The 57671-nt window shown below is 38.1% G+C and carries 59 protein-coding genes and 3 pseudogenes (2 of these 62 running past the window's edge); 50 read left to right on the top strand and 12 right to left on the bottom strand.

The window, feature by feature from the left end; all coding sequences use genetic code 11:
* A protein-coding gene (locus AC1TO4_RS07725; RefSeq protein ID WP_482104831.1) for a D-serine ammonia-lyase crosses the window boundary here: on the top strand, positions 1 to 1018 show its 3' portion. 305 nt of this gene lie to the left of the window's left edge; 1018 of the gene's 1323 nt are visible here — the last part of the coding sequence; its start codon lies off the left edge, out of view; its stop codon occupies positions 1016 to 1018.
* 109 nt (positions 1019 to 1127) lie between these two features.
* On the opposite strand, the gene AC1TO4_RS07720 is transcribed toward AC1TO4_RS07725, so the two are convergent.
* Positions 1128 to 1862 (bottom strand): YqcI/YcgG family protein, encoded by a 735-nt coding sequence (locus AC1TO4_RS07720; RefSeq protein ID WP_482104830.1) that lies wholly within the window; start codon positions 1860 to 1862, stop codon positions 1128 to 1130.
* A 148-nt stretch (positions 1863 to 2010) separates the two neighbouring features.
* Here AC1TO4_RS07720 and AC1TO4_RS07715 point away from each other — a divergent pair, with 148 nt between their 5' ends.
* Positions 2011 to 2862: a dimethylarginine dimethylaminohydrolase family protein gene (locus tag AC1TO4_RS07715; protein ID WP_482104829.1), complete on the top strand. Its 852-nt coding sequence runs from the start codon at positions 2011 to 2013 to the stop codon at positions 2860 to 2862.
* Positions 2863 to 2958: 96 nt separating this feature from the next.
* Here AC1TO4_RS07715 and AC1TO4_RS07710 read toward each other — a convergent pair whose 3' ends face one another.
* Complete coding sequence (locus AC1TO4_RS07710) at positions 2959 to 3585, bottom strand: flavodoxin family protein (RefSeq protein ID WP_482104828.1); 627 nt, start codon at positions 3583 to 3585, stop codon at positions 2959 to 2961.
* 235 nt (positions 3586 to 3820) lie between these two features.
* Here AC1TO4_RS07710 and AC1TO4_RS07705 point away from each other — a divergent pair, with 235 nt between their 5' ends.
* From AC1TO4_RS07705 to AC1TO4_RS07690, 4 genes are all read left to right on the top strand, one after another.
* Positions 3821 to 4264: an Lrp/AsnC family transcriptional regulator gene (locus AC1TO4_RS07705; RefSeq protein ID WP_482104827.1), complete on the top strand. Its 444-nt coding sequence runs from the start codon at positions 3821 to 3823 to the stop codon at positions 4262 to 4264.
* Positions 4265 to 4486: 222 nt separating this feature from the next.
* Complete coding sequence (locus AC1TO4_RS07700; protein ID WP_482104826.1) at positions 4487 to 6091, top strand: gamma-glutamyltransferase family protein; 1605 nt, start codon at positions 4487 to 4489, stop codon at positions 6089 to 6091.
* A gap of 98 nt (positions 6092 to 6189) precedes the next feature.
* Positions 6190 to 6693, top strand: a complete 504-nt coding sequence (locus tag AC1TO4_RS07695; protein WP_482104931.1) for a chromate transporter — start codon at positions 6190 to 6192, stop codon at positions 6691 to 6693.
* Entirely contained in the window at positions 6690 to 7226 is a 537-nt protein-coding gene (locus tag AC1TO4_RS07690; protein ID WP_482101731.1) for a chromate transporter, read from the top strand. Before AC1TO4_RS07695 ends, AC1TO4_RS07690 begins: the two co-directional genes overlap by 4 nt.
* Before the next feature lie 158 nt (positions 7227 to 7384).
* Here the strand turns inward: AC1TO4_RS07690 and AC1TO4_RS07685 are convergent, their stop codons facing one another.
* Together AC1TO4_RS07685 and AC1TO4_RS07680 are read right to left on the bottom strand one after the other, a co-directional pair.
* Entirely contained in the window at positions 7385 to 7519 is a 135-nt protein-coding gene (locus AC1TO4_RS07685; RefSeq protein WP_482104825.1) for a hypothetical protein, read from the bottom strand.
* A 75-nt stretch (positions 7520 to 7594) separates the two neighbouring features.
* The gene (locus AC1TO4_RS07680; RefSeq protein WP_482104824.1) at positions 7595 to 8896 is read right to left on the bottom strand and encodes a GTPase; all 1302 of its coding nucleotides are present in this window, start codon (positions 8894 to 8896) and stop codon (positions 7595 to 7597) included.
* A 492-nt stretch (positions 8897 to 9388) separates the two neighbouring features.
* Between AC1TO4_RS07680 and AC1TO4_RS07675 the strand changes: the two genes are divergently transcribed.
* From AC1TO4_RS07675 to AC1TO4_RS07655, 5 genes and pseudogenes are all read left to right on the top strand, one after another.
* Positions 9389 to 9769, top strand: a complete 381-nt coding sequence (locus AC1TO4_RS07675) for a hypothetical protein (RefSeq protein WP_482104823.1) — start codon at positions 9389 to 9391, stop codon at positions 9767 to 9769.
* Positions 9770 to 9922: 153 nt separating this feature from the next.
* The gene (locus AC1TO4_RS07670) at positions 9923 to 10327 is read left to right on the top strand and encodes a (deoxy)nucleoside triphosphate pyrophosphohydrolase (RefSeq protein WP_482104930.1); all 405 of its coding nucleotides are present in this window, start codon (positions 9923 to 9925) and stop codon (positions 10325 to 10327) included.
* 25 nt (positions 10328 to 10352) lie between these two features.
* Entirely contained in the window at positions 10353 to 13247 is a 2895-nt protein-coding gene (locus tag AC1TO4_RS07665) for a DEAD/DEAH box helicase (RefSeq protein WP_482104822.1), read from the top strand.
* 234 nt (positions 13248 to 13481) lie between these two features.
* Positions 13482 to 15854, top strand: coding sequence for a hypothetical protein (locus AC1TO4_RS07660; RefSeq protein WP_482104821.1), 2373 nt, complete (start codon positions 13482 to 13484; stop codon positions 15852 to 15854).
* A gap of 421 nt (positions 15855 to 16275) precedes the next feature.
* Positions 16276 to 16419: pseudogene (locus AC1TO4_RS07655) on the top strand (spore photoproduct lyase family protein); the annotation flags it as partial.
* A 727-nt stretch (positions 16420 to 17146) separates the two neighbouring features.
* Here AC1TO4_RS07655 and AC1TO4_RS07650 read toward each other — a convergent pair.
* On the bottom strand, positions 17147 to 18394 hold the full coding sequence (locus tag AC1TO4_RS07650) for a DUF4153 domain-containing protein (protein ID WP_482104820.1): 1248 nt from the start codon (positions 18392 to 18394) through the stop codon (positions 17147 to 17149).
* 854 nt (positions 18395 to 19248) lie between these two features.
* Here AC1TO4_RS07650 and AC1TO4_RS07645 point away from each other — a divergent pair.
* From AC1TO4_RS07645 to splB, 6 genes are all read left to right on the top strand, one after another.
* Entirely contained in the window at positions 19249 to 19695 is a 447-nt protein-coding gene (locus AC1TO4_RS07645; protein ID WP_482104819.1) for an ATP-binding protein, read from the top strand.
* 127 nt (positions 19696 to 19822) lie between these two features.
* A complete protein-coding gene (locus AC1TO4_RS07640; RefSeq protein WP_482104818.1) occupies positions 19823 to 21163 on the top strand; it encodes a cyclic 2,3-diphosphoglycerate synthase in 1341 nt (446 codons plus the stop codon).
* 246 nt (positions 21164 to 21409) lie between these two features.
* Entirely contained in the window at positions 21410 to 22534 is a 1125-nt protein-coding gene (locus tag AC1TO4_RS07635) for a plasmid pRiA4b ORF-3 family protein (protein ID WP_482104817.1), read from the top strand.
* A gap of 86 nt (positions 22535 to 22620) precedes the next feature.
* The gene (locus AC1TO4_RS07630; protein ID WP_482104816.1) at positions 22621 to 22875 is read left to right on the top strand and encodes a hypothetical protein; all 255 of its coding nucleotides are present in this window, start codon (positions 22621 to 22623) and stop codon (positions 22873 to 22875) included.
* Positions 22876 to 23010: 135 nt separating this feature from the next.
* Positions 23011 to 24837 carry a hypothetical protein gene (locus AC1TO4_RS07625; RefSeq protein WP_482104815.1) on the top strand — a complete coding sequence of 609 codons (1827 nt, stop codon included), beginning with the start codon at positions 23011 to 23013 and terminating at the stop codon, positions 24835 to 24837.
* Between the two features lie 410 nt (positions 24838 to 25247).
* A complete protein-coding gene (gene splB / locus AC1TO4_RS07620) occupies positions 25248 to 26276 on the top strand; it encodes a spore photoproduct lyase (protein ID WP_482104814.1) in 1029 nt (342 codons plus the stop codon).
* Between the two features lie 73 nt (positions 26277 to 26349).
* Here the strand turns inward: splB and AC1TO4_RS07615 are convergent, their stop codons facing one another.
* Complete coding sequence (locus tag AC1TO4_RS07615; RefSeq protein WP_482104813.1) at positions 26350 to 26844, bottom strand: CarD family transcriptional regulator; 495 nt, start codon at positions 26842 to 26844, stop codon at positions 26350 to 26352.
* 142 nt (positions 26845 to 26986) lie between these two features.
* Here AC1TO4_RS07615 and AC1TO4_RS07610 point away from each other — a divergent pair, with 142 nt between their 5' ends.
* On the top strand, positions 26987 to 27415 hold the full coding sequence (locus AC1TO4_RS07610) for a MarR family winged helix-turn-helix transcriptional regulator (RefSeq protein ID WP_482101712.1): 429 nt from the start codon (positions 26987 to 26989) through the stop codon (positions 27413 to 27415).
* Positions 27416 to 27493: 78 nt separating this feature from the next.
* Here the strand turns inward: AC1TO4_RS07610 and AC1TO4_RS07605 are convergent, their stop codons facing one another.
* On the bottom strand, positions 27494 to 27853 hold the full coding sequence (locus AC1TO4_RS07605) for a carboxymuconolactone decarboxylase family protein (protein WP_482101711.1): 360 nt from the start codon (positions 27851 to 27853) through the stop codon (positions 27494 to 27496).
* A gap of 181 nt (positions 27854 to 28034) precedes the next feature.
* Here AC1TO4_RS07605 and AC1TO4_RS07600 point away from each other — a divergent pair, with 181 nt between their 5' ends.
* From AC1TO4_RS07600 to AC1TO4_RS07590, 3 genes are all read left to right on the top strand, one after another.
* Positions 28035 to 28313: a hypothetical protein gene (locus AC1TO4_RS07600; protein ID WP_482104812.1), complete on the top strand. Its 279-nt coding sequence runs from the start codon at positions 28035 to 28037 to the stop codon at positions 28311 to 28313.
* Between the two features lie 287 nt (positions 28314 to 28600).
* Complete coding sequence (locus AC1TO4_RS07595) at positions 28601 to 30295, top strand: alpha-keto acid decarboxylase family protein (protein WP_482104811.1); 1695 nt, start codon at positions 28601 to 28603, stop codon at positions 30293 to 30295.
* Positions 30296 to 30601: 306 nt separating this feature from the next.
* Complete coding sequence (locus AC1TO4_RS07590; RefSeq protein ID WP_482104810.1) at positions 30602 to 31162, top strand: signal peptidase I; 561 nt, start codon at positions 30602 to 30604, stop codon at positions 31160 to 31162.
* A gap of 153 nt (positions 31163 to 31315) precedes the next feature.
* Here AC1TO4_RS07590 and AC1TO4_RS07585 read toward each other — a convergent pair whose 3' ends face one another.
* A complete protein-coding gene (locus AC1TO4_RS07585) occupies positions 31316 to 32104 on the bottom strand; it encodes a helix-turn-helix domain-containing protein (protein ID WP_482104809.1) in 789 nt (262 codons plus the stop codon).
* Between the two features lie 285 nt (positions 32105 to 32389).
* Between AC1TO4_RS07585 and AC1TO4_RS07580 the strand changes: the two genes are divergently transcribed.
* The 3 genes from AC1TO4_RS07580 (at position 32390) to AC1TO4_RS07570 (ending at position 35122) form a co-directional block, all read left to right on the top strand.
* The gene (locus AC1TO4_RS07580; protein ID WP_482104808.1) at positions 32390 to 32830 is read left to right on the top strand and encodes an SRPBCC family protein; all 441 of its coding nucleotides are present in this window, start codon (positions 32390 to 32392) and stop codon (positions 32828 to 32830) included.
* Positions 32831 to 32988: 158 nt separating this feature from the next.
* Entirely contained in the window at positions 32989 to 33456 is a 468-nt protein-coding gene (locus tag AC1TO4_RS07575; protein ID WP_482104807.1) for an Imm30 family immunity protein, read from the top strand.
* A 454-nt stretch (positions 33457 to 33910) separates the two neighbouring features.
* Positions 33911 to 35122: a NupC/NupG family nucleoside CNT transporter gene (locus tag AC1TO4_RS07570; protein WP_482104806.1), complete on the top strand. Its 1212-nt coding sequence runs from the start codon at positions 33911 to 33913 to the stop codon at positions 35120 to 35122.
* A gap of 87 nt (positions 35123 to 35209) precedes the next feature.
* Here the strand turns inward: AC1TO4_RS07570 and AC1TO4_RS07565 are convergent, their stop codons facing one another.
* Positions 35210 to 35524 (bottom strand): DNA primase, encoded by a 315-nt coding sequence (locus AC1TO4_RS07565; RefSeq protein WP_482104805.1) that lies wholly within the window; start codon positions 35522 to 35524, stop codon positions 35210 to 35212.
* 349 nt (positions 35525 to 35873) lie between these two features.
* Here AC1TO4_RS07565 and AC1TO4_RS07560 point away from each other — a divergent pair, with 349 nt between their 5' ends.
* From AC1TO4_RS07560 to AC1TO4_RS07510, 11 genes and pseudogenes are all read left to right on the top strand, one after another.
* On the top strand, positions 35874 to 36395 hold the full coding sequence (locus AC1TO4_RS07560; RefSeq protein WP_482104929.1) for a SecY-interacting protein Syd: 522 nt from the start codon (positions 35874 to 35876) through the stop codon (positions 36393 to 36395).
* Positions 36396 to 36762: 367 nt separating this feature from the next.
* Positions 36763 to 37137, top strand: coding sequence for an immunity 22 family protein (locus AC1TO4_RS07555; protein WP_482104804.1), 375 nt, complete (start codon positions 36763 to 36765; stop codon positions 37135 to 37137).
* 36 nt (positions 37138 to 37173) lie between these two features.
* Positions 37174 to 37503 (top strand): annotated as a pseudogene (locus AC1TO4_RS07550) (DUF4274 domain-containing protein); the annotation flags it as partial.
* On the top strand, positions 37490 to 37612 hold the full coding sequence (locus AC1TO4_RS07545) for a T7SS effector LXG polymorphic toxin (protein WP_482104928.1): 123 nt from the start codon (positions 37490 to 37492) through the stop codon (positions 37610 to 37612). The pseudogene AC1TO4_RS07550 and the gene AC1TO4_RS07545, both read left to right, overlap by 14 nt.
* Before the next feature lie 66 nt (positions 37613 to 37678).
* The gene (locus AC1TO4_RS07540; RefSeq protein ID WP_482104803.1) at positions 37679 to 37915 is read left to right on the top strand and encodes a hypothetical protein; all 237 of its coding nucleotides are present in this window, start codon (positions 37679 to 37681) and stop codon (positions 37913 to 37915) included.
* An 85-nt stretch (positions 37916 to 38000) separates the two neighbouring features.
* A complete protein-coding gene (locus AC1TO4_RS07535) occupies positions 38001 to 38267 on the top strand; it encodes a hypothetical protein (RefSeq protein ID WP_482104802.1) in 267 nt (88 codons plus the stop codon).
* Positions 38268 to 38435: 168 nt separating this feature from the next.
* Positions 38436 to 39224 carry a hypothetical protein gene (locus AC1TO4_RS07530; protein ID WP_482104801.1) on the top strand — a complete coding sequence of 263 codons (789 nt, stop codon included), beginning with the start codon at positions 38436 to 38438 and terminating at the stop codon, positions 39222 to 39224.
* Position 39225: 1 nt separating this feature from the next.
* Complete coding sequence (locus tag AC1TO4_RS07525) at positions 39226 to 39576, top strand: transposase (protein ID WP_482104800.1); 351 nt, start codon at positions 39226 to 39228, stop codon at positions 39574 to 39576.
* A gap of 382 nt (positions 39577 to 39958) precedes the next feature.
* Positions 39959 to 40408 (top strand): SMI1/KNR4 family protein, encoded by a 450-nt coding sequence (locus AC1TO4_RS07520; RefSeq protein ID WP_482104799.1) that lies wholly within the window; start codon positions 39959 to 39961, stop codon positions 40406 to 40408.
* A gap of 279 nt (positions 40409 to 40687) precedes the next feature.
* Positions 40688 to 41206, top strand: coding sequence for a hypothetical protein (locus tag AC1TO4_RS07515; RefSeq protein ID WP_482104798.1), 519 nt, complete (start codon positions 40688 to 40690; stop codon positions 41204 to 41206).
* A 480-nt stretch (positions 41207 to 41686) separates the two neighbouring features.
* Positions 41687 to 42304: an NUDIX hydrolase gene (locus AC1TO4_RS07510; protein WP_482104797.1), complete on the top strand. Its 618-nt coding sequence runs from the start codon at positions 41687 to 41689 to the stop codon at positions 42302 to 42304.
* 95 nt (positions 42305 to 42399) lie between these two features.
* On the opposite strand, the gene AC1TO4_RS07505 is transcribed toward AC1TO4_RS07510, so the two are convergent.
* Positions 42400 to 42930, bottom strand: a complete 531-nt coding sequence (locus AC1TO4_RS07505; protein WP_482104796.1) for a thioredoxin domain-containing protein — start codon at positions 42928 to 42930, stop codon at positions 42400 to 42402.
* 454 nt (positions 42931 to 43384) lie between these two features.
* On the opposite strand from AC1TO4_RS07505, the gene AC1TO4_RS07500 reads away from it, so the two are divergent.
* The 7 genes from AC1TO4_RS07500 to AC1TO4_RS07470 all read left to right on the top strand — a co-directional run bounded on the left by AC1TO4_RS07500 (position 43385) and on the right by AC1TO4_RS07470 (position 49939).
* Positions 43385 to 44575 carry a DUF4317 domain-containing protein gene (locus AC1TO4_RS07500; protein WP_482104795.1) on the top strand — a complete coding sequence of 397 codons (1191 nt, stop codon included), beginning with the start codon at positions 43385 to 43387 and terminating at the stop codon, positions 44573 to 44575.
* An 83-nt stretch (positions 44576 to 44658) separates the two neighbouring features.
* On the top strand, positions 44659 to 45075 hold the full coding sequence (locus AC1TO4_RS07495) for a VOC family protein (RefSeq protein ID WP_482104794.1): 417 nt from the start codon (positions 44659 to 44661) through the stop codon (positions 45073 to 45075).
* Positions 45076 to 45380: 305 nt separating this feature from the next.
* Entirely contained in the window at positions 45381 to 46637 is a 1257-nt protein-coding gene (gene codA, locus AC1TO4_RS07490) for a cytosine deaminase (protein WP_482104793.1), read from the top strand.
* Positions 46638 to 46812: 175 nt separating this feature from the next.
* Complete coding sequence (locus AC1TO4_RS07485; RefSeq protein ID WP_482104792.1) at positions 46813 to 47184, top strand: iron chaperone; 372 nt, start codon at positions 46813 to 46815, stop codon at positions 47182 to 47184.
* A 246-nt stretch (positions 47185 to 47430) separates the two neighbouring features.
* Entirely contained in the window at positions 47431 to 48126 is a 696-nt protein-coding gene (gene pnuC / locus AC1TO4_RS07480) for a nicotinamide riboside transporter PnuC (protein ID WP_482104791.1), read from the top strand.
* Positions 48119 to 49150, top strand: a complete 1032-nt coding sequence (nadR, locus tag AC1TO4_RS07475) for a multifunctional transcriptional regulator/nicotinamide-nucleotide adenylyltransferase/ribosylnicotinamide kinase NadR (protein WP_482104790.1) — start codon at positions 48119 to 48121, stop codon at positions 49148 to 49150. The genes pnuC and nadR overlap by 8 nt, the downstream gene beginning before the upstream one ends.
* Positions 49151 to 49231: 81 nt before the next feature.
* Positions 49232 to 49939, top strand: a complete 708-nt coding sequence (locus AC1TO4_RS07470; RefSeq protein WP_482104789.1) for a DNA alkylation repair protein — start codon at positions 49232 to 49234, stop codon at positions 49937 to 49939.
* 153 nt (positions 49940 to 50092) lie between these two features.
* On the opposite strand, the pseudogene AC1TO4_RS07465 reads toward AC1TO4_RS07470, so the two are convergent.
* Positions 50093 to 50584: pseudogene (locus AC1TO4_RS07465) on the bottom strand (lipoprotein BA_5634 family protein).
* 313 nt (positions 50585 to 50897) lie between these two features.
* On the opposite strand from AC1TO4_RS07465, the gene AC1TO4_RS07460 reads away from it, so the two are divergent.
* The 4 genes from AC1TO4_RS07460 (at position 50898) to AC1TO4_RS07445 (ending at position 53370) form a co-directional block, all read left to right on the top strand.
* Complete coding sequence (locus tag AC1TO4_RS07460) at positions 50898 to 51074, top strand: hypothetical protein (RefSeq protein ID WP_482104788.1); 177 nt, start codon at positions 50898 to 50900, stop codon at positions 51072 to 51074.
* Positions 51075 to 51165: 91 nt separating this feature from the next.
* Positions 51166 to 51882, top strand: a complete 717-nt coding sequence (locus tag AC1TO4_RS07455; RefSeq protein WP_482104787.1) for a hypothetical protein — start codon at positions 51166 to 51168, stop codon at positions 51880 to 51882.
* A gap of 125 nt (positions 51883 to 52007) precedes the next feature.
* Positions 52008 to 52478, top strand: coding sequence for a GNAT family N-acetyltransferase (locus tag AC1TO4_RS07450; RefSeq protein WP_482104786.1), 471 nt, complete (start codon positions 52008 to 52010; stop codon positions 52476 to 52478).
* Between the two features lie 403 nt (positions 52479 to 52881).
* A complete protein-coding gene (locus tag AC1TO4_RS07445; protein WP_482104785.1) occupies positions 52882 to 53370 on the top strand; it encodes a hypothetical protein in 489 nt (162 codons plus the stop codon).
* A 144-nt stretch (positions 53371 to 53514) separates the two neighbouring features.
* Here the strand turns inward: AC1TO4_RS07445 and AC1TO4_RS07440 are convergent, their stop codons facing one another.
* A complete protein-coding gene (locus AC1TO4_RS07440) occupies positions 53515 to 54408 on the bottom strand; it encodes a sulfurtransferase (RefSeq protein WP_482104784.1) in 894 nt (297 codons plus the stop codon).
* 326 nt (positions 54409 to 54734) lie between these two features.
* On the opposite strand from AC1TO4_RS07440, the gene AC1TO4_RS07435 reads away from it, so the two are divergent.
* The 4 genes from AC1TO4_RS07435 to AC1TO4_RS07420 all read left to right on the top strand — a co-directional run.
* Positions 54735 to 55175, top strand: a complete 441-nt coding sequence (locus AC1TO4_RS07435; RefSeq protein ID WP_482104783.1) for a cell wall hydrolase — start codon at positions 54735 to 54737, stop codon at positions 55173 to 55175.
* Between the two features lie 330 nt (positions 55176 to 55505).
* Positions 55506 to 56120: an MEDS domain-containing protein gene (locus AC1TO4_RS07430; protein WP_482104782.1), complete on the top strand. Its 615-nt coding sequence runs from the start codon at positions 55506 to 55508 to the stop codon at positions 56118 to 56120.
* A 175-nt stretch (positions 56121 to 56295) separates the two neighbouring features.
* The gene (locus AC1TO4_RS07425) at positions 56296 to 56781 is read left to right on the top strand and encodes a DUF4306 domain-containing protein (protein ID WP_482104781.1); all 486 of its coding nucleotides are present in this window, start codon (positions 56296 to 56298) and stop codon (positions 56779 to 56781) included.
* A 158-nt stretch (positions 56782 to 56939) separates the two neighbouring features.
* Positions 56940 to 57671 carry the beginning of a peptidoglycan D,D-transpeptidase FtsI family protein gene (locus AC1TO4_RS07420; protein WP_482104780.1) on the top strand. 1425 nt of this gene lie beyond the right edge of the window, so the window shows 732 of its 2157 coding nt (coding positions 1-732); it begins with the start codon at positions 56940 to 56942; its stop codon lies beyond the right edge, outside the window.

Genomic DNA, 57671 nt, shown 5'->3' with positions numbered 1-57671 from the left:
GGAGCTACTCCTGAAAGAAGACAATGCACTTCCCATTTCAGGTTCTATCAAAGCACGTGGTGGTATTTATGAAATACTAAAACATGCCGAAACACTTGCGATTGAACATGGATTGATAACAACAGAGGACGACTACAGTAAATTTGCAGAACCTGAATTCGGTAACTTGTTTGCCAAACATAAAATTGCTGTTGGATCAACGGGAAATCTAGGTCTCAGTATCGGCATCATGAGCGCTAAACTAGGTTTCAATGTCACAGTTCATATGTCTGCAGATGCAAAGCAGTGGAAGAAAGACATGCTGCGTGAAAAGGGTGTAACGGTCGTTGAATACGCGGACGACTATAGCAAAGCTGTTGAAGAAGGACGTCGTCAGGCAGATGCAGATCCTTTATGTCATTTTGTAGATGATGAAAATTCGCTCGATCTGTTCTTAGGTTATGCAGTGGCAGGAGAACGTGTTGCAGACCAGTTGAGAGCTCGAGGTACAATCGTTACTGAAGACAACCCACTTTACGTTTACCTGCCATGCGGTGTTGGTGGAGGACCTGGAGGTGTAGCGTTTGGATTGAAGCTCGCTTTCGGTGACGCAGTGAGTTGTTTCTTTGCAGAGCCAACACATTCCCCGTGTATGATGCTTGGCATGATGACCGGTCTTCACGATAATGTTTCCGTTCAAGACTTCGGGCTCGACAATAAAACAGCCGCTGACGGACTTGCGGTTGGCACAGCATCTGGTTTTGTCGGAAAAACGATGGAACCTTTACTAGCTGGCTGTTACACAATAGCAGACGGAACAATGTTCAAGTTATTGAAGCTACTTGCAGATACAGAAAGCATTCGACTTGAACCATCTGCACTTGCGGGGATGACTGGCCCGATACAAGTCATTAACAAGAATATTCCAGGCGCAAATTCCTTAAACACAACTCATCTCGTGTGGGGAACAGGCGGTAGTATGGTGCCCGAATCTGAAATGAATCTGTACTATGGGATGGCGGAAATGGAAGGGAAATGAACGGGAAATAATTCGAGCTATTTCCCGGGAAATGGACAGTATTCGGGAAATAATTGCAGAAAATAAAAAACCTCACAGAAGTGTGAGGTTTTTTAGGTTTGTATGGGATTTACTGCATCTCCTTATGTGAAAACGGACATTTACCTTGAATCGGTTCCACGTCATCGCCAATGAAAAACTGTTTCCATTCATTATGCTCCGGATCTCCAAAATGACTGATGTCGGGGTGTTTCGGAAGCTGGTCCCAAACTTCTACGCGTTCGCGTACCTTTTCACGCGACATCACACCGCCCTTTTCTGTTCCTTTCAGCCCTTCGAAGATTCGCCGCGGCTGGAAACCGAGCACCATCGCATTGCCAAGATCTCGCGTTTTCCGTTGCTTATAAGCTGGTGCATTGCCAAAAACAAAAATTGGTTCACCGTCGAAACGAAAATCCCATAAGTGGTGCGCAGGATCTCGGGGACTATCAGCAGGCCATTCAATGTCATCTGCCCCATGCAAATACTGTAATATTTCCCAGAACTGCATCCGGTAATCTTCTAAAGAGCCTTCATTTTTAAACGGTTCTACAAAAACGAATAGACCATGTCGCTTATGCTCGGGGTTCTCGAATAGTGCTAAAAATGCCTTTAAAGTCGCTGGCAAGTTGGACCAGTCGTCTTGTGTCACATATCCATAACGCAATTCACCCTTTAACTCTCCACCCATACCGAAATAACAAGGAAACGATTTGTCTGTCACCGTTTCATGGAATGTTTGGTATTCTTTCAACAACCAATCAGGTAAATCCGTTCGCTCCGCAAAATCCTCTTTTGTCAATAAAGCATTATCTAACTGAATCATTGTTTCTCCCCCAATCTACTAATTCTTTAATCTTTCATCTTCCCTCAAGTTACAGAAATTAAACAAAAAATGTTTGAAAACGAAGCATTAGGGAAACGTATAGAAGACGAAAATATAGAAAATGAAAAAATCAATTGGAGGAACGATGATGAATTCCCCTATGGAAAATACCGCGACAACTCAATGCAATACTGAATATGATACGCTTCTCCGTGTCATCCTATGTCAGCCGAAATTTATGGCTATTGAAGAAGTCATCAATGACGTACAAAGAAAGTATGAAGATGAAAATATAAATATTGAATTAGCGATGAAACAGCATAATGAATTTGAAAAACTCCTTAAAGCGCATGGAGTGGAAGTCATTAAATTGCCTTCATCCGAAAAGTTTCCAGAGCAAGTTTTTACCCGAGATATCGGTTTTACTGTGGGTGAAGATATTTTTGTAGCAGAAATGGCAAGTGATATACGCAAAGGGGAAGAAGAAGCACTCGAGGAATGGCTGGACGATAAAGATATTTCGTTCCAAACCACTACGAGTCAAGTTGAAGGCGGCGATGTCATTGTAGATCGCGGCACGCTGTTTGTCGGTATTAGCAGTCGAACTTCGATTGAGGCCGCTGAGAAACTAAAGGTGGATCTACCGGATTACACGATTATCCCTGTCCCTTTTAATGAGAAGTATTTACATCTCGATTGCGTATTTAATATCCTTTCACCTGAAGTCGCGCTGATTTTCAGAGAAGCATTTGACCAGAGAATTATTGACTATCTTGCAGAAAACTATAAACTGATTGACGTTTCCGAAGAAGAACAATTCACAATGGGCACAAATGTCCTTTCCATTGGCGACAAAAAAGTGTTCAGTCTTCCACAAAACAAACAAGTCAACGCTCAAATCCGTGCACATGGTTTTGAAGTCATCGAAGTCGAATTCGATGAAATCATTAAATCCGGCGGCTCTTTCAGGTGTTGTTCAATGCCTGTCAATCGAGAATAGGATCCGTGAAAAACCTCACAGCAGTGTGAGGTTTTTGTATGTCCGGTTTTCATATTATTTTGCTAATCACCGTATTTTCATCTTAGGAGCTATGCTTCAGCTTTCAAGCAAATTCCCTTGTGCCGGAATCGGATGTTCTTTCAGCATTCTGGCTAGATGGATTGTATTATAAGCAAGCATTTCAACATGCTTTTTGGTGAAATCATTCGTTTGCCCGGCGGCAATATAAGATGGACCAGGTCCTGCTTCGCCAACCCAATATGTATCGACATTTGGAGGGATGGCAAACCCCATATGCGATAATCCATATAGAATGGAAGCGGCAGCATGCTTTGCTCCGTCCTCATTACCTGTCACAACGACGCCACCCACTTTATTGTAATAAATGGCTTGTCCTTCCTCATTGGTCTCTCCGCTGCTTCCATACAATCTCTCAATGGCAAGCGTTGCAATACTACTTTTTTCCCCAAGCCAAAGCGGTGTCCCGATAATAAGAATATCCGCCGCCTTTACCTTTTCAAACAGTTGCGGCCACTCATCACCATCGCCCATATCAGGACTCATTCCGTAGGGAATTGTGTAATCCGTTAATCTAATGATTTCTGTTACCACATTTTCGTTGTCAAAAATTTGGCAGACCTTCTTCGCAAGGGCCTCCGTATTCGATTCCTCCTCAGAACTTTTCAATGTCGCATTCAAAATAAGTGCTTTCAACGCTCCCATCAAAATCCTCCTCTTTCCACCAATTTGTCTTCTACTCAACTAGTACCCTATGAAACCAAACAAAAACGTAAACAAATTGGCAATCTAATTGAAACGCTCACTAATCAGCGCACCTCTTGAAAGGCTGTACTTGACCTTTACTTAGCCAAAGTGCATATTGGAACTATACATTTCGAATCACATTGTACGTATTTTATATGGATAACTAGACATTGTGGTAGGGAGGAAATCGGAAATGGATGCTACCGATAAAAGAATTTTAGAGCTGCTTATAGCCAATGGACGTCTTTCTTACGTGGATATAGGTAAAGAACTTAATTTATCACGTGTTGCCGTACGTGAAAGGGTTCATAATCTCCAAGACAATGGGGTTATTGAGCGCTTTACAGTCGTCGTGAATAGTGAAAAAGTGGGGAAGGGTGTTTCAGCATTCTTCGAAGTGGACTGCGAACCCGCGTCCCTAGTGAGCGTTGCACAGGCGCTCGCCGACAATCCCTCTGTTGCTAGCTGTTATCAAATGACTGGCCCATCAACGCTTCATATGCACGTATTAGTTAATGACTTTACCGACCTGGAGAAGTTCATCAATGAAGAACTATATGCACTTGATGGAATAACGAGAGTGGAGAGTCATATCTTACTTCGGAGATTTAAAAGTCGTGCGGGCTTGAAATTGTAAATCGGACGGAAAAAAACCTATTCTCGTATAGGTTTTTTTATTTTGTGAATCGAAATAGCTATAAGTTTTATAAAAACCATGTATTGCTTTAACTGAATCTTTGTTTTATACTCGTGACAACCATATTTATAACATTTGTTAAGTGAAATGTGGTTTTTGATTAACAAATGGTTCAATAATGCACGATTTAGCAGAAAATAAAATTACCCGAGGAGGGCTTTCATGGATCACTTATATCATCCGTTCCAATCACAGCGACATACAGGATTTGCTCGAAAAGGAATGGTCGCTACATCACAGCCACTTGCAGCGAATGTAGGATTAGCCATTTTACAAAAAGGTGGCAATGCCATTGATGCTGCAATTGCAACAGCGGCAGCACTCACTGTCGTCGAGCCAACTTCAAATGGCATAGGGGGCGATGCGTTCGCACTGGTCTGGGTGAAGGATAAATTGTACGGACTCAATGCATCTGGACCTGCACCATCGACATTAACGGTGGAAGCAGTTAAAGCACTGGGTCACGATAAGATGCCGACTTACGGGATGGTTCCAATTACAGTACCTGGAACGCCCGCCGCGTGGGCAGAACTGTCACGCAGGTTTGGAAAGCTGCCTTTGAAGGAAGTGCTGGAGCCAGCCATTCGTTATGCGGAAGAAGGTTTCCCACTCACACCTATCCTCGGCAAGTACTGGGAATCAGCCTATAAAGAGTTTAAAAAGCAATTCAGCGGAGATGAGTTCAATGCTTGGTTCGAAACGTTTGCACCAGATGGCCGTGCACCTAAAATAGGTGAAATGTGGTCTTCACCAGGTCATGCAAAGACACTTCGAGCCATTGCGGAAACTGAAGCACGTGATTTTTATGAAGGTGAAATTGCCGATGAGATTGATGCATTCATGAAAAAACATGGCGGCTTTTTATCAAAAGAAGACCTTGCTACATACAAACCGGAATGGGTTGAACCTATTTCAGTGAACTACAAAGGTTATGATGTATGGGAAATCCCTCCAAATGGCCACGGGGTGGTAGCACTTATGGCGTTAAATATTTATCAGAAACTGAGTAAACCTGAGTGGCAATCTGCTCAATCGATTCATGAACAAATTGAAAGTATGAAACTAGCATTCACAGATGGCAAGGCATTCATTACAGAAGAAGCGGATATGCCAGTCGAAACAGCACACCTGTTATCAAACGAATATGCTGAAAAACGGGCAGAGTTGGTTGGTGATGAAGCGATTGATCCAGAGCCGTACGAATTGCCGAAGGGAGGAACCGTATACCTCGCGACAGCAGACGAAGAAGGGAATATGGTATCTTTCATCCAATCCAACTACATGGGCTTTGGCTCGGGTGTTGTTGTTCCAGGAACAGGGATTGCATTTCAAAATCGAGGACACGACTTTTCGCTCGATGAAAACCATCCGAACGTTCTGAGACCAGGTAAACGATCCTATCATACAATCATTCCAGGTTTCCTCACAAAAGACGGAAATGCGGTTGGTCCATTTGGTGTAATGGGAGGCTATATGCAGCCACAAGGTCATTTCCAAGTAGTCGTAAACACAATCGATTACTTGCTAAATCCCCAGGCGGCGCTTGACGTGCCTAGGTGGCAATGGACAGAAGCGAAAAAAGTGCGAGTGGAGCCAGAGTTCCCGAATCACTTGGTGCAGGCACTTAGTAGAAAAGGCCATGAGGTGACAGTCTCAATTGATGGCGGAGGTTTTGGACGTGGCCAAATCATATGGCGAGACCCAGAAACAGGCGTACTTCAGGGCGGAACTGAATCTCGTACGGATGGGGCGCTAGCAGCTTGGTAAAAGTTAACGAGACTACACGAAGTGTCGAGAAAACGGCCGTTTCTGGAAAATGGAAGCTACAAAAAGATTTATTCGCCGCCTTTTGCAGAGTAGGCTTATTGGGTTTTGGTGGAGGACCTTCTGCAATTCCGTTGTTCCACCAAGAAGTTGTACGCAAATACAAGTGGATGGATGAAGACGAATTCAGCGACACACTTGCACTCGGAAATACAATGCCTGGACCGATTGCGACAAAGTTGGCTGGGTATATTGGTTACAAAGTGGGCGGTAAATTAGGTTGTCTCAATGCCATAATTGCCTCTGTGATACCAACGTCTTTAATGATGATATTGTTAATCGGCATTTTGCAGACATACAAAGACATTCCATGGGTAAAAAACATGTCCGCTTCTGTTGTGCCAGTCGTGGCAGTTATGCTTGGCATACTAGCTTGGGATTTTGTCAAAAAATCCGGCGATACGCTTGGTTGGAAAAAGGCATTAACGATGTTGGTCGCCGCGGGGATTTTATTAGAAGCATTGAACATACACCCCGCATTTGTTATATTGCTCGTTCTTATATTCATCTTCCTTCCAATTCGAAATAGGAGGGGAAAAGCATGATTTATTGGCAACTGTTTCTTGCGTTTTTCATACCTGGAATACTAGGGTACGGGGGCGGACCGGCTAGCATTCCACTCGTGGAAAACGAAGTCGTCGGTACTTATGGGTGGATGGACACCCAAGAATTCAGTGAGGTCGTCGCTATCGGGAATTCCTTGCCGGGACCCATTGCGACGAAAATGGCTGCATCCGTTGGCTATTCAGAAGGCGGTATCCTAGGAGCGGTGGTCGCTTTATTCGCATCCGTTGCACCTTCTCTATTATTGATGATCGGATTAATGGCAATTCTCATGAAATACAAGGACCATCCCAAAGTGAAAAGTATAACGAAGTTTGTTCGTCCAGTCATCGCCATTCTATTGTTATTCATGACTCTCCAGTTTGTGGAGACAGCGGTCGAAGGGGTAGGGTTTCTACTCACCGGCGGCATCGCCCTGGCAAGTTTCTTGATGCTTCAAAAGTGGAATTGGCATCCAGCATTCGTTATCATGTTAGCGCTAGGTTTTGGTGCTGTGACAGGGATTGATTGGTGAATAAATCACTGCAAAAGCGTTTTTTTAAAACGTCTAGAACCTTGTTATTATAATAAACTCGGATAAACTGAACCGCATAGAAAAACGCCATTGCTGACACTACATCAGCAATGGCGTTTTCTTGTTTTTAATAGAGTATTGATACCAAAACTAGTGTATTACTCGCGCTTAGAAACCGTAGTGCTTGAACCTTCATAAGCGACGAGTGTAACCCCTAATTTAGTTTCAAGGGCAAGTAGTTCCTCCAATTGTTCAACGTCCAAGTCCGCTACTTTAACTTTATCCAATGCCATTCTATCTCTCCTTTCCATTTAAACGTATTGTCTCCGCTTCAAACGGCAATATACATGGTGAAGTAGAGAGTTGCATTAGGGGCGTGATGCATCAAACTCGTCCCGCGCCTTCTTCACGATCTGCTTCAACTCATCTTCCGGAACACCTTTCAAATAGTAAGCGACCGCAGCCTTACCAATCGCATACGTTCCGCCACTCGCGATACTTGCACTAATGGCAGACCCCGCACCCGGCAGCACTAGATTCGCGAACTTACTGCCTTGCTGTGCAATCATTCGTAATGTAAAACCAGTCGCTCCAATTCCGCCAATCGAAACCAATAGCTCCCTTGCCGTTTTAAACTCCAAATCACGGCCAGACAAATAAGCAATGATCATCAGAAGGACGGTCTGTAGCGATAGAAGAACAGCGATATCCGTCGCGATAATCGGACTCAGTGCAACCGTCGCGGAAAGTGCCGAAAACACCTTAATGAACCGTAGCGCAATCTTTTCAGAGATTTTATTCATGCGTATCGTCATACCGAGGTGAATGGCTGCCCGTATGTCGATACTTTGTTCCAAAAAATCCAGCACTTCCTCAATGCCGTAACGGCCGTCAAATTCAATCGTCAACGCACGGCGCTCGGCATCAGACAACTCATCAGGGTTCCGATTCCATTCGATATAAGAAGAAACAGGAATAATCGCCTCCACGTGCGCATCACGGGCCTTGAAGATTCGTTGCAGTTGCGCTTTCTTCTCCTCCACCAAGTCCAGCTTGCCCACCGGATAATCCGCGGGGTCTTTCGCGCGAGAAGGATTCAGCTCGTCCACATGCGTAAGTATGCCAACCATCGGCAAATCATATCCCACATTCAGCATGATCTTTTTCGCACTGTCTACGTCAACATCGATATGCGCCCGCTCCGTCGCTTTTTGCAAAAATAGAATCGCATCCGGCCGAAATTCTTTAATAATAGCCGTAAGCTCTGCTTCAGCCGACTTGGTAAACGACTCCGATTCACCAATCCCGCGCGTGTCAATAACTTCAAAATACACCTGACCATCGGATTCATATGTAAACCGTCGCGCTTCCTTCGTCCCAATCTCAATGTCGCTCACTTCCGCAAGATATCTCCCGCTCATCGCATTGATCAAACTACTCTTACCGACACCCGTCCTGCCAACAAGCACAAACCGCGGCGGCCGGGGATCCTTCAAACCTTCCAGCAGTTTGTTCAAATCCTTATCATCTAGCAAAACATCCATCAATTTCTCCTGTTGCTTACCCGACAACAAATTACCCGGGATTTTAGCAAGCAAATCCTCCAAGTAATTATTCAAGTTCCCGATATGATTCATACGTTTTTGCATCTCTTCGAATTGGGGATTCATGAGGGCTAAAACTCCTTTGCGACATAGTTACTAGTTCTTTACCCGTTTTGGGGTGATTTCAGTCAGAATGAATACCTAAAACAATGTGGTTAAAAAAGCGATGATAGGGGGATCGGAAGCATATAGATAAAAATGAATTCGAGAGGAGAATATATTATGAAACCAACGATTAAGTAAGATATTGAAGAAACACTAGTCCAAGTGATTCATAATGATGGAGAAGTTGTTGTTAAAAGAGGAGTTTGGATAGAAGGTGAAGGCCTTTGTGCGATTTATGATTTAGATGAAAATTGGTTTCCTTTTGTCTGTACAATAAGTGGGGATTTAGGTCACATGCTTGCGAGTCGGTGTGTGAATGTAATAGAGATTGAGTAGGACAATAAGGTTTATATTGGAACATAATTGATTCGTAGATCCGTGCGGTACGAATTGTTCCTGAATCAGAATAGAAAAATCGCCTTCAAGAGAAGTATTTTAAAGGAGTGAGGGAAATTGGAGTTCAAAAGTGAGTCCATTCAATTACTGGACGGTAGCGGAACGATTGTTGTTCAGAACGGAATATTGATAGAAAGCGATAGAGTGTGCGCAATTTACGATATGGAGGAAGAGGATTTTAAATTTATCTATACAACTCGCTTCGAATTAGACACTATTCTCTCCGCTCAAGATCTTCGCATGAAAGATTTGGAAGAAGATAAACGTTTCTGTTCTGAATGTGGGGTGGCGATGGATGAAGGATTTGTTTTTGAATCTGATGCAACATTATATTGCAGTGAAAAATGTCTTACGAAAGTAATTACCTGGGATGAATACATAGAGATTCATGATAATGGAAATGGCGATGCTTATTGGACGGATTGGTATGACAGTTGAGGATATATGGCACACAAAGGCACTTTGGAATTGAAATTCTTGGGTAAAAATAAATATATAAATGGAAACTATATGGTATGATTTGTTTATATTATCAGATAAATGTTTTGGGAATTTTGATTATGAAAATAAAAACTAGAATAGGTGAGTAAAATTAAAAAAACAGTACATGTAGTTGGAGCAATTATTGAAAATGATAACAAAGAGATTCTTTGTGCACTACGAGGACCAGAAATGACCTTACCGAATTACTGGGAATTTCCAGGCGGAAAGATTGAAAGAGGCGAAACAAAAGAAGAGGCATTGAAAAGGGAAATTCAAGAAGAGCTTGGGTGTGTAATTGAAGTATTTGATCACGTTGAAGATACAACATATGAATATGAAAAGGTTATCGTAAGGCTAGAAACGTTTAAGTCGAAAATCATTTCAGGAACTCCAATGCTTACGGAACATGCGGAAATAAAGTGGGTTTCAAGAGAAGAGTTACCGTCATTGAACTGGGCACCGGCCGATATTCCGGCAATTGAAAAGTTAACGAATCTAATCCCGAAGAAATAAAATAGCGAAGAGATGCGGTGATTATATGGAAAGTTTTTTAAGGAATTTAAATGACTCACTGCAAGAGGGCTTCATCGATAAAAATCAAAGCAAATCCGGTAGTTTTAAACCGGAACTATTAATCAATAATGTGAAGAAAAATATAAATGTTTTAAATACACTACAAGAAGAACTTGAAACTAGTGAAGACTTCATCTTTTCGGTAGCGTTCATTACTGAAAGTGGTTTAGCTACAATGAAATCGCTGTTTTTAGATCTTAAGGAAAAGGGCGTTAATGGACGAATATTAACCTCTACATATTTGTATTTTAATCAACCAAAAGTGTTTAAAGAACTTATGAAATTAACAAATGTGGAAGTACGCTTAACGCAGTTAAAAGGTTTTCATTCCAAAGGTTATATTTTTAAACATAAAACGCATTACTCTCTGATAGTAGGGAGTTCCAATCTAACTGCACATGCTTTGAAAGTGAATTATGAATGGAATGTGAAATTGACGTCCCATGAAAACGGTGATATTGTTCATCATTTTAAAAACCAGTTTGAGGATGTATGGGCAGATTCTGATCTATTAACGGGAAAATGGATTGAAAATTACGAAGTAGAATACATAAAAAATGCAGATCTTAAACTAGTTGAGCAAGTGATTGAGATGCCAGCAAATTATAAACCAAATGCAATCGAAGAATCTGTAAAAATTGTCCCGAATGCAATGCAAAAAGCAGCGTTATTACAAATACAGGCGGTCCGTGATGAAGGAAAAGATAAAGGGTTAGTTATTTCTGCAACAGGTACCGGAAAAACGTATTTGTCTGCATTTGATGTTCGAAGTTTTGCACCTAAGAGAATGTTATTTATTGTTCATCGGGAGCAAATATTAAACAAAGCAAAAAATGATTTTCAAAGAATTCTTGGAGGAATCAGTGAAGAGTTCGGATTGTATGTAGGTGCGAGCAAACAATTAGATAAGAAATACCTTTTTGCTAGTATTCAAACGTTGTCAAAACAAGAAAACTTAGATCAATTTGATCCTAAAGATTTTGATTATATTTTAATAGACGAAGTACATAAAGCTGGTGCTGCTTCTTATCAGCGAGTCATTAACCATTTTAAGCCACAATTTCTAATGGGAATGACTGCCACCCCGGAGCGGACGGACGACTTTAATATCTACGCACTGTTTGATTACAATATTGCTTACGAAATAAGGCTGCAGGAAGCACTTGAAGAGGATATGCTTTGTCCATTTCATTACTTTGGTGTGACGGACCTTGAGCTAGATGGGGAATCGGTGGATGATACAGCCGTTTTCACAAAGCTAGTTACTGACAATCGTGTAAATCACATTATAGAGAAAATTGGTTACTATGGTTTCTCAGGAAATGAAGTAAAGGGCTTAATGTTCTGTAGCCGAAAAGCTGAAGCTAGGGAATTGTCTATTGCGTTGAACAATAGAGGGTTCCGAACCGTAGCGCTAACAGGTGAAGATTCACCAGAGGATAGAGAACGCAGGATAAACCAATTAGAAAATGGGGTTCTTGATTATATTTTGACGGTGGACATTTTTAATGAGGGAATTGATATTCCTAGCATAAATCAAGTAGTAATGTTAAGACAAACTCAATCAAGCATTATTTTCATTCAACAGCTCGGACGTGGATTACGTAAGCATGAGTCAAAAAACTACGTGACGATTATCGACTTTATCGGTAACTATAAAAACAACTATCTAATTCCGGTTGCACTCTCAGGTGACAAGTCCCAAAACAAAGACAATGTTCGTCGGCGGACAAAGGACACAAGTTATATTAAAGGCGTATCGACAGTTAACTTTGAAGAGATCGCTAAGAAACGAATCTTCAGTTCGATCAATGAAAGCAATTTGACCGCCCTGAAAATTTTACGAGATGCCTATGTAGAATTGAAAAATAAAATCGGAAGAGTTCCCTACTTATACGATTTTGTAACGAATCTTTCCATTGATCCTGTAGTTATTGCAGAAAAACATACGAATTATTATCAGTTTTTATTGAAAATGAAGGAAGAAGTTCCTGCATTAACGAACTATGAAGATAGAGTGTTAACAATGCTCACGTTAGAAATATTAAATGGAAAACGTCTACATGAAGTTTTATTGCTAGAACAATTGTTGCACCAGGAAAAGGTTCGTCATGATGCCTATGTAAGTTTATTATCCGCAAATAATTGTCGGGCAGATGAAGCGACGATGGATTCAGTAAAGCGTATCTTAAATTTATCATTTTTCACAACAAGCGTTCAAAACAAATATGGCGGAAAGCCGTTAGTCACGGAAGATGAAGATCAAAATTATGCGCTAAATGGATCGATTCATGACGCGTTAACAAGTAATCCTTACTTTGAAAAGCTAGTTCTAGACATTATTCAAAGTGCAAAAGCAAAGTCGAAGCTGTATGAATGCAATCGGCAGCTCACACTTTATGAAAAGTACTCCAGAAAAGATGCTTGTAAGCTCCTAAATTGGAATGCAGATGAAAGTTCAACAATGTATGGATATAAACCAAAGCACAACACATGTCCCATTTTCATTACCTATCATAAGAATGATGAAGTCGAATCCAGTGTGAATTACGGCGACGAACTCTTAAATCCAGAATTACTTAAGTGGTACACAAGGAGTAATCGATCGTTAAAGTCGCAAGAAGTCCAGAAAATCATTCATTCAGATGACAATAATATTGATATTCATATCTTCGTGAAAAAGGATGACGACGAGGGAACAGATTTCTATTACCTGGGACAAGGTTTTCCTGATAAGTCCAGTGTTGCAGAGGGCAGGATGACTGATAAGAACGGCAAGGACCTTCCGGTTGTTCATATGAATATGGTGATGGAACAAGCTGTGGAGAGTAAGCTGTATCATTATTTAATAGAGGAATGAAAAGGAGGATTCTACTTGTGATAAGAGGGGATTTACCACCAGTAATGGGGGTTTTTATATATACCTTGTAAATGGTTATATTAAAAGTTATTTTGAATTTATATTCTTTTATAAAAACATGACTCTTATTATTTTCACTGAAACTTCCCAACATTTTAAGAACATGTAATAACTATCGTCTAGAAATTTTTTGTTGTATATTATACTGAAAAGGAAATTTATGGAGGTGCTATTTTGTTAAAAGAAACCATAATGGAAGATGAGAATGCTATTGATCCAAATAAGATAGAAATTGAAAAAAAAATAATTGAAAGAAAGAAACAAGAAATATTAACATTAAGTAAATTCTTATCAGAATCAATTTTAAAAGTAGATTATAAACCTAGCCCTAAATACTATGAAACAATAATACTAAATGAAACAGGAAGAAAGAAATCGCAAGAATTAAAAGAACAAAAATCTATAGAAGGTGAAAGTTATAATTCAGAAATAAATTTAAGCATGATGCTTGCTGCGGTAGAAAATATAAATATCGAAAATATAAATCTTAAAAACCTTAAAGAAATAATAAGTGAAGAAATTATTGATAAAAAGTTATTATTTCCTTATTTGTATGGAAGAGAGCTTTATAATGAATTTCATGAATCATTCAACAATAAGGATTTTTTAGATGAGGAAGAAACAACGAATTTATTAATAGATACTCCAATAGGCGTTTTTCAATTTGGAAATTTAATAGTTGGACCTTTTGGAATTTTGGAATCAATGGAAATGAGATCGATGCCTCCTTCAAAAATAAGAAAGTATCCACTATGGCATTGTGATGATGTGTCATGTGGACAAAGACATAAGACGGAATTAACAACCTCTAGAAATATCATTCAAGATTTACTTGAAGCTACGAGAAAAATAACAGGTATAGAAGAAAGAGAATCATTAAAAAAAGTTCCATTTAATACCTATGACTATAATAAAATTGATGAACTAGTATATTTAATAGGAACTTTTCCCGATGAAGAATTAAAATTACTATTAGCTGAATTAATTAATAGTGACAAAAAAATCAGGAAATTATTTCCGTCAAGCAATAAATTTAAAGGTTTTGGGAAAGGTGATGGTGAAAAAATTTCAAGTGAACTTACTCATAATCAGTGCCTTCAATTGATCTTATTATTTAAAGATGAAGAGATATTAAAAAAGTTAGAGAATCTGATATTTACTAGCAGAATTAATATTCCGGAAACAGAAATCAGAAAAGGGAAGATAATGCTTATTAGAAGAGGTGTATTTAATACAGAAACTCAATGTTCGAAATATGGATTTAGAAGTGTTATTAACATGGGTAAAGATATAAATAGTTCTTTGATTAGATTAAAGAATTTAATTAAAGAACTGTATTATACATCTTCTTCAGAGAAGGAAAAACTTAAATGGAAGTTAAGGAGTTTTGAAGGCAGTACTCTTGACGAAATATTAGGTAGATATCTTCTTACTGAGAATCCGAGAGAAATTATCACCAACTTAATTTTTGACAATCCTAATAACGTCCAAAAGACTTTCGAATATTTAGTGTGTAACGATTTCGGTAATTCATTAGATCCGCATAAAGAGGATTATTTTGTGAATATGATTTTATGGAAACTGGGGTTTGATATAACAGTTTTTCCTTCTTATCAAAGTTTATTTTGGAAAAGACATGACCAATTTTTAAAAATAATAAAAAATAATCAAGTGTTTACTGAAGATGAGAGAGAGGCAATTAGAAGCTCAGGAGTTAATTTTTTTGTTTCACTTGAAGAAATTTTAGATTACTCTCTTTCATTTATTACTTGGGCGCTATTATCGGATCATTACACGGCAAATAAGTTCACCTTTAATTTGGAAGACTCAAGAATATTTACTTCCCAAATAATTAATAATTATCATGATAATATTAATAATAAAGAACTTCTGAACTTTGATAAAGATGGTAAAAATACACTTTATCCACTTATAAAGGGATTTTCAGTAATAGCCCAAATTTGTGAGGAGCACTTAAAATCTAAAGATAATAATTTAAGGGAAGAAACAGAGTATCCTAGCTATTATAACAAGACGGATTTATATGACTTTCCATTTAGACACAAAGTTTTGTTGTTTGATTTAGAAGAGTCTGATGTTAAAAGGTTGATTGAATCCTTAAAAAGTATATCTACTATCCTTGAAATGAAAAATATTACTAATGTAAGAAACCGGATTAAACATAATCGACCTATTCATGAATTTCCAAGTATCAGTGAATTGAAAGAAACCTGTAATGCAATTAGCGATGTGGTATTAAAGATGGAGATAGAAGGTATATTACCCACTATTTATATTATGTCAGGTAATGAAAATGATGAGTTTGGACGGGGATTTGTTAAATATAAAGACTATAAAGGGGTAAGTATTCTTTTAAGTAATAGTTCGCAATTTAGTAGGTCTGGAATGCCTTTATATAAAAAAGTTCAACTAATTTTACCAAATGTCCATATCAATAACTCAGTTGATAAACTTAGATTTAATTATCTGGAAAAAACTAGTTATTCCAATTACTGGAGTGGGTATCCAAAGTATAGTAAGAGATGAAGAGGGAAATTTAGAGTAAATCAATTATTGAATGTAGGTTGTAATTTCATAGTATTTGCTAAATATGACAGAATAAAAAGTGTAGAGCTTTGCAAGAAAATACAGATCCCTGCAATGTTTTTTTGAAACAACCTCATTAGATTCAACACGGAGAACCTTACCATTAATAAGTGGGTATACATTATGATCGTTTGAGTGCCTGTGCTAGTTATAATTATGACATCTCACCGAGGCAGATAACCATTCCAAAGTAATTATGATTAGGATTACTATTTGCTTTATGCAATTATATTAACTGGAAAAATCGTAAGCAAGTACCCAAAGTTAAGCCCATTTTCATAACTACTCACTTTTAGACAAGCTGTATAAAAGAAGAAAGGTGATTGAATGGATAATAATTATGGATTAGGTAATTCACGGTATGAATAAATCCTTCACAGCACAGCTTGTTTATTTTGAGCCAAATGCACTTAATTATCCTCATAGCAAAGAACTGAAGCAAAAGTTCGAGAAGATTGGGATTGAAACGCGCATTACGACATCATTTAATGAGATACGGAATTTAATTTCAGGTAAGCTGTGCAAGATACTATTTAGTTAATACACTATATTTACAAGGTTATGAGATTAGGGCCATATATTCATTTATGTATCTATCATAGATTTATATTTACTGAGTGTAGTGAATCGTTTGCTGTTGTTACTTGCAGGAATCCCCTGTTGTAATGCACGACAGGGGCTTTCCGCAAGTAAGAGACCAGCATACAATTCCCAAAACGGTTATAAACAGCCATGCCAAAACAGACATATAATTATAAGAACAGGAAGTTCCCACAAGTATATTTGTGATAAGGGACTGCCTTTTTTGTATAAGAATTCATTCACGTAATTGCATGTCATATAGATAAAATTTGCTGGAAAGAAGGATATTCGTATGAAGAATAATAGCGAAATCATGAGGGTTATTCAGCAATTGGATCATCATATTACAAATGATTATGAAGCGCAGGGGCTAGAATTTAGGCAATGGAATTATAGTGCTGTGGAGTAAAATATCAATTAAATGATTAAATATGCGATTTGTATGGCAAATGGCGGCGGGGGTAGCGTTTTTTAAAATTTAGGGTACCTGGTTCTAATACGTACTAATACAGTTCCGAATTGTGGTAGTACCAGGCACATTTTTGAAAAAAAGCTGAAGATATACAAGGTGAATAAAACCTAGTATATCTTCAGCTTCTTTGATCAAATATAAAATTAGTAAAACTCTCCGTTTCATTAACAAAGCCTTTCTAATTAAAAATTAAAGGAAAAGTAAATGTAACGAAAGCTGCCCAAAGTACGTAGACGGGCAAATACTTAGTAACCGCATCTTGGATGGGTGAAGGCCCGGTTTTGTTTTGTAGAAAACGCATATAGGAGACCATGATCCAGATTAGATTTACCCAGATAAGTATATTTACGCCTAATACAGCAAGTCTGTTGGGTGTAATCCCATAAGAAGAAAGTCTGAACACTATGGCTGACAAAGCCACACTGTCAATGATAAGAGCAAGAATAATTAGGGCGAAATTTATATAATCAGAAATGTTCTTTTTCCTGTCTGTACCGCTTTCAGTAATGGAAAATATGGTAACAGCCAATACACTAAATAGTATTCCGTTGAAGACTATCAGGAAATTGCGATCCAAGAATGGATTTTTTCCGACCCAAATAACCGTTATAAGATAGACCAACAATGTGGCCAGGACAAGAGGACTAAAAATTTTAGCGATATATGGTGTAATATTCTTAGCAAGTTTAAGATTCATCGATACCAGGTATGTAGCCACAATAGCGAGAGCGGCAGCACCGAATAACACGACATTTCTAAAATAGAAGTCTTCTATATCCAAATCGACAAAGCTAAACAACTGCATGGTTAATGCTGCTAGCAACATTCCGCTAATGGCCATGCTGGCGTAGAGTATGCAAAATTCCAAATTAAATTTAAGATAGGCTAATCTTGTGCTGCCTATACCATATTCATTTCCTGTAAATGCAAGCCCAATCAATCCCCATAAGAATATGGGAAGGTGTAAATAAGCAAGGATAGTACTGTCATTATCATTTAATGGCAGCATATTAAGATGCAAACCGGAGATTAGGAATAACAATACAAGTGTGTAAAGAACCTTTTTATGGGGTTTATTTTTGTATGCAAAATAAACTGCAATAAAGGGAAGAATCCCAAAAGCAAGGTTAATTGGGGCAATTGCTTGCTGTTCGACAAAATGGAAAATGATCCTGGTGCTTATCCCGGCCAGAATGGCTAAAATGCCCATGAATAAGAAACCTTTCTGAAGCAAGGAAGCTATTTCTGTATGTGCTGTCTCCTTGAAATTCAATCTTTCATACCAAGCAGCAAGAACCGGCGAATCAGGATTTTGTTCCCATGCGTATGAGAATGACTTTTTAAAAGCTTTGGGGTCTTCTCTAAACATTCTCTCTAGCTCACGGGGGTTAGCAATATTTTTACTAATCGAATTGTCGATTTCCACGGTTATACCTCCTCTAATAATTGTCATACTAAGTCCTACTTTCCTCCACAATGCATATAACCAAACTTTATTATTTTTAAATGTCTTCGTCACTTTTGTTTCTGAGATATCTCCAGGCTGACATTCTAAAGCCTTACAAACCTTTCTAGATTTAATAATCGAATGGCTTTTGCCTTTAAAGGTTAGCCGTTGATTACACCGCACATCGTTAAATCATTTTTGGTTTCATAAAAGCAACTCACATATATATGATATGTTTCATTTTAATACATTATTTATTGTTTATCAATAAAAATTTATTAATTTTAGAGATATTATTGTTGTTAAAGTATGATTTAGACGAAAATATAAAACATTCCTCATACAAAAAGCTTTAATCTATTTAAATTAAAACTTATGCAACTAACCTGTCTGTTACTTCCATAATGGATAAGGGCTTAACTGGAATTAAACTTTTGAGGTATAAAGATGGATTCAAGATAAAATTGAGTCTATAAAGAAAGAAAAACAGAAAGTTAAAATAAACGTTAGGTGCATCACGGGGAACCCTATCATAAATAAGTGAGGTTTTTTGCTTCAATAATTAGTAATTAAAAATGCTGAAGATAGCTCTGAATTGGTTAGAAAGGGAGGTTAAATGAATCATTAACCCACGGGGGCTTCCTGCAAGTAACAGACCACCATACAATTCCAAAAATCAATATAAACAGCCATACCAAAACAGACATATAATTATAATAACAGGTAGTTCCCACAAGTAAATTTGTGATAAGGGACTGCCTTTTTTGTATAAGCATTCATTCACGTAATTGCATGGCATATAGATTAAATTTGCTGGAAAGGAGGATATTCTTATGAAGAAAAAAAGCGAAATCATGAGGATTATTCAGCAATTGGATCATCATATTGCAGATAATTTTGAAGCCCAGGACCTAGACTTTAAGCAATGGAATTATAGTGCTTTGGAGGAAAATATCAATAAAATGATTAAATATGCAGTTTGTATGGCAAATGGCGGCGGGGGCAGCGTTGTTTTCGGTGTGGCCGACAAAGTGCGGGGATTAGACAATGTTTTATTGGGGATTCCATTTGATGTAGATATAGAAGAATTACAAAAAAGAATATATGAAAATACAGAACCGCCTATAACTCCTTCATTTGATGAAATATTTTATAGAGAACATTCAATCCGACTCTTGGTCTTGAATGTTTTTCCGGAAACACCTCCCTATACAATAAAGGGAGGCACAGCAAGCATTAGGCAAGGAAAAGCGTGTCTGCCGTACAAGAACAATACGTAGGGATTGTCTTTTTCTGAGCTCCATATTTTTTATTTTTTAGCACTTATGAAAATAAAGTTGTATTATTATGCATTACTTGTTATAATTATAACAACATTAAGACATTGTAGGTATAGGAGAGATTGCTATGGAAAGAAAAAATATTATTATCATAGGTGCTGCAGGAAGAGACTTTCACAACTTTAATACTTATTATCGCGGGAATGAGGCATTTAATGTTGTTGCTTTTACAGCGGCACAAATTCCGGATATCGATGGACGAAAATATCCAAGCGAATTAGCAGGTGAACCTTACCCCGAAGGAATTTCGATTTATTCACAAGACCAATTACCAGAGCTGATTAAAGAGCTACAAGTGGATGAATGTATTTTTGCGTATAGTGACATTCGTTACGAAGATGTAATGAGCATAGCTGCGATTGTCAATGCAGCGGGTGCTAACTTCACATTGCTAGGTCCAAACAGCACGATGTTAAAAAGCAATAAGCCCGTCATTTCGGTTTGCGCAGTGCGAACTGGAACTGGAAAAAGCCAAACGTCGAGAAAAGTGATTGAAACGCTACTGGAGCATGACTTAAAAGTCATTGTAGTAAGACATCCGATGCCTTACGGCGATTTAAATGCACAACGTGTTCAGCGTTTTGCCACAGTTGAGGATTTAAAGAAACATAATTGTACAATCGAAGAAATGGAAGAATATGAACCACATGTAGCACGTGGAAATATTGTGTATGCTGGCGTTGATTATGCAGATATTTTGGCTGCAGCTGAAAATGATCCAGATGGCTGTGACGTTATTTTATGGGACGGGGGAAATAATGATTTCTCATTCTTCAAGCCTGATTTAGCTGTTACTGTCTTGGACCCACATCGCCCAGGTCATGAGTTGAAATACTATCCTGGCGAAGTATGCCTAAGAACAACCGATGTGGCCATCATTAACAAAGTGGATAGTGCACCAGAGGAAGCCGTTCAAATCGTCGAAAATAATATTAAATTCGCAAGTCCAACTAGCACAATCATTAAAGCTGAATCCAAGATTACAGTCGATTATCCGGAGAGAATTGTTGGAAAACGCGTGTTAGTCGTTGAAGATGGTCCGACGTTGACACACGGAGAGATGAAACTTGGCGCGGGTACAGTTGCGGCGGAACGTTTGGGGGCGGCGGAAATCATTGACCCACGTCCATTTGCAGTAGGTACACTAGCTGATACGTTCAACAAGTACCAACATATTGGAAACGTGATTCCAGCGATGGGATACGGCGAACAGCAATTGAAAGATCTTGAAGAAACGATTAATAATGCTGACTGTGATGCAGTGATTATTGGCACACCAATCGATTTAACACGCATCATTTCGATTAATAAACCGTGTACACGTGTACACTACGATTTAGACGAAATAAGCGGTCCGAACTTAAAAGGTATTTTGAAAGATTTTATCCAAGAACACAAACTGGTGTAATAAACATCCGGTGTCTCATAAACAATTAGAAAGACTAGCGAATCAGTTGCTAGTCTTTTTTAATGTGAGCATCCATTTTAGGTGGCGGTGTAAGATTTTATTCAATTAATACAATGAACCTCCCACGACTGAATTGACGGGTGTTCTTAGCTTAATCATAAACCGGTAATTAAATGAATTTTTTGTCGTTTTTCCTTGCACAGACGCCGATAACTTAGGTATCCTTCATTAAAGGAGTTGTCAGTTATGCTAATCTGTTGTACGAAGAAACTTTTAGTTGAACTCAAAGTCGAACCTGAAACAGTTGAGGAGGAAAATTCACTTTTCTCTTGGCATGCAAATATAATCGTGGTCAATCGTAGGAAAGTGGTTGTGTTAGTGAATGATCATAATCGTTATGCCGTTGTGTTGTACGGCCTGAAAGCTAAAGACTTTAAAAGGTTCACTGAGATTGCTTTGCAAGGAATTCGAGAATCCTTCCGGGGAGAAGGAATATCGGACAAGGTGATTGACCAGTATTTACTTCATACTGGTGAAGTTTCCATTAAGAAAACAAAGGATCGGACTTCTGTGGCAAGGATGAATAAGGCTTGTGATAATGTATACTTCCTTGATGATTTATGGGATGTAGATTCTATTTTTCAGCCGGACATGGGTATCAGAATCAGCGCTTTTCTAGTTGGAGATGGGAAAAAAAGCTATATTCAACCGAATGAAGAGATGTATAAGGATCTTACCCTTTTTGCAGGTCAATCCATTTTTGAAGAGAAAGCAGCAATTTTAAAAGTGACACTTAAGCTTGAAAACCGTCAAGTATGGCGGCGACTTGTGGTCCCTGTAAATAAAACATTTAACCAATTGCATCAAATTTTACAGACGGCCTTTGGATGGCAAGATTACCATCTTCATGATTTTCACGTTTATGGTAAGGCGGTCAATGCAGGGAATCACATCATTGAAGGACATAAAGAAATAAACCACAAACCAATTATTAATCTTGTTTGTGACCAAGAGGCTTTTTCTTATCCAGGGGAAGTAAGCATGAAGCATGAAAAAGGCGTTAAGCTATCGGAATATATCCCTGCATACGAAAAACTGACTTACAATTATGATTTTGGTGATGACTGGAACCATGATATCGAAGTTGAAAGTATGGTAGAGAACTATGATTTCAACTATCCTGTTTGTTTGGAAGGTGAAGGGAATACACCTCCAGAAGATGTAGGCGGTGAGTATGGTTATGAAGAATTCCTCAAGATTCTTGCTAACCCCGACCACCCAGAGTATGAGCATATGGTTGAGTGGGGACGGATGCAGCGTTATCAGGATTTTGCAATTGACTATATAAATATAGAGTTGAAGAGATTTTAAGGGGATAAATCTTCAGACGCACTAAGCGAATTTATAGTACTCGCGCAAGAAATTACAGTGAAGTTTCAACTATAGGAGGCGAGAACATGAAAAAGACATGGGAAGTAATGCACGCTGGCCATAGTATTCGTGTAGAAAACACTTGGTTTGGCGGTGAAAAGCTGTTTGTTGACGGGGTTTTACAAGACCAACAAATAGGAATTCGGTTCAGTTCAAGACTATTCGGAAAGGTAGAGATTAAAGCCGACAAATATGAATATATAAAGGTTTCAATTGGTTCAATCGTGAAAATGCATTGTCAGATCTTTGTAGGCGACCGCCTTATCTATTCTTCAATGTGAATGCACAAGTTGTCAGGTGGTTGTGCAGGGGAATTTAAGGTGCCTTTTAGACCATTAAAAATATAGATTCGCAAAAAAGAATTGGAATCGAGTACAAATTATACTGTATTCGATTCCTACTTCAAGGAGGACTTTATGGGCTTTAAGGACGAATTTAAACGTGAGATGCGTAACATAAAGAAAGACGTAGAAAAAGAAGTACATAAAACGTGGAAGATGGACTGTAGAGGGCATCGTATTGAAGTTATAAACCAGATGAAAGAAGAGTTACTTATCATTGATGGTGTAACAGTTGATAGGAACAAACGAAAATCTTTAATTTCCCATATTATCCCGTATTCCAAGTTATCAGGGATACTTGATCTGGCAGATGGCACAAAGCATGTCATTTCCGTTAAACTCGGTGGATATGTACGGCTTAATTGTATTGTGAAAATAGATAATGAAACGGTTTTAGACGACTCCCTGAAGTTAGACTTTCTTCCATGGGATAATAAAGAAAAAATTGTTCCCTTTATTCAACAACAAATTCAAACGCACAACAAAATAGTAGATGATCATTTACCAGATGAAGAATATTTGTATGATGAAAATCATCCACGATTGGCTGCAGGTATGTTCGATAATGTTGTAGATGACATACCTACACCATTTTACGTAAAGAAACTACTGAAGCTTTTTGAAGAGCAGCTAAATCACCCTTCTACCAAAACACGAAAAGGTACATACGAAAAAATTATTTTTGACAATATGGCTAACTACAGTGATGAATTCATTGAACGATTCCAGCAAGCTCAATTTGACGAATCCCGTGTACAACAAGAGGCATTATGGCTTCTAGAGCATGCAGCACATAGAGAGGTTGTAAAGTTTTCAATCACCGTACTTGGTTGTACGAATTGTGAAAAATATAAAGAGCTATTATTCACATTGGGCATGCATGAAGAGTTTACACCCTTTGTCCTATTTGCATTGAAAAATGGCACAATGCGGGCAAACAACCAGGTTTGGCAACTTGCCCAGTCCGTTTATGGTTGGGGGAAGATTACAGCTGTTGAACAATTGGAAGCAACGACGCCAGAAATAAAACAATGGTTACTGACAAAGGGCTGCAGAAATGTAATTATGGATGAGTATTTAGCCTATATTTGTGCCGTAAAAGGAGAACTTGATGTAGCTCTATACGAAGAAGCGATTTCGAAAGAGCTATATGATGGAGCAGGTCATATCATCCAAGCCCTTCTTAATGAGCGTGCTCCAGAAAGCATCGAAGACTATCCATATGCAAGCTTAGTTCTTTCGCGCTTCGTTTACCATGCGAGTACGCACTGTAAAACACTTGAGGATTTTTATCCGTTAATGAAAATAAGTGAATATTTAAATGCCGATGGTGAAGTTTGGGAAGAACGGTTTAACGATCAGTGGAAAAAACAAGAGTACGCTTCTATTCAGCAAGCGATTCAACCCTTTATAAATGAACCCAAATGGCCACAGCTTGTAATGGATGCACTACAGCAAGAAAACAATATGAAAGCACTTGAAATCGCTCTCTTTTATCAATTAGACGTTACGCAGAATTTGTTTGATATGCTAGAGAAATATCCCGAAAACAGTGAACTATATGTAGCGGTTATGGATACTAATAATCGTAAGTATATCGAAAACATTTGCACATTTGCGGAAACGCATTTATCGTTATCGAGTCTGTCAGATGAAGAACAACATTGTCTGCAATGCATTGTTCAAGGTTTGTATGGGCACGAAGGAGTGGGGTTATCATTGATTCAAGCTGCTCTTGCATCAGATAATGGGAGTTTGCAATACCATGCACTCAGTGTACTAGAAGGATGGTCTCCATCGATTTCGCAACAACCTGCTTTGCAGGAAATTATTAAAAATATTGCAATTACGACAAAAGATAAAGAAGACCGCCAGCTAGCAAAAAGATTATTGGGAAAATAGTAAAAGAATGTATTCAGTATTTGTATATTTATCTAAAAAGGATTAAATTAATTTGGTATTCCTCGATTATAGGACTTGACTCTACTATGGAATAGAGTCTAATTTCATCGGGTATATTGACAAAACCTCACTTAGCTCCATCACGGGGAACCGTACCAGATGTGAGCACAAAGTCATTTTTAAAAGGAGCGTCAAAGAATAACTCGATTTCCTTGACGCTTCTTTCAACTGATGAATTACCTTCATTCACTGTGATTTAAGGTACCTGGTTCTGATACAATTCCGAATTGTGTTAGCACAGGTACATTTCTTTAATTCCATTTTCATAATTTCTCACTTTTAAGACAAGCTATACAAAAAGGAGAAAGGTGATCATATGGATACTAATTATGGATTAGGTAATTCACGGTATGAATAAACCCTTTACACCACAGCTTGTTTATTTTGAGCCAAATGCACTTGATTATCCGCTTGGCAAAGAACTGAAGGAAAAGTTCGAGAACATGGGGATTGAAACACGTTTTACGACATCACATAATCAAATTCGGGATTTGCCGGGTGATACGGACGCTCAAAAATACCGTATCGCAAAGTCCACCTTGGTTGTAGGCATAAGAAAAACGTTGAAATTCGATACATCCAAGCCATCAGCTGAATACGCAATCCCACTTGCGACCGGTTGTATGGGGCATTGTCATTATTGTTATCTACAAACGACGATGGGCAGCAAACCCTATATTCGAACTTACGTTAACGTGGAGGAGATTTTAGAAGCGGCTGATCAATACATCGAAGAACGTGCACCCGAGATTACCCGGTTCGAAGCTGCGTGTACATCCGATATTGTGGGAATTGACCATTTAACGCACTCATTAAAAAGAGCAATTGAACATATTGGCCAAACAGAATTAGGAAGGCTGCGTTTTGTGACGAAATTCCATTTTGTCGACCATTTACTGGATGCCAAGCATAATGGCAATACGCGCTTCAGATTTAGCGTAAACGCTGATTACGTCATTAAGAATTTCGAGCCCGGCACTTCTCCTCTGGATAAAAGAATCGAGGCTGCAGGGAAAGTGGCAAGAGCCGGTTACCCACTAGGCTTCATCGTTGCGCCCATCTACCTTCACGAAGGTTGGGAGGAAGGCTATTACCACTTGTTTAAGCGGCTTGACGAGGAATTGCCGCAAGATGCAAGAGACGACATAACATTTGAATTCATTCAACACCGATTTACGAAGCCCGCGAAAAAAGTGATTGAAAAGAACTACCCAAAGACAAAACTGGAGTTAGATGAAGAAAAAAGACGCTACAAATGGGGCAAGTACGGAATCGGTAAGTATATTTACCAAAAAGACGAAGAGGACGAAATAAAAATGTATCTATACGGCTATATGGAAAAGTACTTTCCGAATGCAAAGTTGGAGTACTTTACTTGAGTCGTCAAAAAAAGCGTAAGGCCCTGGGGAACTGGGGCTTTACGCTTTTTCTTGCAAAGCGATCACTTACTCTTTATTTACTAACCAAGTTCTTAACTTTTTTGGATATTTCTTCATAAGAAGTATCCAACGACACCGCTAATTCCTTATACATCATATTTTCTATGTTTGCCAAAAGAACTCGATCATCTCCATCGAGTTTCTTTTCGTCTGCATCCGCCTCACGCTTTTTCTCCATTAACGTAACTGCCACTGAAGCAATTACAGTACGGTCTCCTGTGTTTACAAGACTTTTATATTTTTTCGTACGCTCTCTGCCGTTCTCTATCCACTCGATGCCTGGCTGTTGGAAGGAATGCAAAATCTCTTCCGCCTCTTCTTTATTTAAGACGTTCTGCATGACAATTTTTTCACTATCAATAGGGATATTTATGATTAATCTCGCATTATCAAGTGGATGCAATACATAATAGGTTCCCGTACTGTCACCATAGGTTTTTTCGCATATATCGTCAATTTGACATAATCCATGTGACGAATAAATAATTACATCTCCAATATTAAACATACCTGTTAGCCTCCAACTCTACAATCGTCAATTTAGTTTACAATTTTCATTTTACGCCAAATTCACTAAATTGTCAATTTGGTTGACAATGGAGTAGTGGTTTTATATAGTAGGTGCAAAGATATCTTTAGGGGTGAAATGGTTGGATTTGGAATTAAAAAACTTAGATTTAATAGATATATTAAGCGAACGACATCTTCAACTGAGAAAAATAACAGAAAAACGATGGAATGCCAGCAGTGATATTTATTTGTCGAATTCCGAGTGGTTCATCATGGCGAGAGTTTATAAAAAACAGTCTACGATTGCATATGTTTCCAAACATGTGGATATATCCAGGCAAGCCACCCATAAAGTCATTAAAAGCTTGGAAGCAAAAGGCTTAGTTGAAATTAACAACATGGAAAATAACAAAAAAAACAAACGCATACGATTAACTCAATTAGGCGAAGAGTGTTATGAAAAAAATGAGTCGTTGAAGGCAAATTTAGAAACAGAAATCGCAAATAAGTTAGATCCTGGACAGTTAAAAATTCTTAAAGACTTTCTGAAATTGGATTGGGGCTTATAGTTTAGGGTTTACTCAACTCATAGTTATCATACTAAAAAAGGAACAAATCCATTTGACAGGATTTGTTCCTTTTCATTGTTATAGTACGATTCCTGTAAAGTCTTCGAGGGCATCTTGCCAAATGGTTACGCCTTGGCTCATTGCGGAACCGCCGCCCAGAGCTGCAGCCACTCCGATGGCCTCCATCATTTCTTCCTCAGTAACACCCGCATCCAGGCAACCCTTTGTGTGGTAAAGGATGCAATATTCGTTATGAGCGTGCACGCTAATGGCGAGTGCGATTAGCTGTTTGTCTTTCTGCTTCAATTTGCCGTCTTCGAAACACGACTCAGTGAATGCATGAAAAGCCTTGGTCACATCCGGCAATTTTTCTGCGAAACTGCCCATGCCAACTTTGTATTCCTGTAATACGGCTTCTGAATACGTAATTTCCTCCATTTTGTACCCTCCTGTTCGAGGGTAGTATTAGCTAAGGCGGAGGAAGGTATGCATAGTTTTGAGGTTAAATTAATGCCTTATTTTTAAATTGAAATAGCCTGAGCCGCGCATACTTTAAGAATAATTCACAATACTAAGCGCGCTGTAACTAAATTTATTTGGAGGAAGGGAAGAGGTAGAAATGGCTAAGCGCTCTGAAACAAGTTGGAAAAAGGATAATCCAAACACATTTTTAAGCAACTCTGTTCAAAAGGCGGATCGTGCGGTGAAGCAAGCAATGACACATCCAGAAGAAATCGCAGTTGAGCATGCTTTCAATTCGCTATCACGTGCGGACAAGGCGTTCTTACATGCAGAACAGCAGGATGAGCCGGCAAATTCAGTCCAGCAAAACAAAGAACAGCTAGATTTGATGAAGCAGCAATTAAATGCAGTCAATGGGATTGTGAATGAGCAGTAAGATGAAGCGATTACCCCCGCAGGTTTCACAAAGCTTTTGGGTGTGATTCATTTCTCGTCTTACTTACCTAGTTTAATGTACCCCTTCAAATAGGAAGAAAAACAGCAAAGAAACACTACAGCGGCTTGTTGTAGTGTTTCTTTCGTATGAACGGATAGAACCGACGAGAAATTGGGAGTAGGCATGAGGAAATGGGGTAATTTAGATATATAGAGTAGCTACCGAAACGCTCAATTGGTTACGGAAATAGCTATCCTGTGAAAAACGTGAAGGAGGAATATATTTAAATGGATAAAATGCAACAGCCCATACCAACACACCCGCCCACACTCGGACAGTATCTTTTCGACAGCTTAAAAGCGGAAGGCATTACCGAAGTTTTCGGTGTTCCCGGTGATTACAATTTCAGCCTTCTGGATACATTGGAGCAATATGATGGAATCCGTTTCATCAATGGACGCAACGAGCTGGGGGCGGGATATGCAACTGATGGTTACGGACGACTTCGTGGCCTATCGGCGCTCATTACAACTTTTGGCGTTGGCGAGATGAGCGCCTGCAATTCTATTGCGGGTGCGAACAGTGAATATGTACCTCTCATACATATCGTCGGAGCGCCCAAATCAATGGATCAGCAGGCGCATAAACTAGCGCATCATTCCCTGCTGGACGGCGATTTTGACGTATTCCGGCAAGTGTATTCGCATCTGAGCGCCTACACAGCAATCGTGACGCCGGAAAATGCCGAACAGGAGATTACAGCAGCAATCCTTATAGCTAAACAAAAACGCAAGCCGGTTTATTTGATGGTAGCTATGGATTTGGTCACAAAGCCCATCGTCCAGCGCGTTGTTCCGGAAGTGAAAAAAATCACGACATACAAACCTGCGCTTGAGGCAGCGATTCAGCAAATAACGAAATTGTTGAATGGGACGAACAATGTAGTGCTTTTATCGGATATGCTGTCGCTCCGCTATGGACTCAGAGATTCCGTTCACCAGCTCGCGTCGAATTTAAACGTACCGGCTGCTTCGCTTATGATGGGCAAGAGTAGCTTCGATGAACGCCATCCGAATTACATCGGCGTATACGGCGGAGCATTAGGAAGTGAACAGGTCAGTACAATCGTAGAAAGCGCGGAGTGTGTGATTGCGGTTGGCATGATTTGGAACGACACGAATTCCGCTAAAGAAACGACAAAGCTTGATCGTCTTCGTCTCATCGACATTCAGCCCGAGTTTGTACGGGTCGGGGAATCCATGTACGAGCAGGTGATGGCGGCAGATCTCATTGCTGCCTTGAGCGCGTGTGGTTGGTCCCGAAGTGGCGCTTTACCTCAGGTTTCCTTCCCTTATGATGAACTATCTGGCGAGCCGGAGCAGCCAATCCGGGCGGAATCTTACTATCCACGCTTCCAGCGGATGTTGACGGACAAAGACATTGTTGTGGTTGAGACTGGAACCTTTTCATACGGCATGTCACAAGTGCGACTTCCAGCAGGGGTTGAATACATTAGCCAGCAAGGTTGGCAAAGTATCGGCTATGCAACGCCTGCCGCATTCGGGGCATGCATCGCGGAACCGGACAGACGTGTGCTGCTGTTTACGGGAGAAGGTTCGCTGCAGGTGACGGTTCAAGAAATCAGCACAATGCTGGATAATGGCTGCCGTCCGATTCTGTTCATCCTCAACAACAGCGGCTACACGATTGAGAAGTATTTGAATGTTTTAACGTCCAACCAGCAGTACAACGAGATTCCGGACTGGAATTATACGCAGCTAGCTGAAGCCTTTGGCGGTAAAGCGTTCACGGTTGCGGTGCGTACCAACAAAGAGCTGGATGAGGCGATTGCAGCAGCGGAGCAAGCACAAACGAGCCAACTGTGCATGATTGAAATGATTGTCACTGACCCTATGGATGCACCGGATTATTTGATCCGGCTCCGCAAGCATTTAGAAGAACAGGAACGTCTGAAAGAATAGCTGTATGCTGTTACTTTAAATAAGGATATTGCATTGAGCGCACTCCGCGGAGTGCGCTTTTATAATTTTTCGATTGCAAGATTGTTTGTTGTAGGTCGGTGGAATAAATGATTCGTATTTATCATAAAGTAATGTGACCAACGACTTGGGACAATAAGTAGGACATGCTTCATACCCCCGCTTCACAAAAATACTTTTCAATACTACAACTAACGCAATGATAATTTCCCTTTCTGTGTAGGTGTATGAATCCACAAGAGATTGATAAATGACTTGATGAATTTTTAAAAAAGGAGATTTATTGCTGTGAAAAAGTATTTTAGAAGGATAGGAAGTTGTACTGCTACCTTACTAATAATTGTTGGGTTTGCTTCTATCTATTCACTATGGCATTCCAGTAATACCCCCGGGAAACCTCCTACTATATTTGGATACATGAGCTCGACCGTTTTAACTGGAAGTATGGAACCAAGCCTTAAAGTCGGGGATTTATTAGTGATTAAAACCTTTAACTCAGAGGAAGCAAAAGTGAATGACATAATTACGTTTAAAAACAGCAATAATACGTTAATAACGCACAGAATTGTAGATGTCGTTGACAAAAAGAATGACATATTCTTTCAAACAAAAGGAGATGCAAATAATATTAGCGATCAAGACCTTGTTCCAAAGGAGTTGGTTATTGGGTCGCTACAATTTCATATACCCAAAGCCGGATACATAGTAAATTTTCTGAAAAGCTCCCTCGGCCTAGCAATAGTGGCTACTTTTCTATTTATAGCTGTAACAATAAGGTGCTTTAAAAAATTCACTAACTACTATCCAGAAAAGAAGGAAGGGGATGACTGTAATACCAGTAGTTTCTAAGAGTCCGAACCAGAAGTACCTGAAAATCCGGACCCTTAAGATTAAGAACTGGAAGGATAGGTGAATCAAGATAAAAAAGTTTTGACCTTAAGAAGAGGTACCTGTCTTATAGTCAAAGTTTTTGGGTCAATTATTCCTCAGATAGAATGACTTCTAGCGGTAGAAAAACCCCTCAAATGGCACGTCATAATCCATAAATGCCTCACTAAACAAAGCCTTGTCGATGAGTTCGCGCAAGACGCCTGAATAATAACCAGGTAGATTCCTAATGTTTTTAAGCTTTGTTGTTTGAATTGAAATACGTAGTGCCTGCATGGCCAATTGCTCGAAAAGTTCCCCTTTGTCTTCATGGATACTGAATTTCAGCATTTGCAGGGACTGTTTCCGGTAGACGCCGTAAAAATTGCGTGCTAATTTACTATCTCCGATTGTTGAAGAAAGAAGAGATTTCATCTTGCCGAAAAGTTTTGCAGGAACAATTTCCGGAGGAGACGTTCTTTTAAGATCTTTATTACTTAGCGCTTTAGAAAGAAAAGCTTCGGTTTGCGGTTTAGCAGGTTCAACCCTACTGCCAGAAGGCTTTTCGGTAATCTCCGGGGTGTTCAATTTCGACTGGTCATTAGTAGGTTTAATGACATAAATGTTGGCACCTAGACCGCTCATGACAGGGCGGATATAGTGAATGCGTTCGATGATTTCAAGCTTTTCTAATTTGCGAATGGCACGTCGGACAGTTGCGTTGGATTTCTTGATGGCCTTTTCGATTGTTTCGTGTTTTAAGTGTGCAGCGCCATATTTAACAGAGTAACGACGGATCATATCGAGAACAGCCCGCTCTGTTTGGTTCATTTCGTTCCAATTCGTGAGTACGTGTTGCCTAGTCGCCGCGTCTAAATCGTGTTTGTTTGTGAAGTATGCGTATTCAGAAAGGTAAGTTGTCATAAAGAATATCCCCTTTATTCTTTATATAGAAGAAAAGTGAGGGAAAGTGGACAAGAATGTAAAAAGAATTTTTTTTATTTTATTGGATGTAGGCAGGCATGTAGTTGGTCGAAGTAGTGAAATCTCTAAAGAATCTTTCGAGGCGTCCAACGAAGTCAGTGAAGCTAGCTCGTTGTGTTTTTACAACAAGTAGAGGCGCATTTTCACGAACAGTGCAGTTTAAGTCAATAAAATTATAACTGAAATAAATTCAGTATATAATTGCTTTTAAAGGAGGTAAGTATTATGACCAACAAACTAATTGTGAAGGCTGAAATTCATATAGAGGCAATTCCTTCAAAAGTATGGGAGGTTCTCATTAACCCGAAATTTGTAGCGCAGTGGGATGAACTACCAGAGAATTATCCTAGTGAAAATATGGGTGTGGATAGTAAAGTGGTTTGGGCGCATCCTAACGGTGGACAGACTGTTACAACGATTATTAAGGCAGTAGAAATGAAGGGATTAAAAATAGCCCTATACTCATCGAATTGGGAAGTAAAACCGAATGAAGGTGACGTAGCATATCTGTATCAGTTAGAAGACCTAAATGATAGTACTTTACTGGAAATTGAAATTGGCAATTTTTCACTTCTGAAAAATGGGCAAGACTATTATGATGCCTCGGTTGAATTTGCATCTGAATCAATAAAAGTAATAAAAGAATTAGCTGAAAATCTAGAGTGAAATATAAATAATAGCTACGCCTCTTTTTAAGCTAACGGAGTGCATTAGCAGAACTATCGAGAGGCAGCCTTTATTGTTATTCAACTAAATGACAGCATAACGGAATAGTAATGTTAAAATATTACATATAAAAATTTGGAATTGAAGATGGTGGTCGTGTGAAATTAAATAATGCAATAAATACTTTGAAGTTAAATCGTTTTATGAGAACTGAAAAGGAAATTTTATTATTTGAAGAAGCGTTAGAAGAAATATCTGAAACAAATGATTATCGTATAATTGGAAAATTGATTGATGTATTAGAAGATGACACCGAACACGAAGAAGTAATGTGGGGTTTAATACACACAATAGAATATTTAGGTGAACTTTCTCCAAAAGAAAGTTTGAAGTTACAGATTAATGCCATTCCTGCTAACGTTGAAAAATGCAGAGAATGGGTAGAAATTATGCATTTTAGGATACTAAACCATGATGAATATAGAAAGTTATTTGCAGAAGTATTGAAAGAGGTTAACGTGCAAGTCCAGGAGACGATAGTTAACTTATTAAATGAAATCAAGAATGAAGACCCTGTGAAATTCAAGGACAAAGTTGAAGAGGTAAAAACAATTTTGTATAGCTAACGGCCCTTTAGTGAAATAAGGAAAATAATATGTGTCAAAAAACGCTCAAATTTCTGAGCGTTTTTATTTGCCATTTATATTTTTATTTGCTGTTGAAACATAGATTAGTTTGATATTTAAGCTGTCAATAGCGTTTTACTCCCCATCAATCGAACCCGTTAAATCAACAGTTGGCTGCCTTTTATTTTGGAAATGTTATCATGCGTGGGTACATAAAAATTCCGTCAAATTAAAGATGGGTAATTTCGAAAATTTGTGGAATACTAACCGTTGTATCATTATGAAAACATAGTTTTTCTTGTTCTTCACACAATTCATTTACTTATGCCATTTCGTTTGATATCATCATTTAGTTGTCCGACGTCAGACGAATGTGTTGGGTAATAAATAGTGTGAATTATTGAGTTTGAAACAAAATTATAAATGGAGAAATTCCATTATAGAGGTGTAGCTGTTGAATTTATTGTGGGGACTTTTAGGGATAGTGGTCGTGTTAGGAATTGCATTTCTTTTTTCTAACGGAAAGAAATCGATTAATTACCGCACTATCGTCGTTGGTTTAATCATACAAGTGACGTTTGCATTCATCGTCTTGAAATGGGAAGCAGGTAGAGCGGGCTTGGTAGCGTTTTCCGACCTCGTGCAAAATGTCATTGACTATGCTGGCGAAGGGGTTGCATTTCTTTTCGGTCCGGCGGCGGATGTTAAAGAATTCGGTTTCGTTTTTGCGTTCCAAGTGTTGACAATCATCATTTTCTTTTCTTCCTTGATTTCAGTGTTGTATTATCTTGGAATTATGCAGATGGTTATCAAACTGATCGGAGGCGCATTATCGAAACTGCTTGGCACGAGTAAGGCGGAATCGGTGTCAGCGGCCGCGAATATATTCGTCGGTCAGACGGAAGCTCCGCTTGTCATTCGACCGTTTATCGCAAAAATGACGAAGTCAGAGCTTTTTGCAGTCATGACGGGCGGACTTGCGTCTATCGCCGGTTCTGTTATGGCGGGGTACGCACTTTTAGGCATACCTCTTGAGTATTTGATTGCGGCAAGTTTCATGGCTGCACCGGCAGGATTGATAATGGCGAAAATTTTTATACCGGAAACGGAAAGTTCGGAAGTTACAACCTTTGACATGGAAAAAGATCAGGAATCGGTGAACGTCATCGATGCAGCGGCACGTGGGGCAGGGGATGGATTAAAACTTGCCTTGAATGTCGGTGCGATGTTATTGGCGTTCATTGCGCTTATTGCTTTAATGAACGGAATGCTGGGCGGGCTGGGTAAAATAGTTGGTTTTGAGTCGTTGACGATTGAGGGGATTCTTGGTGTTTTGTTTGCACCGCTCGCGTTTGCAATCGGCGTTCCTTGGTCGGAAGCGGTTACTGCAGGGGGATTCATAGGCCAAAAACTTGTGTTGAATGAATTTGTTGCTTATGCGTCATTTGCACCTGAAATACCTTCACTCAGTCCTAAAACTGTCATTGTTGTAAGTTTTGCGCTGTGCGGCTTTGCGAATTTAAGTTCATTAGCAATTCTTATTGGCGGATTGGGTTCTATTGCACCGAGTCGCCGTCCTGACATTGCTAAACTTGGCGTGCGAGCAGTCGCAGCAGGCATGTTAGCTTCCTTATTAAGTGCTTCAATCGCTGGAATGTTCATTTGAAAATTATATTCTGAGTACCAAAAAGGACTGGATGGCCATTGTGCCATTCAGTCCTTTTATAAGCTTAGCGCTTAACATTTTTTCTGATCAACCCTCGGTGCCATCATCATCACTGCCATCCTCAATGTCTGCATCCGTATCCGTACCATCATCAGTATCTACGTCCACGTCTGTATCCGTTCCATCGTCAGTATCTGCGTCCGCATCTGTATCCGTTCCATCGTCAGTATCTACATCCACATCTGTATCGTCACTAGGATTGACATCTTCTACAGGATCATCAACATCCACATTGACATCATCGTCTTCACCGTCTCCGCAAGCTGCAAGCATCCCGACCGATAGGATTGTTGCTGCACCAAGTTTCAACCATTTCTTTTCTCCTGTTAGTTTCAAAGCCATTATAATCTCCTCCAAGTTTTTTGTCTATTTGTATAAGTGAAGCATGTCTTTGATATACCCCGATTTTAATCTCTTAATCATGTAGTCCGTTTTTTGAGTAAATAATTAGATGCCAAAAGAATACCGATTCAGTTGAATTATCATGATTTGCGGGGCGCCCCTGGAGTTGACTGAGTATAGTTTGTAAAATAAGAAGACGTCATCGTTTTAATGAAAGTTATCATCCAATATAAAGAAGGTATAGGTATAGACTCGTTTTTTATCATTTGGAAATGATAATGATTATGCTATATTACTTGAAAAATTCTTAAAAAAGTGAAGGAGGATATAATTGTCTACTAAAGAAGCGATGCAACAATATTTTAGATTAAGAAGAGACTTAGCGGATGGGGGTTTAGATTTTCTATTTAAAACTCCAGTAATTGATGAAACCAATAATTCAATAATCTTTGAAGGTGAAATTGATGAAGATGAATATGTTTCATGGAAACCTGTAGAAAAAAAAGATTTACATGATTTCAAGCAATTAAAAGAGGAATTTGGAATTGAGTTTCATGAGACGATAATTGAGTATTTTAATTCATATTGGTTCGCAGAATTAGACGGTTTTATCAACAATCATTATATAAAATTAGAGCCTGTCTTACCAAGTATTGAATTAAGTTCATTTCAAGAGGTATTAAAAGGGTATAAGAAAAATCATGGGAACAGATTAGAAAACATACCTATAGGACTTGAGGGTAATGGATTGTTAGTGGTAGTTAAGAATAAATGTGGAAAAGTTTATTTAGAAGATTTTCAGAGAGGTACTTTCGATATTATTACTGAAAATATTCAGGAATTGATTTTAAATCTCAAATTTAAAAGGTGAAACTTAAAGTCTTAACTATTGCTTGCAAAATCAGCAATTCAGTAATTATATTTAGCGTCATATGACTGTCATTTATTTAGTTAATAAAGATTAACAATCGTGTTTGTAGGGGTTAATATGAATTTAAGGTACCTAGTTCTGATACAATTACAAATTGTGTTAGTACCAGGTCCCTTTTTAATAGAGAATGACTTGGAAACAAGGTTTAGGCTCAACTAAAGTACATAATGAATTGTTAGCAATAATAGATACTTCTAACGACTATAATACATTTGTAAGACGACTTAATAATTAGGCTAATTATAGGCTAGAGGGTGGGGTTTCATCTTTACCGGAAGGTCTTAGATTAAAGTAGGAGGATACTATAATGGAAAAACGAGGATGGGTTTCTTTTTGGTTAGGTAATATTAAAGAAGAGGACTCTATAGGAGAGTATGTAGATTTAACGTATGATGAGGATGGCGAGTCTGTACCTTCCAAATTTTTTATCGATTTTAATATTGATATGGATGAAACAGATGAGGATACTATAGAAAAAGCGGTCAATAAGAATAGTAGTAGTGATATTTCCACATTATTAGCTGGGTGTTCGTATGAAGAAATTATCATCCCACAAATTAAGAAAAGTATAGACTTAAAGAAATCATATAATGCAGTAATTCTGATATATAACTTTGAGTATAACAATGAAATTACTTCAACTAATACTTTTGACTTTATTACTACTACAAATTATGAGTAAGAAAACACTTATAAGTATGGAGAATAGACTTAATTGATGGGTAACATAGAAATTACTTTTCTGGAAGAACTGCTTTATTATACGGATAAAAATTATATAATCAGTCAATTAGGTAATGTAGACAATCCACTAATACTCCATTTTTTTGCAGCAAATTATAACTGGAATAGTGGGTTTGTTGTTCCAAAAGCACTCATTGAAAATGATTAATGTGATTTAGGAACAGGATTACTAATGTTTCATTACGCAGATGGATTTCGAATGTTAGAAAACCCAGAGAAAGATTCAAATTCAGCATTAGAAGAGTGGAAGGGTTTTTTATTAAATATTTATAATAAACTAATAAATCTAAATTTTAAGACAGAAAGGACAAGGGGGGGATGCGATCCGTGCATTTTATGCGGAGTGCCACCTGCCGTTGTTACAGTTTTTCATGAAATTCAAAAGCTATAATGTAAATGTCCTCACCCGATAGAGAATGATCTGAAGACGATGGAAACATGGATTTCTGATATCGAAGGATTGTTCACAGACGGCTGGGGTGGACGGCGTAAATGCCGGACAAGGATCCGGTGATGAACTTGGCAATCTAGTAGGGGCGAATACGTCTGAAGACGAGAGAATGAAAGCACTCTATGCCGCAATGGAAAAAGAACAACATGTAAGTAATCCTGTGAATGACTACGCAATCGATCCTCATACGGGCGAATACATCATGATGAACCAAGGAGTCGTTCGTGTTTCAAAGGATTACGGACCAAAAGAACTTCAGCAGTAGGGGCAAATCCAAAATCATTATCATAATAAAAAGGGGGAGAACCATGAACATTATTAAGATATTTCTGGAATATTAATGCTATCCAATGTGGATATATAATGAACAAGGTGAATTAGTTGATAATGATTTAGTTGGAGAACTTGAGGATGAAGACGAAATTGATAATATGCTTTTAGAGATACAGAATATATACGATAGTCTATTTGAAGACAATGCTATCAACTTTGAGTTCAAAGGATTTTCAAATGAAAATGAAAAGATCGTATTTTTTAAGAAGGTAGAAAACGCTATAACCTTAATTAAAGAAAAATTAGGATATAAGTATTTAATTGAGAACAAGGTGGAAATTTAATGAAATTAAAGAATAACCTTGATTGGCTAATATGCCTTTTAAGGTTTTTTGTATAATGGTAATTTACGTTTGTGGTGATAAGAATAAGCAATAAATAAAGAATTTATGAAAAGGACGATAATCAGGTGGAAAATACACTCAAACAGATTTAGCGCAACGGACACTGGGATGGATGGCGTAAATGGCGGACAAGGATCCGGTGATGAACCTGGCAATCTAGTAGGGGCAAATACTTCTGAAGATGAGCAGTTGAAGGCACTCTATGCCGCAATGGAAAAAGAACAACATGTAGGTAATCCAGTGAATGACTACGCAATCGATCCACATACGGGCGAATACATCATGATGAACCAGGGAGTCGTCCGTGTTTCAAAGGATTACGGACCAAAAGAACTGAGCCTCATTGATAAAGCCGGGTTGGGCGTAGCTAACTTTTTATTCCTGGATGACTTAAATACAATCACGAATCGCGATGCCTCCTTCGCGGCCAAGGGATTGGCAGTAGCCTCGTTTACCCCTTTTGGGAAGGCGATAAAAGCGGGTAACGCGGGTATTAAACTTGTTAGGAAAAATCCAGTTGTGAAGTGGATAAGTCCTAAGAAAGTTGAAAATGTTACTGGTAAGGGTACGGGTAAATATCAAGTTGGAGCATATAAAGATTTTAAAGGAGTAGAAGGGCTTGATGCGCATCATGCAGGACAGAAGGCAGCAACGAAGAAATTAGTAGATAATTATGATTTAAATACTGCACCTGCAATTAATGTTCCAAAGGTGGGGCACACCATTAAAGGACCTAATGGAATAGTCTCAAGAAGTACAAAAGGAATAGATAATCCTAGACAGTTATTGGCAAGAGATATTAGGGAACTTAGAAGAGTCTATGATGACATACCGAATTCTGCTTTAAAAGAACTTATTGAATTAAACAAAAAAATGTACCCAGAAATGAGGAAATAAAATGAATGATATTTTTGTTAAATCACTTTATGATTCTATTGTTAAAGAGAACCTTCTAGTATACAAAGACTTGTATGAAACAACGAATGTTACTTCTAAAACAGATGATTATTGGAAAAAAGCTGTTGGTTTCTACGATAGTTTAACAGACGAAAATAAAGATACATGTATGAACATAATTGAACAAACTATGATTGATACTATTTCAAACATGCTAGGAGTAATTGATGGAAGTTCGACTTTAAAAGATTGTTCTTTAGAGCCTAAATTACTGCTTGATTCTATTGATACGGAAGGAGAACTGCAAGATTCCTTTTTAGAATTCATAGAAGAAAGAGAGAGTAACAGTTAATTGGATTTTTTAGTACAGAGGTCTTATAAAGAGCACATTTAAAATATATAAATAGTTTAAATGAATTCGATTACCTTGATTGGTTAAATGCCTTTCAAGGTTTCTTTTTTGTGTGGGTCTACCTAGTGCCGAATAAACCGCTTCTTATTTATAGAATAGATTTAAATAGGTCATACGTTTTAAAGGTGTTGTACGTACTATATAATTTGTTGAAACATCATATAGGGCTTACAAGGTGGAGAATGGTGGGAGCTTTAGAAATGATCCTGTATTAAAAAAGCAATACGATAACTTTAGGGGTAAATAATGGAGATGGAGATGGAGATGGAGATGGAGAGCTAAGCAAATCGAGAAAAGCGACTTGTAAAAGGAGGAACCATATATGGATAAAGAGGAATTAACAAATTTTATAAATGATCATATGGAATCAGATGACTTTACTGGTCGAGTAGATGAAAGTCAAATCAATCTTGTCCAAAATAAGCTAGGGGTGGAATTACCAGAAAGTTTTAAGTGGTTTTTAACTACATATGGTTCTGGTGGATTATTTGGAGTTGATATTTCAGGAGTGACTAGGTCAAATAGAGCTCTTGTTGTTGTTAACACAAAGAGATATAGAGATTTAGGATTGGAAAAGGATTTAGTAGTTATCGAAAATGCTGGAGAATATGTTTATTGCCTATATACAAGCAAAATGGAGAATAATGAGTGCCCAGTAATAGCTTGGAATAGACCTGGGGGACTTGATGACTACAACACAGCAAAGAACTTTTATGAGTTTTTATCACAAAGGTTGTTGGATGCACAAGAAGCATGGGAAGAAGATATTTAAGATAGATAAATATAAAGAAATTATAACTGAAACAAAGAAACTCAAAAACTTTTGATGGTTTTACTACAAGGATTTGTATAATGATATTTTGTTTATGAAAAATGTACGATAATTAGTCGAGATGACATTTTAAACATACGAAGTATTAATACTGGTAACAAGACAAAAACTTACGAATTTAATTAGGCTAGTTGGCTTAAAAATAGAATTAGTAATGAATTACATTATATAGCTAACTACAAAGCGCGCTGTATATAGACCTTAGAAGGAGACATGATTATGTTAAAAGTAACAGAGTATAAAGAAAGTAAGTCTGTGAATATTGAATATGATGTTTATACACCGATTAATATAGAATTCGGTACTTGGAATATATCAAAGGAACCAACGATATATTGGCGAACTGGGGATTTCAAGAAATCTTTAATTGAAATAGGAGTAGGGAAGTATAAAGGGAATATTCGTTCTATTACACTAACTTTAAGTGAAAACGTATACAAGATAGAAAATTCGAACTTGGATATGACAAATATAACTTTGATTAAAGGTATACCTAATTTCCAAGTTGAAGAATATGACGATGAGACGTATATAGATGAAAATAGTAAATTGAATGTATATATAGGGATTGATAAGGTATTAATTTCATTTTCGGAAAATGATACTGTGTCAATTATACAAAATGATAATGTGGGATTTGCTTTAGACATAAATAAAATGGTTTGTGGCGTTATAGTCAGTGGTATGTTAGAACATGAAAAGAATATATTAGAAGAAGCATTGAAATATAAAAAATAATTGAACCTTGATTGGCTAAATGCCTTTCAAGGTTTTTTGTATAATGGTAATTTGTGTTTGTGGTGATAAGAATAAGCAATAAAATAAAGAATTATTGAAGGTGTTTTCCTAGATTTATAGAAAGTGTAGGTATGGTTTAGTACAAAGGCAGTGTGGAAATTCAGCGATTACTTTTGGGGAAGCCGATTTGGACAGAGGCGACGCCTGAGCAGAAAGTTCTTCTAATTATAACGGAAAAAAGTTCGCTATATGTTGAGGGGATGATTATAATGTAGGCGCTTTCGCTGGGGGGCATCCACAGAGCACCAAAGCGTTTATAGTGGGAATTCCGCCCTTATTCAAGCCGGCACTTTATCATTCCTCGCTTATGGCGGAAGGCCCCCCAAAAAGCGCAGCAGCGGATTCAATAGGGTTCTTTTAACATACATCTTTTAGTGATACGATATATAGAATATAAAACATTGAGGTGAGGGGGATTTCATGTTTCTAGACAAATTGAAGGATCAGTTAAATGAAGGTCAGCCCTTGTTTATAGGGGAGCAAACGGCTTTTCGTTCAGCGATTTTACTACCACTCGTTAAAGTGGAGGAAGAATGGCATATTCTTTTCGAAGTACGTTCATTCACCATGAGAAAACAGCCAGGTGATATTAGTTTTCCCGGCGGTCGAATCGACTCCACAGACCCATCCCCAATGGCAGCCGCTTTACGAGAAACGCATGAAGAATTAGGTGTCGACCCAGAAACAGTTACGATTGTAGGGACATTAAGCCCGTTCATTGCCTCGTCTTCATTTGTTATCTATCCCTTTGTAGCAATCATTGATTACAATCAAATTATCCATTCGTATAACAAAGATGAAGTTGAAGAAGTATTTACAATTCCCATTAAATGGCTATTGAACTATGAGCCTTATATGCATTTAATATCTGTGGATCCAGTGCCTTTACCAAACTTCCCGTTTGAAAAAATAATGAATGGTACTCAGTATCAATGGAGAGCTCGTTCAGTGGAAGAATGGTTTTTCGATTATGAAAAGTATACAATTTGGGGTTTAACCGCTAGGATATTAAAACACTTTATAGAAATAATAAAATGAGCATATGCATTGAAAATCACAAAGAAAAACAAGACCTCTGATTTGAGATCTTGTCTTAGTCAATCGATTGAATGAGCTATTCCTCATTGATCGTTTTATGAAATTTTTGCCAATGCCGTTTCTACAGCTTGTTTTAAATCAGCCGGTTCTAATTCGTACGTAAAACCTAATAACCTTTCACCATTGAAGAATAAAGTGGGTACAATTTTCACTTCACGTTCAATCGCTTCAGCCGTAATCGCCAAGCTAACATCAACGTTTTCAAGGCGTTCCTCTTCTTGCAAGTTGTATTTATCGACAAGCAATCGTTTTAATTCCTTATTTGATAGTTCGTGCCATTCTGGTTGTGTTTCAAGGAGTTTACCAATGACATCTAATGTTTCTGTTGGATTCGCGTTGTCGAATGTCCAGTGAATCAATGCGCCGTGGAGAAGTTCTTCGCGTGGTTTATCGTATAATTTCACAATCACTTCAATTTGACCATTTTCGATATATGTTGGCAATACTTCTTTTGCTAAATGATAAATTCTTTTAGTGCCTGGGCACGCCAAATTAATAAAAGCCTCTAGTTTCAAAGGTGCATCTGCACTGCCGAATTTCAAATGATCATTTTTAATCGTTGTCATATTCAATCTCCCTTTCAAACTTTCTGCTATAAATATATACTATATCTATAGGGATTGTAAACATTATGGTATTGAATAGTTAGTTAAGCTGTTGAATCCAATTGAAATGAAACACTAAAAATATACCTTAAGTGGACTTGTTATCGAGATGGCTTACTTGATTTGCTTTACCCGTTTAGTTCCATTTCTACAAGAAAGACTTTTGATCCGCATGTCTTTCAAAATAGACTGCTTTCCTGTCTTTAACGTAAATATTGCTATAATAAGGGCGTGTGAAAAGCTGAGCGGCGCATTACGCATTTCTAGTGATCTAGCTCCAGGCGCCAACTCCTCGGGTCATAAGTCAGTTCGACTATGCGGCAAAGAACGCCGCTCCGCCGACCTGTCTTATGCCTGTCGGAGCTGAGCAGCGCCTTACGCTTTTCTAATACTAGCTAGGGAGTTGGAATTTGAGATGAATAAGAAAGATATTGCAGCGATTCGTAAACAATTTAAGTTGGACACTGATTTACTGAAAATTACTGATATTTATAAAGTGTATATTAAGCAGGAGAGTACTGACATCTTTCATGAGGAGAGCCAGCCGTTTCCCTTGTTAGATCGGGAGGAACAAGAATTATTCCTCACCAACTTTAAAAAGGTTTTAGGTGGAAAGTTGGATGTGAAACTGTTTGAAGTCAGTTTTACGCGTCCCGCGGAAGAGCAAACGGCCCATACGCAGCAGCTTTTATATGAAGGTCTTCGTACAGACGACGTTGAAGAATGGAAAGCGGGTATGCATAGTATCACGCAGAAGATGGTTCAGGACGTCCAATATGAAAAGGACTTGGTCGTAACGTTCATTCGCGGAAATTATTATAAACCGACGAAACGAAATTCAGATGAATCCGAAATAGACAATCGGGATGAGGTGTTTACGAACCCTTTCATCCTTTGTAGCATGAATCAGACCGAACTGCCGAAACGTTCACTTGTGTTTGACTTTATCGAGAGGGAGTTTAAGTCGAGTACGATAGCCGATCCCATCATTAATCTTGCGTCTCCAATTGGTGGATTTTGGTTTCCTAGCTTTACGGATGGCGCGGCAGATGTCAATCACGTCCTTTACGCTGCAGGCAAAGCGAATAAGCCGGACATTAATTTCATCGAGAATGTACTGGACGGTGAAGATATCATGACCGCCGCGGATGACAAAGCCGTCTTCGAAGAGATTGTAAAAGAAGTGATTGGTGATGAAGTGAATACGCGGACCCTCGCCAACGTATATGAAGAAATCAATCGCATGATGGATGAGGGAGACGAGGAAGAGGAAGACGAAAGCATCCCTACCTTGGATACGAAAGAGATGGAACGTGTGTTGAAGGCATGCGGCGTGAAGAATGTGAATACGGAAAGAGTGGAAATGGCTTTTCAAAAGGTGATTGATGACGAAACGTATGAAATGAAAGCAAGCCATGTCGTTCCAAGTTACACATCCAAGTCCATCAAAATCAGCACGAAAGTAGCGGATATCGCAATCAGCCCGCAAGACTTAAGATATGTCAGACAGGTTAATTACAATGGAAAACGCTGCCTTTTGATAGAAGTGGAAGAAGACACGATGATTGAAGGATTTAAGCTGATTCAAGAAGAGCTGTTGGATTAAGCAAGAAATCTAAGGCGATCCTATGCATTAGGTTCGCATAAATGTAGCTGATAGTAAGGACATAGCTGAAAGGGGGAGCAAAATTGGGATACGTTTTAGATCACGTTGGAATTGCTGTTCGAAGCATTGATGATGCTCTTCCCTTTTACATTAATGTATTAAAAGGATTAGTGGAAGACCGTTATACAAGCGATGCACCTGGTGTTGAAGTGCATGTTGCTGTAGTCAGAACGGAAGATAAAGTAATTGAATTACTGGCACCAACCAACAAGAACTCTCCAATGGCTCGGTTTATCAAGCAACGTGGAAAAGGCGTGCATCATATTGCATACCGAGTTGACGATTTGGACATAGCAATACGCGAGGCAAGTGAAAGTGGCGTTCGTTTTCTAGAGGACACACTACGCACGAACGCACGTGGAAGAAGGCTCATATACATTAATCCCGCCTCAACGGATGGCACTTTAATTGAACTATGTAGTTATTCAGAGAAAACTTAATTAGAATTAAATTAAAATGAAAGCATATCAATTTTATATAAAATTGATATGCTTTTTTGGAAAAAGTATCTCTACTTCAAGTCACGTTTCATTCCAATATTATAAAGTTGTAGTGTATTTGTGGTGAAGTTACGGGAAAGGTAGCTGACCGAATGAAACAGAGCATTAATAAGTACTCACATTGTTAGAGGGTCGTACTCAGGGAGTTTTGAGTACTTCTATTATGGAAACGACTGGAAATCTTGTCTTCAACAATGCCCGTTGCTATAATAAGATAGGTACTAACATGAAGGAGGGATTGTTAAATGATTTTAAAGAATGCAAAGCTCTATGGTCAAAAAGGTAGATGGGATATTGAAGTGGGAGACGGTATCATACAATCCATTAAACCAGCTACCGGTACAAGCGAGTCTAGTGATCTCAATAACATCAATCTAAATGGAAAAATAGTACTACCCCCTTACGTGGAGCCGCATATTCACTTGGACTACGTGCTTACTGCCGGAACCCCAAGGTGGAATCAATCGGGATCTGTATTCGAAGGGATCGAAATTTGGTCTGAAAGAAAGAAAATCGCCAATGAAACGAAAAACGATATTAAAGAACGTGCCTTGAAGGCGATAAAAATGCAGTTGAAACATGGTATACAGCATGTTCGGACACATGTGGATGTTAGTGATCCGACATTAAAAGGATTGGAAGCATTACTGGAAGTGAAAGAGGAAATTAAGCCGTGGTTGGACTTGCAACTCGTAGCATTTCCGCAAGAAGGCCTTTATACACAACCAAATGGGGAAGAACTGTTGGTTAAAGCACTTGAAATGGGAGCCGATGTCGTTGGTGGGATTCCCCACTATGAATTGACCCGTGAAGATGGGGTCCGTTCCGTGTTAAAGGCGCTTGAGCTAGCAAACAAATATGATAAATTGGTTGATATCCATTGCGATGAAATCGATGATGACCAATCAAGGTATTTGGAGGTACTCGCTGGGGAGTCGCTGAAATTAGGCATGGGTGACCGGGTGACAGCAAGCCACACGACCGCGATGGCTTCGTACAGTAATGCATACACGTACAAGCTATTCCAAACGCTGAAAAAAGCCGGCATTCATTTTGTTGCGTTGCCGAAAGCCAATTTACATTTACAAGGTAGATTTGACAGTCATCCAGTCCGTCGTGGCCTGACAAGGGTAAAAGAGATGGTAGATGAAGGGATCAATGTCAGCTTTGGACTCGATTCTATTATGGACCCTTGGTATCCGCTCGGCGATGGCAATTTGATGAATGTCGTCGATGTTGGTTTGCACGCCTGCCACATGACCGATCATAATTATATCGTAAAAGCCCTAGATTTAATCACAGTAAATGGAGCCAAAGCGCTCGGCATGAAGGACGAGTATGGCGTGAAAGAAGGAAACAAGGCGAATCTAATTGTGATTGACGCTGATTCCGAATATGAAGCGATTCGTACGCAAGCACCAGTGCTCTATTCGATGCGGAATGGGGAAATGATTGTCGAAACGAAACCCGCCGAGACAACAATGAACATATCCATTTTTTAAAATATTGTTTTGTATCTATATATGTTGAAATAAAGAATCCTACCTAGAACGCTTAATGATAGGGGACGCCTTCCGCAATAAGCCAGGCGAAAACTCACTGTCTGTCTTATTGCTTCGGCTACCTCGTTAGTCGCCTTCACCGAACTACATAATTATTATATTAGGAGGGCGCCATATGGAAGTTTTCGCAGAATACTTAGCGGGTATTGATGACCCACAACATCAAGCCCGAACGAAAGAAGTTTTAGAATGGGTAACTGAAAAATATCCGAGTTTAATGCCGAAAATCGCGTGGAATCAGCCTATGTTTACCGATCACGACACATATATTATTGGTTTTAGCACAGCTAAAAAACATTTGGCTGTTGCCCCTGAAAATGCAGGGATTATTCATCTCGCTGATGAAATTGTGCAGGCTGGCTATGGTCACACCCAGCAGTTGGTACGTATCCCGTGGGATGGTCCGATTGATTTTTCATTACTTGAAAAAATGATCGACTTTAATGTATTGGATAAGGCAGACTGTTCAACTTTTTGGCGTAAATAAAAAATAGATAACCTATTTAAATTACTACTATTTCTACTTTCACTAAAAGGTGTGTTAGTGAAGAACTGGCTGCCTTCATGGTAGCCTTTTCTTATTGAGCAATGAAATTAAATACTTCTTAGAAATTGATGTTTTGTCAGCCTTTTGTCTATGGCATATACAAGGTTCGCCCTTAATCCTATGAAATTATCCGAGTTTTATGTTGTACTCTCTTACGATACCAATAGTTTAGAAATGAGGGTTAAAATGTTAAAAGGATGGACAATATTTGAAAAGACATGGCTAAGCTTCTTTATGGTAATTAACGTTTATCTGTTTTTCGCATTTGAAGACACGATGTTGGGATTGGTATCTTCTACATTCGGAGTGTTGTGCGTTGTGCTTGCTGGAAAAGGGAAGATATCCACTTATTACGCAGGTATCATTCAAGCGGCCACATATGCTTATATTGCATGGACGTACGGACTGTTTGGGGAAGCGATGTTAAATGGATTATTCTACTTACCGATTCAATTCATAGGTATCTACTTATGGAGCAGAGCAAAAACAAAAGATAGTATTCGTGGAGAAGATGTTGTAGTTAAGAGGTTAAATAACAAGCAAATTCTTCAATTAACTGGGATTTCAATTATCGCTTCAATTGGATACGCTTATTTGCTAGATTACATGGGTGGACAACAAGTCAGACTAGACTCTGTGGCTGTAGTGCTTTCAATCGTTGCACAATTTTTGATGATTAAGCGATATGTCGAACAGTGGATTCTGTGGATTACTATTAACGTACTTACGATTACACTTTGGGTTATTGTGTTGCTACAACAAGGTGGAAATGATTGGGCTCTGGTACTAATGTGGTCGGCATTTTTGTTCAATTCAGTAGTTTCCTATATCAATTGGAGTAAGATTTACACAGGCCAGAAGCGGGTGACAACTTATGTCTAAGACAGTAGGTTTTATAGGCGGGAAGTTTCTAATTCCACATCAAGGACACGTCTATGCCGTGATTACAGCGTCAACGAGGGTAGACGAGCTACATGTAATTGTCACATATGATACCGAATATGAACGAAACACACTATTTACGAATGCTGTCATTGAACATATCCCATACACAATCAGACTCAGATGGTGGCGGCAAATCACAAAAGACATGCCACATGTACACGTTCACGCCATTGAGCAGAAAGAAACTGGACAGTATGCTGACTGGGAAGATGGAGCGACGAAAATAAAGTTCGCAATCACAAAGGAAATCACCCATGTATTCAGCTCTGAGCCCAAATACGATGTCTACTTTAAAGAGCTGTATCCTAAGGCCGAGCACATTGTCATCGATGCAGAACGTTCAACGTACAACATCTCGGCAACTAAGCTACGTACGGAAGGCGCCATGAAACATTGGAATATGATTCCGGATAGCATCAAACCTCACTTTGTTAAGAAAGTAGTTGTCGTTGGCACAGAGTCATCAGGAAAGTCATCCCTCGTTCGCAATTTAGCTAAGTTATACAACTCCAATTATGTAGAAGAGTACGGTAGGGTGTTTTATGAGCAACTTGGAGATAGTGTTGTTGATGTGTCGCTTCCAACAGATTATGCAGAAATTGCAATGCAACATAAGCTTAATGAAAAGAAGCAAGCAGAGACTGCCAACAGGGTGCTGTTCATCGATACAGAAGCAAATGTGACTCAATACTACTCCGATCTATATGCGGGTCATTTCGACGGTATAGTGGACTCAATAGCCGCAAGACAGGATTATGATTTATGGCTATTTTTAGAACCAGATGTTGAATGGATAAATGATGGCACAAGAACATTTGGCGAACGCGAAGTTAGAATGAAGAATAATGAGTCGCTGAAGAAGATGTTAAATGAGCGTGGAGTTGAGTATATATCTGTTAGTGGAAGTTATTTAGATAGATTAGAGGAATCCATGAGACATATCAATGAGTTAATCGAATAAGTGATAGTAAATGGGATAATAGTGATGGAATTTCTGGCTAACGAGTAGGGGAAAACTCTAAAAAGAAGGAAGTGCTAAACGATGAATTTAGAAATGGTTATGCAGGAGCTTGAAGCCCTTGGTAAGGAACGAATGAAAAAAATGTACATATCGAATGGTGCGCAAGAGCCGCTTTTTGGCGCGGGTACAGGCGCTATGAAACCAATCGTAAAGAAAATAAAAATTAATCAACCTTTAGCTGAAGAGCTTTATGCGACAAGGAACTATGATGCAATGTACTTTGCAGGCATTATTGCAGACCCAAAAGCCATGACTGAGTCGGATTATGATCGTTGGATGGATGGGGCGTATTTTTATATGCTGTCCGATTATGTAGTGGCTGTAACTTTGTCAGAGTCAGATATTGCACAAGAAGTTGCTGATAAATGGATTGCAAGCGGTGAAGAGTTGAGAATGTCAGCGGGCTATAGTTGTTACTGTTGGCTTTTAGGGAATCGAAAGGACGTTGAATTTTCAGCAGCCAAAATTTCCGATATGCTTGATATAGTGAAAAATACGATTCACGATGCGCCAGAACGAACGAAATCCGCTATGAATAATTTTGTATACACTGTAGGTGTTTCCTATTTGCCGCTCCATGAAAAGGCAGTTAAGATCGCAAATGAAATAGGTATCGTAGAAGTCAAACGAGACAACAAAAAAAGCAGTCTTCTCAATGCTTCCGAAAGTATTCAAAAAATAGTCGATAAAGAAAAGATTGGTTTTAAACGCAAGTATGTAAGATGTTAAAAGTAGCCTCGCATCGAGAAACGTTTTTCAATTATCCAGAGCTTTGATCCAACGTAAGCGTCAAATAACGGCCACGCGTATGGCAGGTGGCCGTTATTTGACGCTTACGTCTATTCTATAGGGTGCATTTTATGATGTAGAGTTCTTCCTTTTTCAGTCTTGTATTCGAACTAGCTGTGCTTTTTCCACGTCATAACTTAATCCCTTGGCACTTGGATCATTGTCATATTCTAATATAGCCAATGTTTTTTCCGTTCCTTTTAGAGAATCCCAATCATCATCACTTACTATTAAAAATAGATCCGTATATACTCTTCCTTACCCAATGACCAAATTACCTTCATAGTTAATGTTTATATTTACATCCTCTATTTCTAATTCGTGTGATTTTCCTTAGTGAAAAGCAATGGATGAAATTGTTTTCGTTTTAGCTTTTTCTTGATTTGTTATTTCTGATATTAATTTTTTCTCTACAAGTGATTGAGCGGTTTCTTCTGTCAGGATCATGATTTTCTTATCATCATTTGTTAATATTTTAATTTTGTGCAATTCTTCTTCTACTAACTTATCCTTCTTTTTCTCCACAGCATTTAGAATTTCCTCTTCTTCCCCATACAGGATTACTCCATTTGCTTTTGCAAACATATTGCATCCTGTTAATGCTGTTACCGCCATAAGTGTTGTGAAAATAACCAGTATTGTATTTTCATTTTGTTTATCCCCTATTCTATTTTATAACCATCTGTACTATTGATTTTATTATAGGAGGCGCGCAAGTTTCTAGCCATCGCTTTAGATGACGTTCACATTACAATATTGCAACCTTGCATGTTACTGGAAAAAACTTTCACTAATAAGTTAATTTGGGGAAATTCGTTTTAACTGTATTAAAGTAGGAAGGAAGAACTTTACAGTGGACGGTAGCGTCATTGTATTAAGTTAAGCAGGGGGTGAGATTATGGGCTTTTGGTATTTCTTACTATTACTTGTAGGATTATTTCTGGTAGTTAAGGGGCTACTTGGGAATAAAAAATACAGCCTGGTTTTAGTAGGACTATTATGTATTTCGTTCTCATTATTTATGTTTTCTCCAGGAAGTGCTGAAATCATTTCAGAGTTATTCAATTTAAGCTAGCATGTAGAATAGATATTAAATTGATCACTGATAGCTACTTTTCAATAGTAGATAGTTTACTCGGATAAATTATCGGAAGATTCGCTAACCAATGCATTACTGGAACAACATTCATGAATTTCTTTTTGTGGAAAGACTAAAAGGGGATAGAGGTGACTTTGTGAACAAATTTTTCAAAGTGACTCTTATTGTTTTCGGAGTGATTCTATTAGGAATAGCTATACTTGTATTTTCTTTTCTTCAGAGTATGAAGCCAGATAAAGAAAAAGAAGAAAAGGTGAAAATTCAGGCAGAGGAATATTTAGAAGATAAATTTAATAATAACTTCGAGATAGATGACATTTTGTATGATAATATGGGTAACTTTAATTTTGATTACGGTGCCAAGGTGCGGGATAAGAGAAATAATGTAACATTTTTTGTTTACTATAGCGAAGCTAAGGAAAAAATGGTGGACACTTACGCCGCTGATAAATGGGCAGATGATTTAGAACATGAAATAGGTCCTTACATTAAAGAAAAACTCGGAGAAATCACTGATTTTCACGTCTATTATGATGACGAAGTAGGAGAAGAATTGGGTATTGATTCTGCTAATCCGGGGAGTTATAAAGATTTTAACGTTGCACCTACGATTCGTATTAATATCCCCCGAAAAAAGAGTAACGAGGATGAAAAACTCTTTAATGAGTTCATATCTTTTCTGGAAAGCGAAGACAAACTGCAACAGGGTACTGTTATTATCGGTTACGTCGCTGAAAATGGTGTGATATTGGAAGATGATGAATGGAGTAAAGAATTTCAATAACATAGATGAGTGGGATTACTCAACTCAGGGATGCGTTTCTACAATAAGTGGAGACGCTTTTTCACTAACAAGGAAGCAAATTCTTATTGAATAATACAGAATTCAAATATAAAGGAGGTTAAATAATGGGACTTATATTGGAAAAGGCAACTGAAAACGATGCACAAGCTATTTTTGATATTCAGGTAAAAGCCTTTATGCCTTTGTTACATAAATATGAGGATTACGAAACAAACCCAGCGAATGAAACTATCGAAAGAGTACTATCGAGAATAAATCAATATAATGGTGGTTTCTATAAGATATTTGCAGACGATACCCTTGTGGGAGCTATCTGTGTTTTTTGGAGAGAAGACGTTCAATTTTGGATTAGTCCGATGTTTATTTTGCCTACTTATCAAGGAAAAGGGATAGCTCAAAAGGTTTTAAATTTAATTGAAGATATGTTCCCCCAAGCAACTACTTGGGAATTAGCTACAATAATAGAGGAAGAACAAAATTGTTATTTATACGAAAAAATGGGTTATAGCAAAACAGGAGTCAGCAAGAAATTAAACGATAACGCAACTCTTATATTTTATAAAAAGGACTGTTAAAACACAAAATACCTTGTTAAGCCAACGGGCAGGTTACATACGAAATATGGGGGTGTTTACATTGAAGAATGGACGTAATGGCGGAATTATTTACTGGAAGCTGAATTATAGAAAAAAATTCATGAGGACTTTATGGCTGGTACCATTCAGTGTCGTGGTAATTATAATACTGTTCACTTATTCGGAATTACCCGTTCTATATAAAATAATATCAACCTCTGTATTAATAGTTGCTTTGCTTTTTCAATTAGTCTATACGTATTCTAAGTGGAAGAGAGAAAAACAATTAGACAAATGAATCATTACATTTTTTAAGCTGATGGTAGCGTTTCTAATAAGTAGAAACCCACTTTTACTAACAGGCAGGTTTATTTGAAGAAAAACGATTGTAAGGAGGGGGAAAGTGAAGAAGAAACTTTGGATTTCTGTTCTAATCTTAGGAGTAGCTATAGCCGTTTTCTATTCTATTGTGAAATTTAATCCGCCTTTAGAAATTGGTACTATTGCTTCGTCTGGAGATCGTAAATCAGTCGTTGTTGGAATTGGTAATAAGGGTTTTCGTGAAATTAAAGTATTAGACACTTCAGTGAACAACAATGAAGCACCATTAAAAACAAAAGTACAGGTTACTAACGCTTTACAAGGTTTCATCATATCGGATGATTATAATAATGAGGAATCAAAAGAGTATGGATTCAAAAGTTTAGAGGATGTATCTATTAAAGTGGGCACATCTCCATCTTCTAACTTTAAAAAATTAGATGCTGGCACAGCTTCTAAAAAGGATGAAATTTATGGGATTAGTGTTATTCATCATGAAGCTATAAATAAGGTTCATTTGAGGTATAGATATCTTGGGATTTCATTTAATGAAACTGTGTTCATCAATTAACGATGCAGGAAATTTGAGGAAGGACGTTTAATCAGTGTTCAACAATCGATCAGATTACTTAAAAAGAAGCATTTGCTTTTATAGCAAATGCTTCTTTAAGTCAGTATATTAAATTTGAAAACTTAACAGTTACATAACCTGTTTTTAACTAGTTTCTAGTGGTAATGATGGATCCTTTGCCCATTCAGTCAGTGAACCATCATAAACAGCTACATTCTTTTGTCCGAGTTTATTTAGTATTAATCCAGTCCATGTAGCGGCAATTGCACTGCCACAATATGTGATGACTTTTTTGTTGGGGTCCAGAGCTCCAACTTTCTCAAATATTTCACGTAGTTTTTCATCATCATATAGTTCTTTAGTTTTCGGGTCGGATAGTGAACCAAAGAATACATTAACACTTCCAGGAATGTGACCAGGTCTTCCGTAGGTGTTCACTTCACCGCTAAAATTCGCTTCCGATAAACTATCAAGAATAATAACGTTCTCATCATTTATTGCTTCTAGAACTTCTTCTTTTGTTACAAATAATTCAGATTTTCTTTCACCTGTAAAGCTTCCTTTCGGATAAGAACCGGGCTCGGTAGTTACAGGTCGGCCTTCCTCAATCCATTTTGGAAAACCTCCATCAAGCACTGCTACATTGTCAAAACCTTCGTATGATAATTGCCAAGCAAGACGTGATGCCCAATCTGATGCGATAACATCAGGAATATTGATGATTGCACCTTGATCATAAACAACTACATATGTGCCTTCTCCTACGCCAAGCTCACTAACCTTTTCGACAAATGTATCACGAGGAGGTAGGGTAAAAGAAAATTCAGAGTCCGGATCTGATAAGTCATTGTAAAGATCGGCAAAAACAGCTCCTGGTATATGTCCCTTTTCATAAGCTTCTTTTCCAGACCACACATCATAATAACCATCTTTTTCAGGGTTTTTTAAGAATGTAGTGGCATCGAGTAATCTTAAATTTGGATCATCCAATCTTTCGGCTAACCAATCTGTAGTTACAATTAAAGGTACATTACTCATTATCATCTTCTCCTTTGTCTATCTAATTTTGAAAACATATAGGAATAGTATGTTTTATCGTTTGTAATAATATTAACATTCATCTTGACTCCTTTCAACTATACGGGTTTGAATTAATAATTTTAGATATTAGCTAGCTTAAATAGAGATTAGTAAAATAGTTTCACGGATTTATCCCATGACATTTGTGAAGTATTGTACTTAAAGTAACAGGTGCAATTGCTCAATAAGAGCAAACGCTTCTTATGTTCAAGCGTCAGTTGAATAAAGTTGTAATAATGACATCATTGTATACTTTTTTTCATACTATACCTTGGGGTGAAAAAATGGCGAGAGTAAAATACCGCGATTCAGACATTGACTTAATAGCAAGGATGATGAGAGCAGAAGCCGAGGCTGAAGGTAATCAAGGAATGTTATATGTTGGAAATGTAATCGTTAATCGTCTTGTGGCAGAATGTCCAGACTTTGTAGATTTAAGATCAATTGAAGACGTCATTTTTCAAATACAAGGAGGAAACTATTCTTTTGAAGCTGTTCAAAAAGGGAATTTGTTTTATGAACGAGCGAGACCTAATGAAAAGAGATTAGCAAAACAGACTTTGCTTTACTGGAGAGACCATCCAGCGAAATATGCCCTTTGGTATTTTAATCCGTCTGGTCCATGTCCTCCAACATGGTATGATCAACCTTTTACTGGTCAGTTTAAACAACATTGTTTTTATGAACCACTAGCTGGAACATGTGATAGTGTTTATAACGGTTAGGTTGTTTAGGAGCGATTGCTAATTCCCGAGGGTTAAGCTTTTGGTGTTAGAAATACAACGTTTTTAGTCATAGATACTTGTAACTAGCTAACAAAACACGTTCCATTCAGTTATTGAATGAGACGTGTTATTTTCATTGTCTATTACGATAGAGGAAAGAAAGAGGTAATACGGGAGATATCAGAATCGTGTTAGTTGCTTTCGCTGATAACGATTTAAATTGATAGATTATTTAATTAATAATGCATATGTTATCTTGCAAATAGTGGGATTTAGTTTAAGATAGAATTAACAAGGTTTATTTTGAGTATAAATAAAGGAGGGATAAATGTGATTGAAATTTTAAATGATGTTGCAAAAACAGAAATGAAAAGCAAAATGAATCAGCTATTTGAGGACCCAGAAGATGTTCACCTTCATGTTCTGTATAAGTACAATGGAATTGAAAATTATATTATACAGGTCTTGAATTATGTACAAGATGGCATTGCAGCAGGAGATTACGTGATTCTTATTGAGAATTCTCGTATATACCCTATTCTTCAAAAAGAACTGAGCGCTCGTTTAACAAAAGATCAAATGAAGTTCATACACTATGTAAATAGCCTGGAATTCTATTGGTCAAGTGGCAGTTATCATCCTCCTTCAATCGCTGAGTACTTTAGTAATACAATTCAGCCCTATTTGGAAAATAGTATTTCTTTCCGAGCATGGGCGCATGTCGAGTGGGCCACTATGGAAGAGCCGCTACATCTTATAGAAGATTTAGAGGAAATAGTAGACAAAGCTGTAAATCAGCTGTCGTTTCCATTAATTTGTGCGTACGAGAGAGATAAAATGCCAGACTACCTCAAAACAATTTTGATGGAGACACACCCTTACGTTCTACTAGAAGACGATTTCATTGTCTCGGACCAATATCAGTCACATGATGAAGTAAAATAAAACACGCTTTGGAAAATTTCCAAAGCGTGTTTTATTTTACCGAAGAATTGGTTTTTTATTGAATTAATAGGTGCATTTAATCCAACAAGGGTTTACGCTCAATTTTTTAAAGTGTTTGTAGTGACGGCTTGTTACTTCAATTGTAAATAATATTAAATTTTATAATATATTTGAGGTGACGAAAGTGTCTTTTAAGATTTTTATCCAATTTGGTTTGGCTTCAATACTTTTAATAGTTTCTACTGGGGCTACTTGGTATGAAGGTAGCACAATATTAGAGAAACCGTGGGAATGGAAACATACTGCAATCTTTTCTCGGGTGGCAAATGGAAAAGTAGAAACCCTAAATGATATTTTACCAATTGACCATTTTGTATATGCAGCAAAATTTGCACCTACGTTCCCTTTACTTATGTTACTAAGTGCAACGTACCTCATAATCCTTATAGGATATATTCTACTCAAACGTAAGGGTAGGATATTTTCGTACTTCTTATCTGGTATTGGCGCTTTGTTTTTGGTATTAAGTGGTTTCGTATCAAAATCTCCTACTGCTGGGTTGAAAATTTTTTTCGTTGGTTTTCTACTAATAGGAATATTAGCGTTAGCCATGGTATTGCTTAGATTCCTTAATAATAAGACTAAACTTACTTCATCTTGAACTAACATGAGCATTAATTTAAGAATCGACAGCCTTTACAGGGCGGCCGATTCTTATTGAGTATTGGAGTAAAAAATTCCCTAAAACGTAAATATATGCTAGTTTTATATAATGAATGATATAATTCGAAATAAGTAATGGAGAATGAGGGGGGTATTATGAATAATCAGATGCGCAAGGCGAATCAGGCTAAAATTAGCCAACGAAAACATATCCCATTCCGGATGAACTTCCTGTTCTTTTCAATTTTTATCCTATTTTCATTGCTCATTTTCCGCCTTGGTTATTTACAAATCGTCAAAGGTGAGGAATATTCCCTTGAGTTGGAAAAAACAGAAGAAATACCTGTCAACACAAGCGTGCCAAGGGGAAGAATTTTTGACCGCATGGGGCATATTCTGGTTGATAACGATCCCAAAAATGCCATTACATATACGAAAATGACGTCTACGAGTTCAGCAGATATGCTAAAAGTCGCTGAGAAACTTGCGGTCTTGATTGACCAAGAGACGAAAAGGATTACTACTGGGGATAGGAGAGACTTCTGGATTTTAAAGAATTCTGAGGCAGCGTCGAAAAAGGTTTCTATAAAGGAATTAGAGAAACTTGAAAAGGAAAGTACGCTTTCAAGGATCGAATTGCAGCGTGAGATTAATAGGCTAACACGTGAACGTATTACGGAAGAGGAAATTGATTCATTCACGGAAGAGGAGCTAGAAGTACTTGCGATTTACAGAGAAATGATGTCGGGCTATGCGTACTCCCCACAAATAGTGAAAAGTGGAAATGTGACGGACGAGGAATTCGCAACTGTATCTGAACGTCTAGGAGAGTTGCCAGGCGTAGATACAACGACAGATTGGGAACGTATGAGGAGATCAGACAATACG

The organism is Sporosarcina sp. Y838 (assembly GCF_056786515.1).
This window is presented reverse-complemented; position numbering and strand designations above follow the sequence as displayed.

Bases quoted from the DNA above. Each gene is read 5' to 3' on its own strand.
- AC1TO4_RS07720 (WP_482104830.1), bottom strand. From the start codon at position 1,862: ATGATTCAGTTAGATAATGCTTTATTGACAAAAGAGGATTTTGCGGAG.
- AC1TO4_RS07715 (WP_482104829.1), top strand. From the start codon at position 2,011: ATGAATTCCCCTATGGAAAATACCGCGACAACTCAATGCAATACTGAA.
- AC1TO4_RS07710 (WP_482104828.1), bottom strand. From the start codon at position 3,585: ATGGGAGCGTTGAAAGCACTTATTTTGAATGCGACATTGAAAAGTTCT.
- AC1TO4_RS07705 (WP_482104827.1), top strand. From the start codon at position 3,821: ATGGATGCTACCGATAAAAGAATTTTAGAGCTGCTTATAGCCAATGGA.
- AC1TO4_RS07700 (WP_482104826.1), top strand. From the start codon at position 4,487: ATGGATCACTTATATCATCCGTTCCAATCACAGCGACATACAGGATTT.
- AC1TO4_RS07690 (WP_482101731.1), top strand. From the start codon at position 6,690: ATGATTTATTGGCAACTGTTTCTTGCGTTTTTCATACCTGGAATACTA.
- AC1TO4_RS07685 (WP_482104825.1), bottom strand. From the start codon at position 7,519: ATGGCATTGGATAAAGTTAAAGTAGCGGACTTGGACGTTGAACAATTG.
- AC1TO4_RS07680 (WP_482104824.1), bottom strand. From the start codon at position 8,896: ATGAATCCCCAATTCGAAGAGATGCAAAAACGTATGAATCATATCGGG.
- AC1TO4_RS07665 (WP_482104822.1), top strand. From the start codon at position 10,353: ATGGAAAGTTTTTTAAGGAATTTAAATGACTCACTGCAAGAGGGCTTC.
- AC1TO4_RS07645 (WP_482104819.1), top strand. From the start codon at position 19,249: ATGAAGAAAAAAAGCGAAATCATGAGGATTATTCAGCAATTGGATCAT.
- AC1TO4_RS07640 (WP_482104818.1), top strand. From the start codon at position 19,823: ATGGAAAGAAAAAATATTATTATCATAGGTGCTGCAGGAAGAGACTTT.
- AC1TO4_RS07635 (WP_482104817.1), top strand. From the start codon at position 21,410: ATGCTAATCTGTTGTACGAAGAAACTTTTAGTTGAACTCAAAGTCGAA.
- AC1TO4_RS07630 (WP_482104816.1), top strand. From the start codon at position 22,621: ATGAAAAAGACATGGGAAGTAATGCACGCTGGCCATAGTATTCGTGTA.
- AC1TO4_RS07625 (WP_482104815.1), top strand. From the start codon at position 23,011: ATGGGCTTTAAGGACGAATTTAAACGTGAGATGCGTAACATAAAGAAA.
- splB (WP_482104814.1), top strand. From the start codon at position 25,248: ATGAATAAACCCTTTACACCACAGCTTGTTTATTTTGAGCCAAATGCA.
- AC1TO4_RS07615 (WP_482104813.1), bottom strand. From the start codon at position 26,844: ATGTTTAATATTGGAGATGTAATTATTTATTCGTCACATGGATTATGT.
- AC1TO4_RS07605 (WP_482101711.1), bottom strand. From the start codon at position 27,853: ATGGAGGAAATTACGTATTCAGAAGCCGTATTACAGGAATACAAAGTT.
- AC1TO4_RS07600 (WP_482104812.1), top strand. From the start codon at position 28,035: ATGGCTAAGCGCTCTGAAACAAGTTGGAAAAAGGATAATCCAAACACA.
- AC1TO4_RS07595 (WP_482104811.1), top strand. From the start codon at position 28,601: ATGGATAAAATGCAACAGCCCATACCAACACACCCGCCCACACTCGGA.
- AC1TO4_RS07585 (WP_482104809.1), bottom strand. From the start codon at position 32,104: ATGACAACTTACCTTTCTGAATACGCATACTTCACAAACAAACACGAT.
- AC1TO4_RS07580 (WP_482104808.1), top strand. From the start codon at position 32,390: ATGACCAACAAACTAATTGTGAAGGCTGAAATTCATATAGAGGCAATT.
- AC1TO4_RS07565 (WP_482104805.1), bottom strand. From the start codon at position 35,524: ATGGCTTTGAAACTAACAGGAGAAAAGAAATGGTTGAAACTTGGTGCA.
- AC1TO4_RS07560 (WP_482104929.1), top strand. From the start codon at position 35,874: ATGCAACAATATTTTAGATTAAGAAGAGACTTAGCGGATGGGGGTTTA.
- AC1TO4_RS07555 (WP_482104804.1), top strand. From the start codon at position 36,763: ATGGAAAAACGAGGATGGGTTTCTTTTTGGTTAGGTAATATTAAAGAA.
- AC1TO4_RS07535 (WP_482104802.1), top strand. From the start codon at position 38,001: ATGTGGATATATAATGAACAAGGTGAATTAGTTGATAATGATTTAGTT.
- AC1TO4_RS07530 (WP_482104801.1), top strand. From the start codon at position 38,436: ATGGATGGCGTAAATGGCGGACAAGGATCCGGTGATGAACCTGGCAAT.
- AC1TO4_RS07525 (WP_482104800.1), top strand. From the start codon at position 39,226: ATGAATGATATTTTTGTTAAATCACTTTATGATTCTATTGTTAAAGAG.
- AC1TO4_RS07520 (WP_482104799.1), top strand. From the start codon at position 39,959: ATGGATAAAGAGGAATTAACAAATTTTATAAATGATCATATGGAATCA.
- AC1TO4_RS07515 (WP_482104798.1), top strand. From the start codon at position 40,688: ATGTTAAAAGTAACAGAGTATAAAGAAAGTAAGTCTGTGAATATTGAA.
- AC1TO4_RS07510 (WP_482104797.1), top strand. From the start codon at position 41,687: ATGTTTCTAGACAAATTGAAGGATCAGTTAAATGAAGGTCAGCCCTTG.
- AC1TO4_RS07505 (WP_482104796.1), bottom strand. From the start codon at position 42,930: ATGACAACGATTAAAAATGATCATTTGAAATTCGGCAGTGCAGATGCA.
- AC1TO4_RS07500 (WP_482104795.1), top strand. From the start codon at position 43,385: ATGAATAAGAAAGATATTGCAGCGATTCGTAAACAATTTAAGTTGGAC.
- codA (WP_482104793.1), top strand. From the start codon at position 45,381: ATGATTTTAAAGAATGCAAAGCTCTATGGTCAAAAAGGTAGATGGGAT.
- AC1TO4_RS07485 (WP_482104792.1), top strand. From the start codon at position 46,813: ATGGAAGTTTTCGCAGAATACTTAGCGGGTATTGATGACCCACAACAT.
- pnuC (WP_482104791.1), top strand. From the start codon at position 47,431: ATGTTAAAAGGATGGACAATATTTGAAAAGACATGGCTAAGCTTCTTT.
- nadR (WP_482104790.1), top strand. From the start codon at position 48,119: ATGTCTAAGACAGTAGGTTTTATAGGCGGGAAGTTTCTAATTCCACAT.
- AC1TO4_RS07470 (WP_482104789.1), top strand. From the start codon at position 49,232: ATGAATTTAGAAATGGTTATGCAGGAGCTTGAAGCCCTTGGTAAGGAA.
- AC1TO4_RS07460 (WP_482104788.1), top strand. From the start codon at position 50,898: ATGGGCTTTTGGTATTTCTTACTATTACTTGTAGGATTATTTCTGGTA.
- AC1TO4_RS07455 (WP_482104787.1), top strand. From the start codon at position 51,166: ATGCATTACTGGAACAACATTCATGAATTTCTTTTTGTGGAAAGACTA.
- AC1TO4_RS07450 (WP_482104786.1), top strand. From the start codon at position 52,008: ATGGGACTTATATTGGAAAAGGCAACTGAAAACGATGCACAAGCTATT.
- AC1TO4_RS07440 (WP_482104784.1), bottom strand. From the start codon at position 54,408: ATGAGTAATGTACCTTTAATTGTAACTACAGATTGGTTAGCCGAAAGA.
- AC1TO4_RS07435 (WP_482104783.1), top strand. From the start codon at position 54,735: ATGGCGAGAGTAAAATACCGCGATTCAGACATTGACTTAATAGCAAGG.